This is a genomic window from Pseudomonas arabinosi, assembly GCF_047758675.1.
Classification (GTDB): domain Bacteria; phylum Pseudomonadota; class Gammaproteobacteria; order Pseudomonadales; family Pseudomonadaceae; genus Aquipseudomonas; species Aquipseudomonas arabinosi.
In genome coordinates, this window is record NZ_CP180480.1 from 1,137,357 (window position 1) to 1,193,947 (window position 56,591).

52 protein-coding genes (2 of these 52 cut by a window edge) are annotated in these 56,591 nt (G+C 60.3%); 29 read left to right on the plus strand and 23 right to left on the minus strand.

The genetic code is table 11. The features are described from left to right. The 9 genes from mrdA to ACMXYJ_RS05235 all read left to right on the plus strand — a co-directional run. Positions 1–1,799: the 3' portion of a penicillin-binding protein 2 gene (mrdA, locus tag ACMXYJ_RS05195; protein ID WP_415759001.1), read on the plus strand. 97 nt of this gene lie to the left of the window's left edge; the window shows 1,799 of its 1,896 coding nt (coding positions 98–1,896); its start codon lies off the left edge, out of view; its stop codon occupies positions 1,797–1,799. A gap of 31 nt (positions 1,800–1,830) precedes the next feature. Beyond that, entirely contained in the window at positions 1,831–2,934 is a 1,104-nt protein-coding gene (gene rodA / locus ACMXYJ_RS05200) for a rod shape-determining protein RodA (protein ID WP_046048707.1), read from the plus strand. Between the two features lie 17 nt (positions 2,935–2,951). Beyond that, positions 2,952–3,962 (plus strand): lytic murein transglycosylase B, encoded by a 1,011-nt coding sequence (mltB, locus tag ACMXYJ_RS05205; protein WP_149628091.1) that lies wholly within the window; start codon positions 2,952–2,954, stop codon positions 3,960–3,962. Then, positions 3,962–4,972 (plus strand): septal ring lytic transglycosylase RlpA family protein, encoded by a 1,011-nt coding sequence (locus ACMXYJ_RS05210; RefSeq protein WP_415759002.1) that lies wholly within the window; start codon positions 3,962–3,964, stop codon positions 4,970–4,972. The genes mltB and ACMXYJ_RS05210 overlap by 1 nt, the downstream gene beginning before the upstream one ends. 182 nt (positions 4,973–5,154) lie before the next feature. Then, a complete protein-coding gene (locus ACMXYJ_RS05215; RefSeq protein ID WP_008152825.1) occupies positions 5,155–6,312 on the plus strand; it encodes a D-alanyl-D-alanine carboxypeptidase family protein in 1,158 nt (385 codons plus the stop codon). A gap of 80 nt (positions 6,313–6,392) precedes the next feature. After that, positions 6,393–6,668, plus strand: a complete 276-nt coding sequence (locus ACMXYJ_RS05220; protein WP_415759003.1) for a DUF493 domain-containing protein — start codon at positions 6,393–6,395, stop codon at positions 6,666–6,668. Continuing rightward, positions 6,668–7,315, plus strand: coding sequence for a lipoyl(octanoyl) transferase LipB (gene lipB / locus ACMXYJ_RS05225; RefSeq protein ID WP_415759004.1), 648 nt, complete (start codon positions 6,668–6,670; stop codon positions 7,313–7,315). Before ACMXYJ_RS05220 ends, lipB begins: the two co-directional genes overlap by 1 nt. Before the next feature lies 1 nt (position 7,316). Continuing rightward, on the plus strand, positions 7,317–8,339 hold the full coding sequence (gene lipA / locus ACMXYJ_RS05230) for a lipoyl synthase (RefSeq protein ID WP_008152832.1): 1,023 nt from the start codon (positions 7,317–7,319) through the stop codon (positions 8,337–8,339). Positions 8,340–8,513: 174 nt separating this feature from the next. Next, positions 8,514–9,464 (plus strand): S66 peptidase family protein, encoded by a 951-nt coding sequence (locus ACMXYJ_RS05235; protein ID WP_415759005.1) that lies wholly within the window; start codon positions 8,514–8,516, stop codon positions 9,462–9,464. 134 nt (positions 9,465–9,598) lie between these two features. Here ACMXYJ_RS05235 and ACMXYJ_RS05240 read toward each other — a convergent pair whose 3' ends face one another. From ACMXYJ_RS05240 to leuS, 5 genes are all read right to left on the minus strand, one after another. After that, positions 9,599–10,921 (minus strand): lytic murein transglycosylase, encoded by a 1,323-nt coding sequence (locus ACMXYJ_RS05240; RefSeq protein WP_415759006.1) that lies wholly within the window; start codon positions 10,919–10,921, stop codon positions 9,599–9,601. A gap of 62 nt (positions 10,922–10,983) precedes the next feature. Beyond that, the gene (arfA, locus tag ACMXYJ_RS05245; protein WP_008152840.1) at positions 10,984–11,148 is read right to left on the minus strand and encodes an alternative ribosome rescue factor ArfA; all 165 of its coding nucleotides are present in this window, start codon (positions 11,146–11,148) and stop codon (positions 10,984–10,986) included. Between the two features lie 139 nt (positions 11,149–11,287). After that, on the minus strand, positions 11,288–12,325 hold the full coding sequence (gene holA, locus ACMXYJ_RS05250; protein ID WP_415759007.1) for a DNA polymerase III subunit delta: 1,038 nt from the start codon (positions 12,323–12,325) through the stop codon (positions 11,288–11,290). A 39-nt stretch (positions 12,326–12,364) separates the two neighbouring features. Next, positions 12,365–12,970, minus strand: a complete 606-nt coding sequence (lptE, locus tag ACMXYJ_RS05255) for an LPS assembly lipoprotein LptE (RefSeq protein ID WP_415759008.1) — start codon at positions 12,968–12,970, stop codon at positions 12,365–12,367. 88 nt (positions 12,971–13,058) lie between these two features. Then, the gene (gene leuS, locus ACMXYJ_RS05260; protein WP_415759009.1) at positions 13,059–15,665 is read right to left on the minus strand and encodes a leucine--tRNA ligase; all 2,607 of its coding nucleotides are present in this window, start codon (positions 15,663–15,665) and stop codon (positions 13,059–13,061) included. Between the two features lie 279 nt (positions 15,666–15,944). On the opposite strand from leuS, the gene ACMXYJ_RS05265 reads away from it, so the two are divergent. Both ACMXYJ_RS05265 and ACMXYJ_RS05270 read left to right on the plus strand, forming a co-directional pair. Beyond that, positions 15,945–16,265, plus strand: a complete 321-nt coding sequence (locus ACMXYJ_RS05265) for a hypothetical protein (RefSeq protein WP_415759010.1) — start codon at positions 15,945–15,947, stop codon at positions 16,263–16,265. A gap of 108 nt (positions 16,266–16,373) precedes the next feature. Then, positions 16,374–17,135, plus strand: coding sequence for a YdcF family protein (locus tag ACMXYJ_RS05270; protein ID WP_415759011.1), 762 nt, complete (start codon positions 16,374–16,376; stop codon positions 17,133–17,135). Positions 17,136–17,188: 53 nt separating this feature from the next. Here the strand turns inward: ACMXYJ_RS05270 and lnt are convergent, their stop codons facing one another. The 5 genes from lnt to miaB form a co-directional block, all read right to left on the minus strand. After that, entirely contained in the window at positions 17,189–18,712 is a 1,524-nt protein-coding gene (gene lnt, locus ACMXYJ_RS05275; RefSeq protein WP_415759012.1) for an apolipoprotein N-acyltransferase, read from the minus strand. 14 nt (positions 18,713–18,726) lie between these two features. After that, positions 18,727–19,566, minus strand: coding sequence for an HlyC/CorC family transporter (locus ACMXYJ_RS05280; RefSeq protein ID WP_008152854.1), 840 nt, complete (start codon positions 19,564–19,566; stop codon positions 18,727–18,729). A gap of 5 nt (positions 19,567–19,571) precedes the next feature. Further along, on the minus strand, positions 19,572–20,066 hold the full coding sequence (gene ybeY, locus ACMXYJ_RS05285) for an rRNA maturation RNase YbeY (protein WP_056744586.1): 495 nt from the start codon (positions 20,064–20,066) through the stop codon (positions 19,572–19,574). Continuing rightward, positions 20,059–21,075: a PhoH family protein gene (locus ACMXYJ_RS05290; protein WP_415759013.1), complete on the minus strand. Its 1,017-nt coding sequence runs from the start codon at positions 21,073–21,075 to the stop codon at positions 20,059–20,061. Before ACMXYJ_RS05290 ends, ybeY begins: the two co-directional genes overlap by 8 nt. Positions 21,076–21,281: 206 nt before the next feature. Next, positions 21,282–22,610: a tRNA (N6-isopentenyl adenosine(37)-C2)-methylthiotransferase MiaB gene (gene miaB, locus ACMXYJ_RS05295; protein ID WP_176471591.1), complete on the minus strand. Its 1,329-nt coding sequence runs from the start codon at positions 22,608–22,610 to the stop codon at positions 21,282–21,284. A 134-nt stretch (positions 22,611–22,744) separates the two neighbouring features. On the opposite strand from miaB, the gene ACMXYJ_RS05300 reads away from it, so the two are divergent. Beyond that, complete coding sequence (locus ACMXYJ_RS05300) at positions 22,745–23,074, plus strand: DUF1820 family protein (RefSeq protein ID WP_007894425.1); 330 nt, start codon at positions 22,745–22,747, stop codon at positions 23,072–23,074. 129 nt (positions 23,075–23,203) lie between these two features. Here the strand turns inward: ACMXYJ_RS05300 and ACMXYJ_RS05305 are convergent, their stop codons facing one another. The 4 genes from ACMXYJ_RS05305 to ACMXYJ_RS05320 all read right to left on the minus strand — a co-directional run bounded on the left by ACMXYJ_RS05305 (position 23,204) and on the right by ACMXYJ_RS05320 (position 26,735). Then, positions 23,204–23,758, minus strand: coding sequence for a tetratricopeptide repeat protein (locus ACMXYJ_RS05305; RefSeq protein WP_056744588.1), 555 nt, complete (start codon positions 23,756–23,758; stop codon positions 23,204–23,206). A 224-nt stretch (positions 23,759–23,982) separates the two neighbouring features. Then, positions 23,983–25,266, minus strand: a complete 1,284-nt coding sequence (gene hemL, locus ACMXYJ_RS05310; protein WP_415759014.1) for a glutamate-1-semialdehyde 2,1-aminomutase — start codon at positions 25,264–25,266, stop codon at positions 23,983–23,985. A gap of 15 nt (positions 25,267–25,281) precedes the next feature. Then, entirely contained in the window at positions 25,282–25,905 is a 624-nt protein-coding gene (gene thiE / locus ACMXYJ_RS05315) for a thiamine phosphate synthase (protein ID WP_415759015.1), read from the minus strand. Positions 25,906–25,937: 32 nt separating this feature from the next. Beyond that, entirely contained in the window at positions 25,938–26,735 is a 798-nt protein-coding gene (locus ACMXYJ_RS05320) for a hydroxymethylpyrimidine/phosphomethylpyrimidine kinase (protein ID WP_033054181.1), read from the minus strand. Positions 26,736–27,146: 411 nt separating this feature from the next. Between ACMXYJ_RS05320 and ACMXYJ_RS05325 the strand changes: the two genes are divergently transcribed. The 4 genes from ACMXYJ_RS05325 to ACMXYJ_RS05340 all read left to right on the plus strand — a co-directional run bounded on the left by ACMXYJ_RS05325 (position 27,147) and on the right by ACMXYJ_RS05340 (position 33,639). Beyond that, a complete protein-coding gene (locus tag ACMXYJ_RS05325; RefSeq protein ID WP_415759016.1) occupies positions 27,147–29,531 on the plus strand; it encodes a 7TM diverse intracellular signaling domain-containing protein in 2,385 nt (794 codons plus the stop codon). Between the two features lie 74 nt (positions 29,532–29,605). Then, on the plus strand, positions 29,606–31,252 hold the full coding sequence (locus ACMXYJ_RS05330) for an acyl-CoA dehydrogenase family protein (protein ID WP_415759017.1): 1,647 nt from the start codon (positions 29,606–29,608) through the stop codon (positions 31,250–31,252). A 173-nt stretch (positions 31,253–31,425) separates the two neighbouring features. Continuing rightward, complete coding sequence (gene amn / locus ACMXYJ_RS05335; protein WP_178082220.1) at positions 31,426–32,925, plus strand: AMP nucleosidase; 1,500 nt, start codon at positions 31,426–31,428, stop codon at positions 32,923–32,925. Positions 32,926–32,997: 72 nt separating this feature from the next. Then, on the plus strand, positions 32,998–33,639 hold the full coding sequence (locus ACMXYJ_RS05340) for a pseudouridine synthase (RefSeq protein WP_415759018.1): 642 nt from the start codon (positions 32,998–33,000) through the stop codon (positions 33,637–33,639). Here ACMXYJ_RS05340 and ACMXYJ_RS05345 read toward each other — a convergent pair. Next, entirely contained in the window at positions 33,634–33,843 is a 210-nt protein-coding gene (locus ACMXYJ_RS05345) for a DUF2788 domain-containing protein (protein WP_007937369.1), read from the minus strand. The two genes, ACMXYJ_RS05340 and ACMXYJ_RS05345, sit on opposite strands and share 6 nt — an antisense overlap. A 236-nt stretch (positions 33,844–34,079) precedes the next feature. Continuing rightward, positions 34,080–34,559, minus strand: a complete 480-nt coding sequence (locus ACMXYJ_RS05350; protein ID WP_007937367.1) for an Lrp/AsnC family transcriptional regulator — start codon at positions 34,557–34,559, stop codon at positions 34,080–34,082. Between the two features lie 435 nt (positions 34,560–34,994). On the opposite strand from ACMXYJ_RS05350, the gene ACMXYJ_RS05355 reads away from it, so the two are divergent. Beyond that, a complete protein-coding gene (locus ACMXYJ_RS05355; RefSeq protein WP_415759019.1) occupies positions 34,995–36,050 on the plus strand; it encodes a DUF6515 family protein in 1,056 nt (351 codons plus the stop codon). Here the strand turns inward: ACMXYJ_RS05355 and ACMXYJ_RS05360 are convergent. Beyond that, complete coding sequence (locus ACMXYJ_RS05360; protein WP_415759020.1) at positions 36,035–36,940, minus strand: cation diffusion facilitator family transporter; 906 nt, start codon at positions 36,938–36,940, stop codon at positions 36,035–36,037. The genes ACMXYJ_RS05355 and ACMXYJ_RS05360 overlap by 16 nt on opposite strands. A gap of 29 nt (positions 36,941–36,969) precedes the next feature. Beyond that, on the minus strand, positions 36,970–37,389 hold the full coding sequence (locus ACMXYJ_RS05365; protein WP_415759021.1) for a polyribonucleotide nucleotidyltransferase: 420 nt from the start codon (positions 37,387–37,389) through the stop codon (positions 36,970–36,972). A 363-nt stretch (positions 37,390–37,752) separates the two neighbouring features. Between ACMXYJ_RS05365 and hrpB the strand changes: the two genes are divergently transcribed. Beyond that, complete coding sequence (hrpB, locus tag ACMXYJ_RS05370) at positions 37,753–40,272, plus strand: ATP-dependent helicase HrpB (RefSeq protein WP_415759022.1); 2,520 nt, start codon at positions 37,753–37,755, stop codon at positions 40,270–40,272. A gap of 108 nt (positions 40,273–40,380) precedes the next feature. Here hrpB and ACMXYJ_RS05375 read toward each other — a convergent pair whose 3' ends face one another. Then, complete coding sequence (locus tag ACMXYJ_RS05375) at positions 40,381–41,295, minus strand: LysR substrate-binding domain-containing protein (RefSeq protein ID WP_095130716.1); 915 nt, start codon at positions 41,293–41,295, stop codon at positions 40,381–40,383. Between the two features lie 225 nt (positions 41,296–41,520). Between ACMXYJ_RS05375 and ACMXYJ_RS05380 the strand changes: the two genes are divergently transcribed. The 5 genes from ACMXYJ_RS05380 (at position 41,521) to ACMXYJ_RS05400 (ending at position 47,401) form a co-directional block, all read left to right on the plus strand. Further along, on the plus strand, positions 41,521–43,014 hold the full coding sequence (locus ACMXYJ_RS05380) for an aldehyde dehydrogenase (RefSeq protein WP_415759023.1): 1,494 nt from the start codon (positions 41,521–41,523) through the stop codon (positions 43,012–43,014). A gap of 31 nt (positions 43,015–43,045) precedes the next feature. Next, complete coding sequence (locus tag ACMXYJ_RS05385) at positions 43,046–44,416, plus strand: aspartate aminotransferase family protein (RefSeq protein ID WP_415759024.1); 1,371 nt, start codon at positions 43,046–43,048, stop codon at positions 44,414–44,416. A 361-nt stretch (positions 44,417–44,777) separates the two neighbouring features. Further along, a complete protein-coding gene (locus tag ACMXYJ_RS05390; protein WP_415759025.1) occupies positions 44,778–45,764 on the plus strand; it encodes an ABC transporter substrate-binding protein in 987 nt (328 codons plus the stop codon). Between the two features lie 9 nt (positions 45,765–45,773). Beyond that, positions 45,774–46,577, plus strand: coding sequence for an ABC transporter permease (locus ACMXYJ_RS05395; RefSeq protein ID WP_008149230.1), 804 nt, complete (start codon positions 45,774–45,776; stop codon positions 46,575–46,577). Continuing rightward, positions 46,565–47,401, plus strand: coding sequence for an ABC transporter ATP-binding protein (locus tag ACMXYJ_RS05400; protein WP_415759026.1), 837 nt, complete (start codon positions 46,565–46,567; stop codon positions 47,399–47,401). The genes ACMXYJ_RS05395 and ACMXYJ_RS05400 overlap by 13 nt, the downstream gene beginning before the upstream one ends. Positions 47,402–47,539: 138 nt before the next feature. Here ACMXYJ_RS05400 and ACMXYJ_RS05405 read toward each other — a convergent pair whose 3' ends face one another. After that, a complete protein-coding gene (locus tag ACMXYJ_RS05405) occupies positions 47,540–48,619 on the minus strand; it encodes an endonuclease/exonuclease/phosphatase family protein (protein WP_415759027.1) in 1,080 nt (359 codons plus the stop codon). A gap of 75 nt (positions 48,620–48,694) precedes the next feature. Beyond that, positions 48,695–49,369 carry a YciC family protein gene (locus ACMXYJ_RS05410; protein ID WP_415759028.1) on the minus strand — a complete coding sequence of 225 codons (675 nt, stop codon included), beginning with the start codon at positions 49,367–49,369 and terminating at the stop codon, positions 48,695–48,697. A gap of 178 nt (positions 49,370–49,547) precedes the next feature. On the opposite strand from ACMXYJ_RS05410, the gene ACMXYJ_RS05415 reads away from it, so the two are divergent. The 4 genes from ACMXYJ_RS05415 to ACMXYJ_RS05430 all read left to right on the plus strand — a co-directional run bounded on the left by ACMXYJ_RS05415 (position 49,548) and on the right by ACMXYJ_RS05430 (position 52,292). Then, positions 49,548–50,303: a DUF2076 domain-containing protein gene (locus ACMXYJ_RS05415; RefSeq protein WP_415759029.1), complete on the plus strand. Its 756-nt coding sequence runs from the start codon at positions 49,548–49,550 to the stop codon at positions 50,301–50,303. Positions 50,304–50,444: 141 nt separating this feature from the next. After that, complete coding sequence (locus ACMXYJ_RS05420; RefSeq protein ID WP_046048735.1) at positions 50,445–50,924, plus strand: NYN domain-containing protein; 480 nt, start codon at positions 50,445–50,447, stop codon at positions 50,922–50,924. Positions 50,925–50,946: 22 nt separating this feature from the next. Next, positions 50,947–51,558: a 3'-5' exonuclease gene (locus ACMXYJ_RS05425; RefSeq protein WP_201185467.1), complete on the plus strand. Its 612-nt coding sequence runs from the start codon at positions 50,947–50,949 to the stop codon at positions 51,556–51,558. Positions 51,559–51,860: 302 nt separating this feature from the next. Further along, complete coding sequence (locus ACMXYJ_RS05430; RefSeq protein ID WP_415759030.1) at positions 51,861–52,292, plus strand: BRO-N domain-containing protein; 432 nt, start codon at positions 51,861–51,863, stop codon at positions 52,290–52,292. 240 nt (positions 52,293–52,532) lie between these two features. On the opposite strand, the gene ACMXYJ_RS05435 is transcribed toward ACMXYJ_RS05430, so the two are convergent. Continuing rightward, positions 52,533–52,985 (minus strand): Lrp/AsnC family transcriptional regulator, encoded by a 453-nt coding sequence (locus ACMXYJ_RS05435; RefSeq protein WP_008149219.1) that lies wholly within the window; start codon positions 52,983–52,985, stop codon positions 52,533–52,535. A gap of 163 nt (positions 52,986–53,148) precedes the next feature. Between ACMXYJ_RS05435 and yedA the strand changes: the two genes are divergently transcribed. Both yedA and ACMXYJ_RS05445 read left to right on the plus strand, forming a co-directional pair. Then, complete coding sequence (yedA, locus tag ACMXYJ_RS05440; RefSeq protein ID WP_415759031.1) at positions 53,149–54,075, plus strand: drug/metabolite exporter YedA; 927 nt, start codon at positions 53,149–53,151, stop codon at positions 54,073–54,075. Between the two features lie 65 nt (positions 54,076–54,140). Then, positions 54,141–55,475 carry a DEAD/DEAH box helicase gene (locus ACMXYJ_RS05445; protein WP_415759032.1) on the plus strand — a complete coding sequence of 445 codons (1,335 nt, stop codon included), beginning with the start codon at positions 54,141–54,143 and terminating at the stop codon, positions 55,473–55,475. Positions 55,476–55,599: 124 nt separating this feature from the next. Here ACMXYJ_RS05445 and ACMXYJ_RS05450 read toward each other — a convergent pair whose 3' ends face one another. Continuing rightward, positions 55,600–56,591, minus strand: partial view of a TIGR03862 family flavoprotein gene (locus tag ACMXYJ_RS05450; RefSeq protein WP_415759033.1) — the 3' portion only. The gene runs 250 nt beyond the window's last position; the window shows 992 of its 1,242 coding nt (coding positions 251–1,242); the start codon falls outside the window, past its right edge — the gene reads right to left on this strand; its stop codon occupies positions 55,600–55,602.

The window sequence follows — 56,591 nt, forward strand, 5'->3', positions numbered from 1 at the left end:
CTGTGCTGATCGCGCGGCTGTATTTCCTTCAGGTGATCCAGTACGAGTACCACTCGACCCTGTCGGAAAACAACCGTGTCCATGTGCAGCCGATTCCGCCGACTCGGGGCTTGATCTTCGATCGCAATGGCGTGGTGGTGGCGGATAACCGGCCTAGCTTCAGCCTGAGCATGACCCGCGAGCGCTCCGGCGAATGGCAGCAAGTGCTCGACGTGATCGTCGAAGTGCTGGAGCTGACACCCGAGGATAGGGTGATCTTCGAGAAACGCATGCGTCAGGGGCGTCGGCCGTTCGAGCCGGTGCCGATCCTGTTCGAGCTGACCGAAGAACAGATCGCCCGCATCGCGGTGAACCAGTTCCGTCTGCCGGGTGTGGAAGTGGTCGCGCAGCTGGTTCGTCACTATCCGCAGGGCCCGCACTTTGCGCACTCGGTGGGATATATGGGGCGGATCAACGAGAAAGAGCTCAAGTCTCTGGACCCGGTGAGTTACAGCGGCACCCATCAAATTGGCAAAACTGGCATCGAGCGCTTCTACGAGCCCGAATTGCACGGTCAGGTCGGTTACGAAGAAGTCGAGACCAACGCCCGTGGCCGCGTGCTGCGGGTACTCAAACGTACCGAACCGATTTCCGGCAAGGACATCGTCCTGAGCCTGGACATCAAATTGCAGGAGGCCGCCGAAGCTGCACTCGGCGGTCGCCGTGGCGCAGTGGTGGCGCTGGACCCGAAAACCGGCGAAGTCCTGGCGATGGTCAGTGCACCGAGTTTCGATCCGAACCTGTTCGTCACCGGCATCAGTTTCAAGGCCTATTCCGAGCTGCGCGATTCCATCGACCGGCCACTGTTCAACCGCGTGCTGCGCGGCCTGTATCCGCCGGGCTCGACCATCAAACCGGCCGTGGCAATTGCCGGCCTGGATTCTGGCGTCGTGACCGCGTCGAGTCGGGTGTATGACCCCGGCTATTACCAGTTGCCCAACTACGATCACAAATACCGTAACTGGAACCGTACCGGTGACGGCTACGTCGATCTGGACACGGCGATCATGCGGTCCAACGACACCTACTTCTACGACCTGGCCCACAAGCTGGGAATCGATCGCTTGTCGGCGTACATGAGCAAGTTCGGCATCGGCCAGAAGGTTTCGCTGGACATGTTCGAAGAGTCGCCGGGGCTGATGCCAACACGTGAATGGAAGCGTGCAACCCGGCGTCAGGCCTGGTTCCCGGGTGAAACGCTGATTCTGGGGATCGGTCAGGGCTACATGCAATCAACTCCCTTGCAACTGGCCCAGGCCACGGCGCTGGTCGCGAACAAGGGTGTCTGGAACCGTCCGCACCTGGCCAAGACCGTCGAAGGCGAGCGGCCGAAGGATGACAACCCGATGCCGGACATCATCCTGCGTGACCCGTCCGACTGGACCAAGGTCAACCACGGCATGCAACAGGTGATGCACGGTGCCCGGGGTACGGCACGCAAAGCGGCGATTGGCGCGCAATACCGCATCGCGGGCAAAAGTGGTACGGCCCAGGTCGTCGCGATCAAGCAGGGCGAGAAGTACGACCGCTCCAAGGTTCAGGAACGCCATCGCGACCACGCCTTGTTCGTCGGCTTCGCACCCGCCGACAACCCGCAAATCGTGGTGTCGGTGATGGTCGAGAACGGCGAGTCCGGTTCCGGCGTCGCCGCGCCCGTGGTGCGTCAAATCATGGACGCCTGGCTTCTGGACCAGGACGGTCGGTTGAAGGCCGAGTACGCCAGCCCTATCAGTGCGGAGGCTACGGCCCGTGAAGAGTAATTTTGATCGCATCCTCTCCAGTGAGGATGTGATGCGTCGCCGCGCGACGCTGTTGCAACGCATGCACATTGACGGCCCGTTGCTGATCCTGCTGCTGACCCTCGCCGCCGGCAGCCTGTTCGTGCTGTATTCAGCCAGCGGCAAAAGCTGGGATCTGCTGGCCAAGCAAGCCACTTCGTTCGGCATCGGCCTGGTGTCGATGATCGTTATCGCCCAATTCGAGCCGCGCTTCATGGCCCGCTGGGTGCCGGTCGGTTATGTGGTCGGCGTGCTGTTGCTGGTCGTGGTGGACGTCATGGGCCACAACGCCATGGGCGCCACGCGCTGGATCAACATTCCCGGGGTGATCCGCTTCCAGCCCTCGGAATTCATGAAGATCCTGATGCCGGCGACCATCGCCTGGTATCTGTCCAAGCGCACCTTGCCGCCGCAGCTCAAGCATGTGGGCGTCAGTCTGTTTCTGATCGGCTTGCCGTTCATCCTGATCGTGCGTCAGCCCGACCTCGGCACTTCGCTGCTGATCCTTGCCGGTGGCGCGTTCGTTCTGTTCATGGGCGGCCTGCGCTGGCGCTGGATTCTCAGCGTGATTGCCGCGGCTGTGCCGGTGGCGGTCGGCATGTGGTACTTCATCATGCACGACTACCAGAAGCAGCGAATCCTGACCTTCCTCGACCCTGAAAGCGATCCGCTGGGCACTGGCTGGAACATCATTCAATCAAAAGCCGCCATCGGTTCCGGCGGTGTGTTCGGCAAGGGCTGGTTGCTCGGCACCCAGTCGCACCTGGACTTCCTGCCGGAAAGCCACACCGACTTCATTATTGCGGTCATGGGCGAAGAATTCGGTCTGGTGGGTATCTGCGCACTGCTGCTGATTTACCTGCTGTTGATCGGCCGCGGACTGGTGATTACCGCCCAGGCCCAGACATTGTTCGGAAAATTGCTCGCGGGCAGCCTGACCATGACGTTTTTTGTTTACGTTTTCGTCAACATCGGTATGGTCAGTGGCCTGTTGCCGGTTGTGGGGGTGCCGTTGCCGTTCATTAGCTACGGAGGAACTTCGCTGGTGACGCTACTGTCAGCGTTTGGGGTTTTGATGTCGATCCATACCCATCGTAAGTGGATCGCTCAGGTTTGAATAAGGTGAAGATTTCAATGCAAGTAATGCGTGGCTGGGCGACTCGATATGCGCCATGGGTCGGCCTGGTAAGCATCCTTGGCACAGCGCAGGAAGCGTTGGCCGGCGATTACGAAGGCTCACCGCAGGTGGCTGAATTCGTCGGTGAAATGACCCGCGACTACGGTTTTGCCGGTGAACAACTGATGAGCGTGTTCCGCGAAGCCGAGCGCAAGCAGTCGATTCTGGACGCGATCTCGAAACCGGCCGAGCGGGTCAAGCAGTGGAACGAATATCGCCCGATGTTCATCACCGACGCGCGCATCGCCCGCGGTGTCGACTTCTGGCGTCAGCACGAAGCGGTACTGGCCCGTGCCGAGCAGGAATACGGCGTGCCGGCGCAGGTTATTGTTTCGATCATCGGCGTTGAGACCTTTTTTGGCCGCAATACCGGCAATTTTCGGGTGATCGATGCCTTGTCGACCCTGGGTTTCGACTATCCTCCTCGTGCCGAGTTTTTCCGCAAGGAATTGCGTGAGTTCCTGTTGCTGGCGCGGGAAGAGCAGGTCGATCCACTGACCCTCAAAGGCTCCTATGCCGGCGCCATGGGGTTGCCGCAGTTCATGCCGAGCAGCTTTCGTGCTTATGCGGTGGACTTTGACGGTGACGGCCACATTAATATCTGGACCAATCCGGACGATGCCATTGGCAGCGTCGCCAGTTATTTCAAGCGTCACGGCTGGGTCGCCGGCGAACCGGTGGTCAGCCGCGCCGATGTGCGTGGCGATCAGGTGGACGAAGGTTTGACCACGGGCATCGAACCGACTAAAACCGTCGGGGAGTTGCGGGCGCTGGGGTGGTCAAGTCATGATGCGCTGCGCGATGATATGCCGGTCACGGCTTTCCGCCTGGAAGGTGACAATGGCCCCGAATACTGGATGGGCCTGACGAATTTTTACGCAATCACGCGTTATAACCGCAGCGTGATGTACGCCATGGCCGTACATCAACTGTCTGAACAGCTGGTCCAAGCACGGGGCGTCAAGTAATGCGGGCATTGCCTATGAATAAACCCCTGAAGCTGATGGCATTCGCCGCGTTGGCAGTGCTGGTCGCCAGTTGTTCGACCAGCCGTGCGCCGGCCCAGAAGTCTTCCACCGCCGTGCGCGCAGCGCCGGGGCTGGACATCAATCGGGCTCACAAGGATGGCGCGCCATGGTGGGATGTTGACGTTTCGCGCATCCCGGACGCCACGCCTACCCTGCATTCCGGCCCGTACAAGGCCAGCCCGTACTCGGTACTGGGCAAAACCTACTTTCCGTTACAAGAATCCAAGACGTATGTCGCTTCGGGCACTGCGTCCTGGTATGGCACCAAGTTCCACGGTCAGAACACCGCCAATGGCGAGGTTTACGACCTGTACGGCATGAGTGCTGCTCACAAGACCTTGCCGCTACCAAGTTACGTTCGGGTGACCAACCTGGACAACAACAAGAGCGTAGTCCTGCGAGTCAACGACCGCGGGCCGTTCTACTCGGACCGAATTATCGACTTGTCTTACGCGGCCGCCAAGAAGCTCGGCTATGCCGAAACCGGTACTGCGCGGGTCAAGGTCGAAGGCATCGACCCGCAGCAATGGTGGGCAGCCAAAGGCCGTCCGGCGCCTTTGATGCTTAACGAGCCGCAAGTCGCGCAAAATAGCGCCCCGACGATTACGGCTTCGGCCGGCACCGTCGAACAATGGACGCCACCGCCGCAGCAGCACGCCGCGGCCGTTGTGCCCTCGCCGATCGATGCAAAAAAAAACGCTTCTGTACCAGCCTCTGGCCAGTATCTGCAGGTGGGCGCGTTCGCCAACCCGGACGCTGCAGAACTCCTGAGATCGAAGCTCAGCGGGATGGTGAGCGCTCCGGTGTTCATCAGCTCGATCGTGCGCAATCAACAGACGCTGCATCGGGTGCGCCTGGGGCCGATCGGCTCGCCGGGTGAAATCCAGCAAGTGCAGAACAGTGTGCGTCTGGCCAATCTCGGTTCGCCGAGCCTGGTCACTGCCGAGTAATACGTAGTACTTGATTGACGGTTCGCTTGCGGTTTGGGGGGCGAACCGGGTTGTTGGCTCGTTAAAGAACAAAAGCCCGGCAAGGGTTACAGAGTGAGCAACTGAACACGCGATGACCCGTTAGAAGGTCATCTGATTAGTTTTGCCTTCGGGCAGTTTCCATTAGCGATTTCGAGAGACGGATGAACATCACCACCTTTGCCAAACGCCTGTGCCTGCTAGTCCCGCTGCTCCTCTCGCCTGCCGCTTTCGCGGTCGAGATGATGCCGTCGCCACCGCAACTGGCCGCCAAAGCCTATGTACTCATGGACGCCAGCAGCGGCAACGTGCTGGTGGAGAACAACGGTGACCAGCGTCTGCCTCCGGCCAGCCTGACCAAGCTGATGACCGCGTACATCGCGACCCTGGAAATCCGTCGTGGCCAGATCGGCGAAAACGATCCGGTGACCGTCAGCGAAAACGCCTGGCGTACCGGCGGTTCGCGGATGTTCATCAAGGTCGGCTCGCAAGTCACTGTCAGCGACCTGCTGCACGGCATCATCATTCAGTCGGGTAACGACGCCAGCGTTGCGCTCTCCGAGCACATCGCCGGCAGCGAAGACGCCTTCGCTGACATGATGAACAAAACCGTGGCCGATCTGGGCATGACCAACAGCCACTTCATGAACCCGACCGGTCTGCCGAACCCTGAGCACTACTCGTCGGCTCACGACATGGCGGTGCTGGCTCGCGCGATCATCCACGAAGACCCGGCTCACTACGCGATCTACTCGCAGAAAGAGTTCTTCTGGAACGGCATCAAGCAACCTAACCGTAACCTGCTGCTGTGGCGCGACAAGACGGTCGACGGCCTGAAAACCGGCCACACCGACGAAGCCGGCTATTGCATGGTGTCTTCGGCTGTACGTGACGGCATGCGCCTGATCGCCGTGGTATTCGGCACCAACAGCGAAGTGGCTCGCGCCTCTGAAACCCAGAAGCTGCTGACTTACGGCTTCCGTTTCTTCGAAACCCAGACGTTCTATCAGAAAGGCGCCGAGCTGGCTCAGGCTCCTGTCTGGAAAGGCACCACCAATCAAGTCAAGGCCGGCCTGGCTGAAGACCTGACCATGACCTTGCCAAAAGGCCAGCTGAAAAAGCTCGCCGCCAGCATGACCATGAACCCGCAACTGATTGCACCAATCGCCAAGGGCGACGTAATCGGTAAAGTCGAAGTGAAGCTGGACGACAAAGTCGTGCATAGCGCTGATCTGATCGCTCTGGACGCGGTCGACGAGGGTGGTATCTTCCGTCGCATGTGGGATAGCATCCGTCTATTCTTCTACGGCTTGTTCAACTGAATTAGTGTGGACTTGCATGGCCCTGTTCCAATCCGGAACGGGGCCATGTCCGTTGCCACGGCTTACGAGGCCGTTACGCCATGACAGACACCGAAGTAAAGGCGCCAAAAATCGAATTTCCCTGCGCGGATTACCCTATCAAGGTGATCGGCGACACCGGCGTGGGTTTCAAGGCCAAGATCATCGCAATCCTTGAAAAACACGCGACCGTTGACCACGAGACCCTGGCCGAGCGCCAGAGTACCAACGGCAAGTACACGACCATCCAGTTGCACATCATCGCCACCGGTCAAGAACAGCTGTACGACATCAACAGCGAGTTGCGGGCTACCGGTTTCGTGCACATGGTGCTGTGATGTCCGGCACGCTGGGCTTTCGCGAGCTCGGCCAGATGGCTTACGAGCCGGTCTGGCATGCCATGCAACGCTTCACCAACGAGCGCGGCAGCGATGCCGCGGACGAGATCTGGCTGGTCGAGCATCCACCGGTGTTCACCCAGGGGCAGGCCGGCAAGGCCGAGCACGTGTTGCTCCCGGGGGATATTCCGGTGGTAAAGGTTGATCGCGGTGGTCAGGTGACTTATCACGGTCCCGGCCAATTGGTGGCCTACCTGTTGCTCGATGTGCGCAAGCTGGGTTTCGGCGTGCGTGACCTGGTCAGCCGCATGGAACAATGCCTGATCGAGTTGCTGGCCAGCTACGGCATCACTGCCGTGGCCAAGCCGGATGCGCCGGGTGTCTACGTCAATGGGGCGAAAATCGCTTCTCTGGGTCTGCGGATCCGCCACGGTTGCTCCTTTCATGGCCTGGCCCTGAATGTGGACATGAACCTGGAACCGTTTCGACGGATTAATCCCTGCGGCTACGCCGGGCTGGCGATGACCCAGCTGAGCGATCACGCAGGATCGATTGAATTTGCCGAGGTAAGTGCCCGGCTGCGCGCGCAGCTCGTCAAACACCTCGACTATGCTGAGCAGACGACCCTAACGGGCGGAATCGACTGATATGACTACTGATGCAGTGCAAACCATGATCCCGACGCTGGATGTCACCGAGCGTCCGGCCCCGCGTGCCAAGGTTGAAGCCGGCGTCAAGCTGCGCGGCGCCGAGAAGGTTGCACGTATCCCGGTGAAGATCATTCCGACCACCGAACTGCCGAAGAAACCTGACTGGATTCGCGTGCGTATCCCGGTTTCCCCGGAAGTCGACCGTATCAAGGCCCTGCTGCGCAAACACAAGCTGCACAGCGTTTGCGAAGAAGCATCCTGCCCGAACCTGGGCGAGTGCTTCTCCGGCGGCACCGCGACCTTCATGATCATGGGTGACATCTGCACCCGTCGCTGCCCGTTCTGCGACGTTGGCCACGGTCGTCCGAAGCCACTGGACACCAACGAGCCGGAAAGCCTGGCCATCGCCATCGCCGACCTGAAACTCAAGTATGTAGTGATCACCTCGGTTGACCGCGACGACCTGCGTGACGGCGGTGCACAGCACTTTGCCGACTGCATCCGCGAGATCCGCAAGCTGTCGCCGAACGTGCAGCTCGAAACCCTGGTCCCGGACTACCGTGGCCGTATGGACGTCGCGCTGGAAATCACCGCTGCCGAGCCACCGGATGTGTTCAACCACAACCTGGAAACCGTGCCGCGCCTGTACAAGGCTGCGCGTCCGGGTTCGGATTACCAGTGGTCGCTGACCCTGCTGCAACGCTTCAAGCAGATGATGCCGCACATTCCGACCAAGTCCGGCCTGATGCTGGGTTTGGGCGAGACCGACGAAGAAGTGATCGAAGTCATGAAGCGCATGCGCGAACACGACATCGACATGCTGACCCTGGGCCAGTACCTGCAACCGTCCCGCAGCCACTTGCCGGTCCAGCGCTTTGTGCATCCGGACGTGTTCGCCTGGTTCGCCGAGGAAGGTTACAAGATGGGCTTCAAGAACGTCGCTTCCGGCCCGCTGGTACGTTCCTCGTACCACGCCGACGAGCAGGCGAAACTGGTTAAAGCCGAGCTGATGTCGTCCTGATCGGCTGCAAGACATGAAAACGCCCGCAAGGCATTGCGCCTTGCGGGCGTTTTTTTGCCTTGCCCACGGCAATCAGCGCTTTTTCCTGCAACCTGCGGGGCGACTGACCCTCTTCTGTTTGTCCCCGTTCCTGACTACTGTGTGCTTGACGCTTTCACGCAGGGAGATTCATGGATGACCGTTCGACCGACTCACACCCTTTGTCCTCACGCACCCGTTCCAGCCTTGCCGTCGCAAGGGCTGATTGGCGTCATCGCGCCCGCCGGTCCCGCAGTGCTGGACACCGATAAAGCCATCGCCTGGATGCGCGCTCGCGGATATTCACTGCGGGTTTTCCCTGGCGTGTACGAGAAAGATGATTATCTAGCCGGCAGTGATGATGTACGGCTCAATGACCTGCACGCGGCGTTTGCCGACAGTGAAGTCGACGCCATCATCTGCATGCGTGGGGGGTACGGTACGCCGCGGTTGCTCGATCGCATCGACTTTGAATTGCTGCGCAACAATGCCAAGCCGTTCATCGGCTACAGCGACATCACCGCGCTGCATTTGGCGATCAGCCGTTATGCGGGCTTCGTGACCTTTCATGGCCCGATGCTCAACGCCGACCTGCTGGGTGACAAGCAAAAACCTACCGAGCCTTCGTTCTTCAACATGCTCAGAGGACAGCTGAAGGCCGGTAGCGTGTTGACGCACCCGGTGGCCTACCCGTTGACCACAATTGAGCCTGGTATCGCTCACGGGCGTTTGCTGGGGGGCAATCTGTCGCTGATCGCCGCGACCACGGGTACGCCGTATGAGTTGGATGCCGAGGGCGTCATCCTGTTCATCGAGGACATCAACGAACCGTTGTATCGAATCGACCGGCTGCTGACCCATCTGCGCCTTGCTGGCACGCTGCACAAGCTGCGCGGGGTTCTGGTGGGGGATGTGGCGGGGGTTGAAACGGTTGCGTTGGAGCGCTTGCTCAAGCAGACCTTTGCACCGTTGCGGATACCGGTATTGGCAGGGTGGCGCAGCGGGCATTGCGACCCGAACCTGACATTGCCGATGGGCGCGCTGGTCAGATTGGATGCGGGGAACAAGGAATTGGTGTTGGAGCAGGATGTGGTTGTCAGGCGCTAGAGTGTGGTCGCCTGTTAGTCAGTCATCGTCGGAACGCCGCCCGGAGCAAGCTCGCTCCCACATTTGATCTTCAGTGAACTCACTATTTGTGTTCGACAGGGATCAGTGTGGGAGCGAGCCTGCTCGCGATGCTTTTAGCGGTTACGCAGGCCTTCCAGCAACTTGTGCGTCGGATACCCATCCGCCGGCCAGCCAAACGACTGTTGGGCACTGCGGATCGCCTTGCGGGTGTTGGCACCGATAATGCCATCAGCGTTGCCCGCGTCGTAATTCTGCGCGCTCAACAGACTTTGCAGTTCGATCCGCTCGGTACGGCTCAGCGGCAAATCATCTTTGGGCCATGTGCCGTTGATCAGGCCGCCGCCGTTGAAACGCTCGGACAACAAGCTAACGGCCAAGGCGTAGGACGACGAGTTGTTGTACTTGAGGATCGCGCGGAAGTTGTCGAGGACCAGGAACGCCGGGCCACGGTAACCGGCCGGCAGCAGCAGGGCGGCTGACAGGTGTTCGGAGCCTGGCGGGACCTGGCCGCCATTGGGCAGGGTGACGCCCAGTTGCAGCCATTCGGCGACGCTCTTGCGAATCGTGCCATCGGCCAGGACGTAGTTGAAACTGCCCGGTAGCTGCACTTCAAAGCCCCACGGCTGACCTTTCTGCCAGCCTGAGCTTTGCAGGTAGTGCGCCGTCGAGGCCAGCGCGTCGGCCGGGCTGCCCCAGATATCGCGGCGACCATCGCCATCAAAGTCCACGGCGTGGGTATTGTAGGTGGTCGGGATGAACTGGGTCTGGCCCATGGCACCCGCCCAGGAACCGAGCATTTTCTCAGGCTCGATATCACCCTGTTGCAGGATCTGCAGGGCGGCGATCAGTTGCGCGTGGGCAAAACCGGGGCGCCGGCCCTCATAGGCCAGGGTCGCCAGGGAGTTGATCACTGACTTGTTGCCCTGGAACTGCCCGAAGTTACTTTCCATCCCCCACACCGAGACCAGTGCCTGACGATCGACGCCATAGCGCTGCTCGATGCTTTGCAGGATGTCGGCATATTGGCTGACCAGCGCCTCGCCTTTGCGTACCCGCAGCGGCGAAAGGGCGCCGTCGAGGTATTCCCACACAGGGCGGGAAAATTCCGGCTGGCTGCGATCGGCACGGATCACGCTGGTATCGAGACTGACATTGGCGAAGGCGCGGTCGAACAGATCGGCGCGGATACCGGCGGCCAGAGCGTCCTTGCGGAAACCTGCCTGCCATTCGGCGAAGGTCTGGGTGGGCTGGATATCGAGATTTTCACCGGTCGGAACCACGGGCGGAATGACCGCAGGGGCTGTCGCGACGGGGAGGGTCTGAAGCGGCTTGGCGTCGGCGGCGGTCGGTTTTTCCGCGCAGGCGACTAGCAAAACGAGGCTGGAGGCAGCTATCAGTTGGCGCAGGGGCCAACGACGGGAAATACAAAGGGGCATGCACGGGTCCAGGGAGTACGAATCAGGTGCAGACCTTAACATGTTGAGCGAGCGCTTGCCTTTCAGGCCGCCAGAAAGTAAGAAGCCTCCCAGCTATTAGACTGGAAGGCTTCGCGGCGGTAGCTGCCTTTGCCCTTGCCGGCGGGTTCCTGACGGCTGCGGAACAGAGGCTGGGCGATGATGGATTTGGCCTTGTTGGGGCCATTTTTGGATGGCTTTTTGCTCATGATAATTTCTCGCAAGTGAGTGGGTTTTGCGGGGCAAATCATCGGCCGAAGTCAGGGATCTGTCTATAGGACAAATGCAGGTTGTTTTTGTAGGAAGCAGGATCAAAAGATCGTCCGAACGCGGCCCGATCTTTTGATCTTATTCAGCGGGCAACGACAATCTCTGACCGGCCATCAACAGCGTCAACCGACTAAGGCTCATCCACGGTGAACCGGCCGCCTGGCCTTTGATCTGCGCGTCGATGCGCTGCGCTTCCAACAACAACTGCGCCCAGCGTTGCGCCGAGTAGCGTTGCAGGGCTTTGCTCATCAGCGGTTTGCGTTTGTCCCAGACCGGCGGTCGGGCAGAGCTGAAGGCTTTGTCCAGCGGCACACCCTGGCTGTACTGCAGCGACAGGTTGGCCAGCAGACGCAGCTCCCGGGCCAGCGCCCAGAGAATCACTGGCGGTTCGACACCTTCACCGCGCAGCCCTTCGAGCATGCGCAGGGCATGAGCCGCTTCGCCGTTGAGAATCGCATCGGTCAGGCCGAAAACATCGAAGCGCGCACTGTCAGCGACAGCCGCCTGTACGGTTTCAACGGTGATCTGACCACCTTCGGCCATCAGCTTGAGCTTTTCGATTTCCTGGGCGGCAGCCAGCAGGTTGCCTTCGACCCGTGCGGCGATCAGTTCGACGGCGTCCTGGCTGGCGGAAAGCCCGGCCTGGGACAACCGTTGACGGATCCAGCTTGGCAATTGGTTGGCATCCACCGGCCAAATTTGCACGAACTGAGTGTGCTGGCCTTCGACCAGCGCCTTGCCCCACTTGGTTTTCTGCGCACTGCCATCCAGCTTGGGCAGGCTGATCAGCAGTATCGTGTCTTCGGCCGGTCGCGAGCAGTACTCGATAAACGCGGCAGCGCCTTTGTCACCGGGTTTGCCGGACGGCAAACGCAGTTCCAGCAGGCGCTTTTCGGCGAACAGCGACATGCTCGCGCCGGCTTGCAGCAACGTTCCCCAGTCGAAACTGGCGTCGGCGGCGAAGACCTGGCGTTCGTCGAATCCCTGTTGGCGGGCGGCGGCACGAATGGCGTCGGCGGCTTCCTGACACAGCAATGGGTCATCGCCACTGATGATGTAGACCGGCGCGAGGGCACCTTGCAGGTGTTTGGCGAGTTGGGCGGGGGCGAGTTTCATAGGAGAGGGCGAACGGGGCGCCTGAGCGCCCCGTAAGTCTTACTGCTGCGGCAGTTCGATTGGCGACTGGCGCGGGGTTTGCGCTTCAGCCTTCTGCGCCGCTTCCAGTGCATCGGCTTCAGCCTTGGCTCTGGCTTCGGCGGTCTGTTGCAGCTGATCCAGCTGAGTCGGCGTGATCTGTTGCAGGCGCAGCATCATCCGTTGAACCAGTTCACGACGGGTTTCCTTGCGGGCGTCGTTGCCTTCCTGGTCGGAACCCACCAGGTTGTTGCCGTCGTGGATAAAGATTTTTTGCACTTCGAGTTTGTCGCTCAGCAGCGTCAGGTTTTTCTCGCCACGGATGTCGTAGTTCAGCACCGTGTTCACCTGATACTCGCCAGTACGACCGGCACCTGCGTAGCTGAGGATGCGCTGGCTTTCCTGTTCATCGGTCAGCACCAGCTTGTAAGGTGCGCCGCTGTAGACCTTGACGCCGCTGCTCTCCAGCACCTGACGCAGTTGCGTCACGACTTCGCCGTAGGCGTTACGGGCACTCAGGTCGAGTTCCTTGATCGCCAGTTCAGTAGTGCCGGTGCCGCGCAGCTGGAAACCGCAGGCGCTCAACAGGACCGCAAGGCCCATCACCAGCAAATTGCGTTTGATCATCTTGTTGCTCCCCTTGAAACCATGTGGGCCGATCTTGCGGCCCGAAAGGTTTTACTCGGCGCCAGGCATGACCTGGCGCCTGATCCAATTAGCTGGCGACGATATTGACCAGTTTCCCGGGCACTACGATCACTTTACGAATGGTCAGACCGTCGACAAATCGCAGCACGTTCTCGTTGGCCCGTGCGGCGGCTTCGACTTCTTCGCGGCTGGCGCTGGCGGGCATTTCGATGTGGCCGCGCAGCTTGCCGTTGACCTGGATGACCAGTTGCAGGCTGTCTTGCACCAGAGCGTTCTCGTCCAGCACCGGCCAAGCGGCGTCGATCACCGGATCGGCGTGACCCAGGCGATGCCACAGCTCGTGGCTGATATGCGGAGTGATTGGTGCCAGCAACAGGACCACGGTTTCCAGGCCTTCGTGAACCAGCGCGCGATCCTGTTCGGTGCCTTGCGGGGCTTTTTCCAGCACGTTCATCAGCGTCATCACCTGGGCGATGGCGGTGTTGAATTTGTGGTTCTGGCCGACGTCGTGGCTGGCCTGCTTGATGGCCTGGTGGATCGAACGGCGAATGACTTTCTGTTCGTCATTCAGGCCGGCGACGTCCAGTTTGCCCGGCAGGCCCTGAGTGACGTGGGCTTGAGCCAGGCGCCAGACGCGCTTGAGGAAGCGGTGCGAACCTTCCACACCGGAGTCGGACCATTCCGCGCTCATGTCGGGTGGCGAGGCGAACATCATGAACAGGCGGCAGGTGTCTGCGCCGAACTGGTCAATCATCGACTGTGGGTCAACGCCGTTGTTCTTCGACTTGGCCATCTTCTCGGTGCCACCGATTTCCACCGGCAGGCCGTCTGCGATCAGCTTGGCGCTAACGACTTTGGCTTTGCTGTCGCGTTCGAGTTCGACGTCCGCCGGGTTGAACCAGGTGTAGGCACCGTTGGCTTCGCGACGATAGTAAGTCTCGGCGATCACCATGCCTTGGGTCAGCAGGTTCTTGAACGGCTCGTTGGAGCTCACCAGGCCTTCATCGCGCATCAGCTTGTGGAAGAAGCGCGCGTAGAGCAGGTGAAGAATGGCGTGTTCGATACCGCCGATGTACTGATCAACCGGCAACCAATGGTCGGCCGCCGATTTTTCCACCAGGCCGCCTTCATAGTGCGGCGAGGCGTAACGGGCGTAGTACCACGAGGACTCGACAAAGGTGTCCATGGTGTCGGTTTCACGCTTGGCCGGTGCGCCGCATTTCGGGCAGCTGCACTCGTAGAACTCGGGCATGCGCGCCAGTGGCGAGCCCGCGCCATCCGGTACGACGTCTTCCGGCAATATGACTGGCAACTGATCTTCCGGGACCGGCACATCACCGCAGGTGTTGCAGTGGATGATCGGGATCGGGCAGCCCCAGTAGCGCTGGCGGCTGATGCCCCAGTCGCGCAGGCGGAACTGGGTGCGAGAGGCGCCAAGGTTCTTCTTGATCAGCGCGACTTCGATGGCGTCGAAAGCGCCCGCGAAGTCGAGGCCGTCGAACTCGCCGGAATTGATCAGCGTGCCGTATTCGTTGTAAGCGTCCTGCCACGGAGTCGGCGTTTCGTCGCCGGCGCTGGTGCGCACGACAGGTTTGACTGGCAGGCTGTATTTGGTGGCGAACTCGAAATCACGTTCGTCATGCGCCGGAACAGCCATTACCGCGCCGTCGCCGTAGTGCATCAGCACGTAGTTGGCGACCCACACCGGGAGTTTCTCACCGGTCAGCGGGTGTTCGACGAACAGCGAAGTGCGCAGGCCTTTTTTCTCTTGGGTGGCGACATCGGCTTCGGCGACGCTGCCGCCCTTGCATTCAGCGATGAACGCTTGCAGCTCAGGGTTGTTCTGCGCGGCCAGCGTCGCCAGAGGGTGTTCGGCGGCTACGGCAACGTAGGTCGCGCCCATCAGGGTGTCCGGACGGGTGGTGAACACTTTCAGGGCACCGGCTTCGCCGATGGAAGCGACGTCATACGGAAACTGCACTTCCATGCCGCGGGATTTGCCGATCCAGTTGCGCTGCATGGTTTTGACCTGTTCAGGCCAGCCAGTCAGTTCGTCGAGGCTCTCCAACAGCTCATCCGCGTAGGCGGTGATCTTGAAGTAGTACATCGGGATTTCGCGCTTTTCGATCAGCGCGCCGGAACGCCAGCCGCGACCGTCGATCACCTGCTCGTTGGCCAGGACGGTCTGGTCGACCGGGTCCCAGTTCACGGTGCCGCTTTTTTTGTAGATCACGCCTTTTTCGAACAGGCGAGTGAACAGCCATTGTTCCCAGCGGTAGTAATCAGGCTTGCAGGTGGTGACTTCGCGGGACCAGTCCACCGCGAGGCCCAGGCTGCGCAGCTGGGTTTTCATGTAGGCGATGTTTTCGTAGGTCCACTTGGCGGGCGCTACGTTGTTCTTCATCGCGGCGTTTTCCGCCGGCATGCCGAAGGCGTCCCAACCCATGGGTTGCAGGACGTTCTTGCCTTGCATGCGCTGGTAGCGGGAGATCACGTCGCCGATGGTGTAGTTGCGCACGTGCCCCATGTGTAGCTTGCCGCTGGGGTAAGGGAACATCGACAGGCAGTAGAAAGTCTCCTTGCCTGGCTGTTCACTGACTTCAAAGGACTTTTGCTCGTCCCAGAACGACTGGGCGGCGGCTTCGATTTCACGGGGCTGATATTGTTCGTGCATGGCTACTTTTGAACTGAATAGGGGTGGCCTAATCCTCTTCAATGCAACGCTGGACGGTGATCACGCCAAATCGGCGTTTCGGTGCCCAGACGAGCTGGAAGTGGAGTTACAGGAAGCGCCGTAGCATACATGACCGCACTCTACCGAGGGAAACCCTGATTACTGCTGCGGGTCGCCCAAAAATCGCTGCGAGGGCCGTTGGTCGCAGCATTCAGCCGGTTTGTTCATGGAAGCTAAGCTCTAAATGGGGAGTGAGTCTTATCTTCAATGAGGTGATGGATGGTTGAGTCACGGCAAAAAGTTACAAAACCGGAGCTGTACGAAAGATTGATCGATCGTCTGGGAATAGCCCTGGACGCGGCTAAAACCGCTGGCCGGTTACGCGATGAGCGTCCGCTGGAACTGGAATTGCGTGGCTTGAGCCCCGCAGAGTTTGCACTGGTCAAGGCGTATCTCGATCGCAGTGAACGTGAGACACACGGATGCTTGTCAGAAGCAGTGAAGCAACTCGACGCACCACGTTCGGCCAAGATCATCTGGCTCAAGGACAAGGTTACCGGCAGGGACGCAGTAAAGGTCCGGTCTTTGCAATTCAAGTAAGGACACTGGAAGCAATGTCTGATGTATTTGTGAAGCATAGTCCTTTCGTATTTGTTGTCGCATTGCGTCAACCCACTTAGGCTTCGGGCATCTTTTTGGAGATGCTCGATGCCTTTTCGATATTTCGTTAAACAACTCCTGTTGCCACCCGGCATTCTTTTGCTGTTGTTGGTGCTTGCCTGGTGGTTGCGTCGCTCAAGACCGCGCCTTGCCGGGTTGTGCTTTGCATTGGGCGTGGGCGGCTTCTGGCTGATGAGCTTGCCGGTGGTGGTGCAGTGGGGCGCCAAGGCGCTGGAGCGTGAAGCGCCGCTGGCTCGCGATGAGTGGGCAACGCTGAGTCAGCGCGCCGATGCGATCGTGGTGCTCGGTTCGGGGCGTGAGCGGGGCGACCTGGCATGGGGCGCTGACCAGCCAACGGGCGTGGGCCTGGAACGCGAACGCTATGCGGCGCGGCTGGCCAAGGCCTCCGGTTTGCCGATTCTGACCAGCGGAGGCCTGCATTACGGCACCCCGCCGACCGAAGCGAAGTTGATGACGGACTCGTTGCGCGATGATTTCGGCGTGACGGTGCGTTGGCAGGAAGGGCGCAGCCGCACGACCAGGGAGAACGCGCAGTTCAGCGCCGAGGTGTTGTTGCCGGAAGGGGTCAAACGCGTGGTCGTCGTGACTCAGGCCTGGCACATGCCACGAGCGGTCTGGAGTTTCAAAAAAGCAGGTTTTGAAGTGGTGCCAGCGCCGGTGGGGTTTTTAGGCGTGGACAACGCCCGGCCACTGGGTGGCTGGATGCCGGAGTTCAAGTCGATCTGGCAGAGCGGGCAGTTGTTGAATGAGGCGGTGGGGCAGGTGGGGTATTCACTGTTTTACCGCTGATTTACTGTTGATCGTTCCCACGCAGAGCGTGGGAACGATCAACAAAAGCTGACTTAAACGGTCTTGGCCATCCGGCTCGCCACCAACGCCCAACCAAACAACAACACGCAAACAATGATCAGCGGCCACGAACGCCATTGCAGATAGGGCGTCAGGTTGTGCATCGGCACCACTTCACCGTACAAAATACCGCGCTCGAACTGCGGGATCTGCACGGTGATCTGGCCGAACGGGTTAATCAAACCGGTCACGCCGTTGTTGGTGGCGCGGATCATCCAGCGACCGGCCTCCAGTGCGCGCATCTGTGCCATTTGCAAGTGTTGCAGCGGGCCGATGGACGTACCAAACCAGGTGTCATTGCTGATGGTCAGCAGCAGATCGCTACGCGCCGCAAGGCTGGCGGCGAATTCGGGGTAAACCACTTCGTAGCAGATGAATGGCGCAATCTGATAACCCTTGGCCTGCAGCATCGGCTGATCGGCCGGGCCGCGGGCAAAGTCCGACATCGGAAGGTCAAAGAAGGCGATCAGCCCGCGCAGCACGTCCTGTAACGGAACATATTCGCCAAACGGCACCAGCTTCTGTTTGAGGTAAGTGCCATCGCCTTCGCCCACGACGGTGATGCCGTTGTAGAAACGCTTCTGGTGATGGACTTCCTCGCGAATCGGCACGCCGGTAATCAGCGCGGATTTACGCTCTGCAGCGAAGCTTCCCATCATGTTCAGGTAGCCCTCGGCGGACTCCTTGAGCACCGGAACGGCCGTTTCCGGCCAGATCAGCAAGTCGACCGGTTTCGAACTGAAGCTCATGTCGCGGTACAGCGCCAACTGCGAGTTGAGCTGTGCCGGGTCCCACTTCATGCTCTGTTCGATGTTGCCCTGAATCGCCGCGACACTCAGCGGAGCTCCCGCCGGGGTTGTCCAGGCGTGTTCCTTGAGTGCCATGCCGGCCACCCAAGGGCCGACCAGCAGCAACACACCCGCGGCGATGAAACCTTTGCGGCCGGTGCGCACCAGACGCAAAGCGTTATAGATCAGCGCAGCCGTCAGGGCCAGGGTGAAGGAGATCAGCCACATCCCGCCGAGTGGCGCGAGCCCGGACAACGGGCCGTCGAGCTGGCTGTAGCCGGAGTAAAGCCAGGGAAATCCGGTCAGGAACCAGCCGCGAAAGGCTTCCTGACCGACCCACAATGCCGCGAACGCCAGGGCGTCGGCCAACGGTGCTTCGTTACGGCGCAGCCAGCGCGCCCAGATCCAGGCGGGCAGGGCGAAGAACCAGGCAATCGCCGCCGTGAAGATCAGCATCAGGAAACCGGCCAATAGCACCGACGCGCCGCCGAAGTGGTGAATGCTGTAGTAGATCCAACTGGTGCCAGCACCAAACAGGCCGAAACCGAAACACCACCCACGGCCCAAGGCCTGGCGGGGGCTCAGTTCACGCAAGCCGGCATAGAAGAAACCGACCGCCAGCAACGCCAACGGCCAGATATCGAACGGCGCCAGGGCCAGGGTGGTGAGTGCACCGGCCACCACGGCCAGCAGGTTACCGGGCCAGCCGGGGCGGGTCAGACGATGCATTTCAATCCTTAGAGTTACCGGGCAATGGGTGTCAGGCGCAGCAGGTGAATCCGACGGCTGTCGGCGTTCAGGATGCGGAAGCGATAAGGGCCGATTTCAGTGATTTCGTTGCGTTTTGGCAGGTGCCCGAACGCGCTCATCACCAGACCGCCGACAGTGTCGAATTCGTCATCGGAGAATTGGCTGTCGAAGAACTCGTTGAAGTTCTCGATCGGCGTCAGGGCCTTGATCAGGAAATCACCGCTGGGCAGCGGCTTGATGTAGCTGTCTTCTTCGACGTCGTGCTCGTCTTCGATGTCGCCGACGATCTGTTCCAGCACGTCTTCGATGGTCACCAGGCCCGCCACACCGCCGTATTCGTCAATGACGATGGCCATGTGGTTATGGTTGGCGCGGAACTCGCGCAGCAGCACATTCAGACGCTTGGACTCAGGCACGAAAGTGGCCGGGCGCAGCAGGTCCTTGATGTTGAAGCTGTCGCCGTTCTCCTTGAGGATCAACGGCAGCAAGTCCTTGGCCAGCAACACGCCCATCACGTCATCGTGGCTTTCGCCGATCACCGGGTAGCGGGAGTGGGCCGAGTCGACCACGGCAGGCAGGAACTCGCGGGGTGTCTGGGTCGCCTTGATGCTGATCATCTGCGAGCGCGGGACCATGATGTCCCGTACTTGCAGGTCGGCAACCTGGATAGCGCCTTCGACGATGGCCAGCGCTTCGCTGTCCAGCAACTTGTTTTGGTGTGCATCGCGCAGCAGCTCCAGCAGCTCCTGGCGGTTCTTCGGCTCGTGGGCAAACGCCTGGGTGAGTTTACCCAGCCATGACTTTTGCCCGTTGCTCGATCGATCTTCGCTCATAGCGATTACTCTGAATCCTTTGTTGTAACGATAGGGGATGTGTCTGTTTCGTCGTCCGCATACGGGTCGGGATAGCCCAACTCTGCAAGCAACGTTCGTTCCAGTGCTTCCATTTCTTCGGCTTCGTCGTCATCTATATGGTCGTAACCAAGCAGATGCAAGCAGCCGTGAATGACCAGATGAGCCCAATGGGCCTTGAGTGCCTTGCCTTGTTCAGCGGCTTCGCGCTCGACCACCGCCACACAGATCACCAGATCGCCCAGTAGCGGGATATCCAGAAATTCGTCGGGAACGTCTGCTGGGAACGACAGAACGTTAGTGGCGTAATCCTTTTGCCGCCAGGTGTGATTGAGTTCACGACCTTCGGCTTCGTCGACCAGGCGAATGGTCATCTCGGAGTCAGCGGTGCGCTGGCGCAGCGCCAGTTCGCACCATTGGCGGAACTCGGCTTCGCTTGGGGCAGGCGCGTCGGTAGCCAGTTGCAGATCAAGCTCAAGCATCGTGGCGGTTGTCCTTGGACGAGAACTTCGCCGGTTCGTCGGCCACGCGATTCTCGAAGCGCTCGTAGGCTTCGACGATGCGCTGCACCAGTGGATGGCGCACGACGTCTTTGGGCATGAAATGGGTGAAGCTGATTCCCGGTACGTCCTTGAGCACTTCGATCACATGGTGCAGCCCGGACTTGGTGCCTTTCGGCAGGTCGACCTGGGTGATGTCACCGGTGATAACCGCCGTGGAGCCAAAGCCGATCCGGGTCAGGAACATTTTCATCTGCTCGACGGTGGTGTTCTGGCTTTCGTCGAGGATGATGAAGCTGTTGTTCAAGGTGCGACCGCGCATGTAGGCCAGCGGTGCAACTTCGATCACCTGGCGCTCGATCAGTTTGGCGACATATTCGAAGCCGAGCATTTCGTAGAGTGCGTCGTAGAGCGGGCGCAGGTACGGGTCGATCTTCTGCGACAGGTCGCCGGGCAGGAAGCCGAGCTTTTCGCCCGCTTCAACCGCCGGTCGCACCAGCAGGATGCGGCGAATCTGTTCGCGTTCCAGCGCGTCGACCGCGCAGGCAACGGCCAGATAGGTCTTGCCGGTACCGGCCGGGCCGATGCCGAAGTTGATGTCGTTACCGAGGATTTCCTTCACGTAGCGCAACTGATTCAAGCCGCGAGGGCGAATCATGCCTTTTTTGGTGCGCAGGGCGACGGAAGGTTCGGAGGGGGAGACGTTGTCCAGCTCTTCGACGGCCGATTCCTGCAGGAACAGGTGAACCATGTCCGGCGACAGCTCGGTACCCTTGGTTTCCCGGTACAGGCGGCGCAGGAGGTTTTCCGCGGAGGTGGTGTGCTTGGGGTCGCCGATCAGTTCGAACTGGTCTCCGCGGTTGCGGATCTCGATATTCAGGCGCTGTTCGATCAAGCGCAGATGCTCGTCGAATTGCCCGCACAGATTGGCGAAGCGGCGAGCTTCAAAAGGCTCGAGGATAAAACGATGTGGTTCTATGGGTGCGTTCAAGGTCGTATTTAGCCGCCCTGGGGCAATTAAGATGAAATCAAGGATAACGCCAGTGGCCTGGGTGCGAAAGGTCTTATACAGACCAATGTTGAACACCTTCCCCTGTGGGAGCGAGCTTGCTCGCGATGAGAGTCTGACATTCAACATTTAAGTTGTCTGATCTGGCGCCATCGCGAGCAAGCTCGCTCCCACAGGGTAATGAGGTGTTATTGGATCAGCGAGCCCCGCAGCGAGTGCGGCTGAGCGGCATCAATGTGCACATCGGCGAACTGCCCAATCAACGTCGGGTTGTCGCAGCGGAAATTGACGATGCGGTTATTCTCGGTCCGGCCTTGCAGTTCACCGGGGTCCTTTTTCGAATAATCGGTTACCAGGATCCGCTGGATCGAACCGACCATTTGTCGGCTGATCTCGAATCCTTGCTGGTTCAGGCGATGTTGCAGGGCGTTCAGGCGTTCTTTTTTCAGCGCTTCCGGTGTTTCGTCGGCCAGATCGGCAGCCGGAGTCCCCGGGCGCTGGCTATAGACGAACGAGTAGGAGAAGTCGAAACCGACGTCTTCGATCAGCTTCATGGTCTGTTCGAAATCTTTCTCGGTCTCGCCCGGGAAGCCGACGATGAAGTCCGAGCTGATGCAAATCCCCGGCACGGCGGCCCGCAGTTTGCGCAGTTTGGATTTGTATTCCAGCGCGGTGTGGTTGCGCTTCATCGCCGAGAGGATTCGGTCCGAACCCGATTGCACCGGCAAGTGCAGGTGTTTGACCAGTTCCGGTACGTCGGCGTGGGCCTGGATCAGGCTGTCGGAGAACTCCAGCGGGTGTGAGGTGGTGTAGCGGATGCGGTCGATGCCATCGACAGCAGCGACGACGCGGATCAGTTCGGCCAGGTCAGCCAAACGACCATCATGAGTGGTCCCGCGGTAACCGTTGACGTTCTGCCCCAGCAGGGTCACTTCGCGCACGCCGTTTTCAGCCAGGTGGATGATCTCGGCGATCACGTCATCGAAAGGTCGGCTGACTTCTTCACCGCGGGTGTAAGGCACCACGCAGAACGTGCAGTACTTGCTGCAGCCTTCCATGACCGACACGTAGGCGCTTGGGCCATCGACGCGCGGCTCGGGCAAGTGGTCGAACTTTTCGATTTCCGGGAACGAGACGTCGACTTGCGGCAGTTTGGTTGCGCGGGCGGCATCGATCATTTCCGGCAGGCGGTGCAGGGTCTGCGGGCCGAAGACCACGTCCACGTACGGGGCGCGGTCGCGAATGGCCGCGCCTTCCTGGCTGGCCACGCAACCGCCGACGGCAATGACCATGTCCGGGTTGGCCAGTTTCAGTTCGCGCCAGCGGCCGAGCTGGGAATACACCCGGTCCTGGGCGCGTTCGCGGATCGAGCAGGTATTGAGCAGGATCACGTCGGCATCTTCAGCGCGAGCGGTGACTTCCAGGGCCTGATGTTCGCCCAGCAGATCGACCATGCGCGAGCTGTCGTACTCGTTCATCTGGCAACCGTGGGTTTCGATGTAAAGCTTCTTGGCCATGGAAAGAGTCATCACGTGATTCAAAGAACCGCGCATTATAGGGAACATGTCTCAAGGTTCCTACCGCTGTGCGTCCGGTGGCTATGCTATAGTTCGCGCCCTCATTTTTATCCCCGATGTGTTGCTCGCCCACCATGACCAAACGTGAAGCTCCAATCTACAAGGTGATTTTCCTCAACCAAGGCCAGGTGTACGAAATGTATGCCAAGCAGATCTATCAAAGTGATCTGTGGGGCTTCCTGGAAGTGGAAGAGTTCGTCTTTGGCGAGCGCACGCAAGTGGTCGTCGATCCGAGTGAAGAGAAGCTCAAGGCTCAGTTCGAAGGCGTTGTGCGCAGCTTTGTGCCGATGCATTCGATCGTGCGGATCGACGAGGTCGAGCGCCTCGGCACGCCGAAAATCAGCGAAGCCCGCGGCGCGGTCGGCAATGTCATGCCGTTTCCGATGCCGATGCCTGAGAAGTAAGCCTCAAGACCGAGTCGCCCCCTTCGCGAGCAAGTCCGCTCCCACAGTAGACCGTGTCCTTAAGTTAGAACGCGGTTAAATGTGGGAGCGAGCTTGCTCGCGATGGGGCCAATCAGAACGACGCGGAATTCAAGGCAGTGGTGAGAACGGCGTACGCCCATCGGCGCTCTGCAATTCCATCAGATACTTGCGGAAGATTTGTCCCAGCACCTGGGTAGCCACTTCAAGTTCTTCGCGGGGCATTTTCTCGGCGACTTCGTCGGCGGTGTCCAGCGCTTCTTCAGCGCCATTGACCGCAGCCATTTTCAGCACGATATACGCCTGAACGTTATTGGCCGGTACGCCTTCGCCGTGGAAGAACATGGTGCCGAGTTTGAATTGCGCCTGAGCATGGCCTTGCAGCGAGGCCTTTTCGAAGTAGCCCAGGGCTTTTTTGAGGTCGCGCGGCGTATTTTTGCCGTCGTAGTAGAACTCACCCAACTCGTATTGCGCTTGCGCATCCCCTTCATCCGACGCTTTCTGGCAGGCGGCGAGAGCCTGCGCCAAGTCTTGCGGCTGAGTATTGAGGGTGCAACGACCCATCGCTGGGATTAACAACGAGTTGCCGCCTGCTTGTGCGAGCGCGAGCAGGGGCTGAAGGAGCAACAGGCAGCCCAGTGCAAGGGCGCGGCCGGTGCGGTTCATGGGAATCGACTTACCTCTGAAGGGCGCGCGGACCCATCGAGGGATCCAATAAGCGCGCATTATGAAATAAGCAGGGCCAACCTTACAAAGTCTTTACTCGTTTTTCTGCTGCGCGGGGAATATATCGCCCACTTTGCTAGGAATTTTGAGCAGAAGCTTAGGAATAAGGGCGGGAATGCAGGTGAAAGCTGACGCTGGCAATCGCCAGCGTCAGCAGCACAGCGTTATTTCAATGCAGCAAATGCGCGCTCTGCGGCATCCAGCGTCAGTTTCAGCTCGGCTTCGCCGTGGGCGATCGAGGTGAAGCCGGCTTCGAAGGCGCTTGGCGCGAGGTACACGCCGCCTTCGAGCATCAAGTGGAAGAAGCGCCCGAACAGGGCGGCGTCGCTGGCCATCACGTCATCGAAGGTCACGATGTCGTCGGCGCCGCTGAAGTACAGACCAAACATGCCGCCGGCCTGTGTGGTCACGAACGGAATACCCGCCGCATCGGCGCGCTGTTGCAGGCCATCGAGCAGGCGGCTGGTGTAGTCAGTCAACTCGGCGTGGAAACCAGGGCGGCTGATCAGGCGCAGGGTCGTCAGGCCCGCAGCCATGGCCAACGGGTTACCCGACAAGGTGCCCGCCTGATAGACCGGGCCCAATGGTGCGATGTGCGACATGATTCCACGCTTGCCGCCGAAGCAGCCAACCGGCATGCCGCCACCGATGATTTTGCCGAAGGTGGTCAGGTCTGGCTTCACACCGTAGTGGGCTTGTGCACCGCCGAGGGCGACACGGAAACCGGTCATCACTTCGTCGAAAATCAGCACCACGCCATGCTTGTCGCACAGGGTGCGCAGGCCTTCGAGGAAACCTGGCGCCGGCGGTACGCAGTTCATGTTGCCGGCCACGGGCTCGACGATGATGCACGCCACGTCCTGGCCGACGTCGGCGAGCATGGTTTCGACGGCGTCGATGTCGTTGAACGGCAGGGTCAGGGTGTGCTTGGCGAAGGCCGCCGGCACACCGGCCGAGCTCGGCACGCCCTGGGTCAGGGCGCCGGAGCCGGCCTTGACCAGCAGACTGTCGGAGTGACCGTGGTAGCAGCCTTCGAACTTGATGATGCTGTCGCGGCCGGTGAAGCCACGGGCCAGACGGATCGCACTCATGGTGGCTTCGGTGCCGGAGCTGACCATGCGCACCATTTCAATCGACGGCACGATCGAGCAGACCAGATCCGCCATCTGGGTTTCCATCTCGGTCGGCGCGCCGTAGGACAAGCCGTGCTCAAGCTGTTTGCGCACGGCGTCCAGCACGTCCGGGTGGCTGTGGCCGAGAATCATCGGCCCCCAGGAACCGACGTAATCCACATAACGCTTGTTGTCTTCGTCGGTGACGTAGGCGCCTTCCGCGTGCTTGAAGAACAACGGCGTGCCGCCAACGCTTTTGAATGCGCGAACAGGCGAGTTCACGCCACCGGGAATGTGTTTCTGGGCATTGGCAAATAGCGTTTCGGAACGAGACATGATCGGGCTCTCAAATCAGATTTTTAGTAATTCGTTAAAAGCGCGGGCGCGGCGTGTCACTTCAGCCGTGCTCTCGGCGCCAAACAGGCCATGGACTACCGCCAGCAAATCGACCCCGTGGGCCACCAGTGGCGCGGCGTTTTCCAGGGTGATGCCGCCAATCGCGCAGATCGGCAGGTGCAGTTTGCTGCGGGCCTGGTCGAGCAGTTCGAGGCTGCAAGTCGGTGCGCCGGGTTTGGTGTTGGAGTTGAAGAAGCGACCGAAGGCGACGTAACTGGCGCCTTCCTTCGCTGCCTGCTCGGCGAGTTCGAGTTGCGCGTGGCAGGTCGAACCGATGATCGCCTGGCGACCGAGCAGTGCCCGAACCGGCATCAGCGGGCCGTCGGTCTGGCCCAGGTGCACACCGACGTTCAGGCGTGCAGCGAGTTCGGCATCGTCGTTGATGATCAACTGGGTCTTGTAGCGCTCGCACAGATCGCGCAAGGCTTCGGCCTCGCGCAGGCGGCGGGCCTCGTCGCTGCTCTTGTCGCGGTATTGCAGCAGGGTGACGCCGCCATCCAGCGCCGCCTCCACGCACGAAAGAAATTTACCTGCCAACAGTTGGCTATCGGTAATGGCGTACAGGCCACGTAGCTTCATCAGGCAATCCTTTTTGCATTACGCATGGACAGTTACGAACAGAAATCCAGCGGCAGGCGGCGCGGCACGAACTGGCCTTTGCCCAACTGCTCCGCATCACGCAGGGTGCGCCACGTGTAGTTAAGCGCGGTCTGCACGGCACTGGCGAGATTTTCACCGAGGGCCAGACGACCGGCCAGCGCACTGGCCAGCGTGCAGCCGGAGCCGTGATAACTGCCGGGCAAGCGTTGGCAGGTGAAGGTTTCGCGGTGACCGTCGCGGCTGTACAGGCGATTGTGGATTTCGTGTTCATCGCCATGGCCGCCGGTGATCAGCAGGTGTTTGACGAATGGCAGGAGTTTTTCGGCGCACTCGTCCGCGGTGCCTTCGGGCAGTTCGGCGAGGATGCGGGCTTCGGGAAGGTTAGGGGTGGCGATGATCGACAGTGGCAGCAGGCGCTCGCGCATGGCGTAGCCGACTTCGTCCTTGCCCAGGCGTCCGCCGCCACCGGCGCGTAGCACCGGGTCGCAGACCACCGGCAAATGCGGGTGCGCCGACAACAGTTCGACCACGGTGTCGACCATTTCCAGGGAACCGAGCATGCCCAGTTTCACCGCCGCGACTTCGGAGTCGTTGAGCACGGCATTGGCCTGGGCCAACACCCACTCACGGTCGAGCACGCGAAAGTCAGTGACGTTGACCGTGTCTTGCACGGTCAGGGCGGTGACGGCCGGGGCCGCATGACAACCCTGAGCGAGCAGGGCTTCGATATCTGCCTGCAAGCCGGCGCCACCACTTGGGTCGTGGCCGGAGAGACAGAGGACAACGGGGCGAGAGCTGTAGATATTCATGGTGCGCGAGCTTACCACCAGTCGACCAACGAGTCATGACACGGACTTTGTAGCAGCTTGCGAAGCCTGCGTTCGGCTGCGCAGCAGTCGTAAAACCTGAACACGCGGTCTGCCTGATACACCGCAGCGACTGACTTCACGACTGCTGCGCAGCCGAACGCAGGCTTCGCCAGCTGCTACAGGGAATCGGGCGTTGTCACAAGCTGACTGACGAAACAGCTCTAGCCCCGTGCGCCGAGCTGGAACGCCCGTGCTAGAGCCTTTGTAGGAAAAATTTCAATGGTGTTTAATGGCCACCAACGGCTATGCTAGAGTGGATCCAAACCAATAACAGGTAATACCGGTTTTACGTCTACTCAAAAGGAATGAGGGGCTTCCTGAGATAACCGGACAGGCCACGCTGGGGCTTAAATGCGCTATTTGCTGATGTTGCTGTTGTGCTTGCCCCTCATGGCGAGTGCAGTCGAATTCGACGAATTCACTCAAAGCCTTCCCCTGGGCCGAACCCTGCAAGTGTTCGAAGACGCGGGCGGTCAGGCGACCATCGCCGATGTCCGTGCACAAGCCGCGGCCGGAAACTTCAAACTCCACGACAAAGCCACCCTCAACGCCGGTTACTCGCGTTCAGTGTTCTGGCTGAAAATCGACCTGCATTACCGCCCGAACAACCCCGCGGTGCAGCGCACCTGGTTGCTCGAACTGGCCTATCCGCCCCTTGATCACATTGACCTCTATTTGCCCGATGCGGCCGGTGGCTATCAACTGGCACGTCAGACCGGCGATGCCTTGCCGTTCGACAGTCGCGAGATCCGCCAGAACAACTACCTGTTCGATCTGAACTTCACCCCTGATCAAGCGCAAACCCTGTACCTGCGCCTGCAAAGTGAAGGGTCGATCCAGGCGCCGGTCACCCTGTGGTCGAGCACTGCCTACCTGGAAGAGCAACCGATCCGACTGTATGTGCTGGGGCTGATCTACGGCGTATTGCTGGGGATGCTGGTGTACAACCTGTTCATCTATCTCAGCGTGCGCGATACCAGCTACCTCTATTACATCTTCTATATCGCCTCGTTCGGCTTGTATCAGCTGTCAGTGAACGGCGCGGCCGTGGAGTATTTCTGGCCGAACAATCCCTGGTGGGCCAACGCCGCGACGCCGTTTTTCATCGGTTGTGCAGGCCTGTTCGGCAGCCAGTTCGCGCGCAGCTTCTTGCAGACGGCGACCTACAGTCGTTGGCTCGACCGCTTGCTGTTGGCGTTGATTGCGTTTAGCGCGGTGGTGGTCGGGTTGTCGTTGATGACCAGTTACGCCTTGGCCCTGCGCCTGGCGACGGCGCTGGCACTGACCTTCACCGTCGTGATTTTTGCCGCCGGGATTTTCGCCTGGCTGCGTGGTCTGCGAGTGGCGCGTTATTTCATCATTGCCTGGTCGGCGTTTTTACTCGGCGGCATCGTCAACACCCTAATGGTGCTGGGTTACCTGCCAAACGTGTTCCTGACCATGTATTCCAGCCAGATCGGCTCGGCGATTGAAGTGGCGCTGCTGTCCCTGGCGCTGGCCGATCGCATCAACGCCATGCGCGAGCAACAGGCACAGACCCTGTTCGATGCCGGTCAAACGCTTGAAGTGCTCAACCAGCAACTGGCTCACAGTAACAAGCTGAAGGATGAATTCCTCGCCACCTTGACCCACGAACTGCGCACGCCCATGAACGGTGTGATCGGTTCGCTGGAGCTGATGCAGACCGTCGAGATGGACCCGGAGCTGGAGCAATATCAGCAAACGGCCGCCGGTTCGGCGCGAGACATGATGCGCATGGTCAATGGCATCCTCACCCTGACCGAGTTGCAGGCCGGCAAGCTCAAGACCTATCCGGCCGTTTTCAGTTTGCGCGGCGTGGTCGAGGCTTTGCGCCTGCAGTTCGAGGGCAACGCGTCGAGCAAGTCGCTGGACTTCAAAGTCGAGGTCACGCCGGGGCTGCCGGATCGCTTGCACGGCGACAGCGCCAAGTTGGCGCAATGCCTGGAATGCCTGCTGGATAACGCGATCAAGTTCACTCGGGTCGGCGGACTGGCGCTGCGGGTGACGGGTAAACCCGTGGCGCCCGACCGACTGGCACTGTCCTTTGCGGTGATCGACACCGGCATTGGCTTCACCGATCTGGGGGAGGCGACGCTGTATCAACGGTTCTTCCAGCTCGACGGCTCGATGACCCGTGAATACGGCGGTCTGGGCGTCGGCCTGGCGATCTGTCGGCAACTGGTCGAATTGCTCGGTGGAAAACTGACTCACCGCTCCGAGCCTGGTCGTGGCAGCCGCTTCCAGCTCGACGTCGAGTTCGAACTGCCCGTGGTGGAGCGGTCGCCAGTGCCCCTGATGAGCCGGGAATCTCCTAGCCTGCGACTGCCTCAGGACTGCACCGTCCTGCTGGTTGATGACAACAGCATCAATCAGCTGGTGATGCGTGGCATGTTGCTCAAGCTGGGCTTCCGGGTGCGCACCGCCGATAACGGGGTTAGCGCGATCGATCACTTGCAGCGCGAAACCTTCGATGCGGTATTGCTCGATTGCCAGCTTCCATCGCTGGGTGGCGCGTCCCTCTGTTGCCAGATCCGCGCGTTGCCGGGCTGCGCCGAACTGCCGGTATTCGTGATTGCCTTGAGCATTGATCGGGAACGCTGCCCGACCGGTGCCTTGATCGACTACCTGAGCAAACCGGTGAAATTCGAGGACCTGCAGGCAGCGCTCTATCGCCGGGTGCTGTGCCCAAGGCAAGGCGAAAGCGCCGGCAGTTAGGCAGATATGACACTTTGTTCGGCCAGGGGGCGGTGCTTAACTGAAGTCTCTTGGCTGATCAAAGGAGCCCCGTCATGAACCTGCATCAGTTCGCCGAAACCCACGAAGTCACCAACCAGCCACCGTCGCTGGACGGCGCCAACCTGTATCGCATCGACCTGCCGTTGCAGGAGTGGTCGCGGCGTTTCGGGGCCGGGTGGGCCGAGTCGCGGATCGACGCTTACGGCGCACTGGCCGGCGGGCCGCTGATGGAAGCGGGGTTCCTGGCCAATCAGAACAAGCCGGTTTTCAGCAGCCATGACCGTTATGGCCATCGCATCGACCTGGTGGAATTTCACCCGGCCTATCACGAACTGATGCGCACGGCGGTCGAGCACGGTTTGACGTCGTTGCCCTGGGCGCATCCGCAGTCCGGCGCCCACGTCGCCCGCGCCTCCATGACCTATCTGCACAGCCAGGCCGAAGCCGGCAGTGGTTGCCCGCTGACCATGACCTTCGCCAGCGTTCCAGCGATGCGCCTGCAACCGGACCTGGCCGAGCAGTGGCTGCCGAAAATCCTCTCTACCGAATATGACCCGCGCAACGTCGGTATGGCCCACAAGGCCGGGGTCACCATCGGCATGGCCATGACCGAGAAACAGGGCGGCACCGACGTGCGGGCCAACACCACCAAGGCTTATCCGGTCGGCGCCAGTGGTCCGGGCCAGGCGTATGAGCTGGTGGGCCACAAATGGTTCTGTTCGGCGCCGATGTGCGATGCCTTCCTGACCCTGGCACAGACTGACAAAGGTTTGACCTGTTTCCTGCTGCCGCGCCATCGCCCGGACGACACGCGCAATCAGTTCTACATACAGCGCCTGAAGAACAAACTCGGCAATTGCTCCAACGCTTCCAGCGAAGTGGAGTTCCGTGGTGCGCTGGCGTGGATGGTCGGCGAGGAGGGGCGCGGCGTTCCGACCATCATCGAAATGGTCGCCATGACCCGCTTCGATTGCATGGTCGGTTCCAGTTCGCTGATGCGCCAGGCCCTGACCCAGGCCAGCCATCACTGCGCTCACCGCAAGGTCGGCGGCAAATTGCTCAGCGATCAACCCTTGATGCAGAACGTATTGGCAGACCTGGCCCTGGAAAGCGAAGCCGCCCTGGCCTTGAGCCTGCGCATGGGCCAGGCGCTGGATCATCTGGATGACAACCATGAAGCCAAATTCGCTCGGCTGGTCACGGCGGTGGGCAAGTACTGGATCTGCAAACGCGCGCCCGGAATGATCAACGAAGCCGCCGAATGCATGGGCGGCGCCGGTTATGTCGAAGACAGCATCCTGCCGCGGTTGTACCGTGAGGCACCGGTCAATTCGACGTGGGAAGGTTCCGGCAACGTCCAATGCCTCGACGTATTGCGAGCGTTGTCGAAGGAGCCGGGTGTACTCGACGTACTGTTCAGCGAATTGGGTGATGGTCATGGCGACAAGCGCCTGGCCGCACACATCACTCAATTGCAGGCAGCGTTCAAGGACACCAGCGACATTCAATACCGCGCCCGTCAGCTCACCGAAGACATTGCCTTGGGCCTTCAGGCCAAGCTGTTGCTGGAGGCGGGCAACAGCGCCGTCAGCGATGCCTTCATCGCCAGTCGCCTTGGTTCCGCCGGTCGGGTGTATGGCGCGTTGCCACGTGGGCTGGATGTGGACGCGATTGTCACCCGCTCGACACCGCTTTTATGATCGACACCGATCCACTGTGGGAGCGAGCCTGCTCGCGATGACTGTTCAACATTCAACAGTTATGTCGATTGTCATACCGCTATCGCGAGCAGGCTCGCTCCCACATTGGATCTAGGATGGACTTGGCATTTGTGTAGCAACCGCTGTTCCCGTGAAGCGACGATGCAGGCAAGATGAAGGCCTGCAAGTCAGAACACAGGATGCTGATCGTGACCGAAGCTTTTATTGTCGTTCAAACCGCCGAGCAAGCCGTGGACCGGCTTGCGCTCTTGCACAATCGTGCAACCACCGCGCTGAACCAGGCGCTCAAGCGTTACCTCAAGGATCGAGTCGAACCGGACGCCGAACAGCGTGCGATGTTTCGTTATCCCGAACTGCGTCTGACCTACCTTTGCCAGGGCGAAGTCCCACAGACCACTCGGGCCTACGCCAAGGTTCAACTGCCGGGGACTTACAGCGTCACCGTCACGCATCCCGCCGCCTTCCGTAAATACCTGCTGGAACAGCTGGTGCCGTTGATGCACGACTTCACCGTGACGGTGGAAGTCGGCATCAGCCAGCAAAACATTCCTTATCCGTACGTGGTCGAGCAGGGCGATGAACTGGCCGGCTCCGGCGTCACTGCTGCCGTGCTGGCGCGGGTGTTCCCGAGTACGGATTTGTCTGCCGCGACCGATGGCATCGCCGACGGTTTGTACGATTGGGAAAATACCGACCCGCTGCCGTTGGCCCTGTTCGACGCCGCGCGGGTGGATTTCTCCCTGCGCCGTCTGGTGCATTACACCGGCAGCGACTGGCGTCATGTGCAGCCATGGATTCTGCTGACCAACTATCACCGTTATGTCGACCAGTTCATCGTTCATGGCCTGGAACAGTTGCGCAGCGATCCGCGTTTCGTGCGCATGGTCTTGCCGGGCAACGTGATCATCGAAAAGAGCATGGACCACGGCGAAGCCTCGGCGATTGCCGCCGGTGTGGTTTGGCACCGCTACCAAATGCCGGCCTATCACCTGATCGCCAGCGACGGCCATGGCGTGACCCTGGTGAACATCGGCGTCGGCCCGTCCAACGCCAAGAACATCACCGACCACCTGGCGGTGCTGCGACCGCATTGCTGGCTGATGATCGGTCACTGTGGCGGCTTGCGTCAGTCGCAGACGATTGGCGATTACGTGCTGGCGCACGCTTACATGCGCCGCGACGGGATTCTCGATCGGGTCGTGCCGCCGAATATTCCGATTCCGGCCCTGGCCGAAGTGCAAATGGCGTTGCAGCAAGCGGCGGCCAATATCACCGGTGAGAAGGGCGATGAACTGAAAAAACGCCTGCGCACCGGCACCGTACTGACCTACGACGACCGTAACTGGGAGTTGCGCTGGGCTCAGGAGCGTCCGCTGATCAACCTGTCTCGCGCCGTGGCGGTGGACATGGAAAGCGGCACCATCGCAGCGCAAGGTTATCGCTTGCGGGTTCCGTATGGCACGTTGCTCTGTGTTTCGGACAAACCGTTGCACAGCGAAATCAAACTGCCGGGTTCGGCCAACGCCTTCTATGAGCGCGCGGTCAGCCAGCATTTGAAGATCGGCATCGAGGCGGTGGATCTGTTGCGCACCGAACTCAACTCGCTGCACTCGCGCAAACTGCGCAGCTTCGACGAGCCGCCGTTCCGCTAACGGTTTGTCGTGGTCATTTGGCGGTCAGGGCACTAGCATTAGCAGCCCTGACCGTTAGATGTTCCTTTTCCCATGTCTCGTCCTCAACGTCCCGTTTCCCGCCGCCCAGGCGTGAAGCCTGCGCCATCGTCCTCAGCCCCGCGCCGTGTCGCCAAAGCGCCGCCGGCCGAGCCGAAGCTGATTCTGTTCAACAAGCCTTTTGATGTGCTGACGCAATTCAGCGACGGAGAAGGGCGGGCGACGCTCAAGGACTACATCGAGATTCCCGGGATTTACCCGGCAGGACGGCTGGACCGCGACAGCGAAGGTTTGCTGCTGCTGACTAACGACGGCCAGCTTCAGGCGCGGATCGCCGACCCGAAACACAAACTGGCGAAGACCTATTGGGTGCAGGTGGAAGGCGAGCCGAGTGGCGAGCAATTGCAGCGTTTACGCGATGGCGTCGAGCTGAACGATGGCATGACGCTACCGGCTGAGGCGCGGCAGCTTGAAGAACCTGAACTGTGGCCACGCAACCCGCCCGTACGCTTTCGCAAAAGCGTTCCGACGAGCTGGCTGGAATTGGTGATTCGCGAAGGGCGCAACCGTCAGGTACGGCGCATGACTGCGGCGGTCGGCTTGCCAACGTTGCGTCTGGTGCGGGTCAGAATCGGCGACTGGTCGATCGAAGGGCTCGATCAGGGCCAGTGGAAGGAAGTGCCGGCGCGTTTATAACGTACCGGATTCGATCAGGCCGATGACCACACTTTTGATCACGAATGCGGCCACGCCCAAGCCGAGTACGAAGAACAGGATGAACGAGCCAAAGCGGCCGGCCTTGGATTTCTTCGCCAGATCCCAGACGATGAAGCCCATGAAAATGATCAGGATGCTGACCAGTCCGGTCATCATCCACTCTTCGAATACTGCAGGATCCATCGAACATCTCCAGCGCGGGCGGGGCTAAAAGGCGCTGGAGTATACGTCATGGGCGATTGGCGAAGTATTGACCTGCGGCAGCGTGTCGCAGCTATTCGTCGCCCTGACCGACGCCGGGCCCGCTCTTGTAGGAGCTGTCGAGTGAAACGAGGCTGCGATCTTTTGATTTTGCTTTTAAGAACAAGATCAAAAGATCGCAGCCTCGTTTCACTCGACAGCTCCTACAGAAGCAGTCCTCAGCTGCGCAGATGAGTCAGCGGCAACTCGGTACTGTTGAGCACCTGATTCAACACAAAACTCGACCGCACACTGGTCACCCCTTCAATCCGGGTGAGGTGTCCCAGCAGCAATTTTTGATAATGGTCCATGTCCGGCACAACGACCTTGAGCTGATAGTCGGCATCCATCCCGGTCACCAGGCTGCATTCCAGCACCTGCGGCAACGTACGAATCGCCGCTTCGAAGTTCTCGAACCGTTCTGGTGTATGGCGGTCCATACCGATCAACACGTAAGCCGTCAGGCTCAAACCGAGCATCTTGCGGTCCAGCAGGGCCACCTGGCGGGAGATATAGCCGTCGTCTTCCAGTTGCTTGACCCGGCGCGAGCAAGGCGAAGGCGACAGGCCGATGCGTTCGGCCAGCTCCTGGTTGGAGATGCGCGCGTCACGCTGCAATTCCGCCAAAATGCTCAGGTCGTATCGGTCGAGTTTGCTCATCAATCAGGCCTTTGTCATAACTATTGCGGTGGATTATCTATCCAGGGTTAAAAATTGCGCAAGTGATGTTTATTTGAGCAATCTTCGCAATCCTCTGCCGGCGCCGCGAGCCTATTCTTATCACCAGAATCACTGCTCGGACAAACAGTCCAGTGCGGCTCGCCCAATCAGGCCTGCTGCGGTCGCCACCCCCACCGGGGATGAGCCGGCCCCCGAGCTACACACTGTCCAGAAGACGGCGTGAGGTGAGCCGACGTCAAAAGCGTCGAGCACGGACGAAGTTCTCAAAGGGAGGCCGACGGGTCTCCCTTTTCTTTTGCCCGGAATTTGACGACGGCGCTCAATAAATAAGTTTCGCGACTGATAACCTGTTGCAGAACCGGCCGGTGCTTTCCCAGTCTTACGTACAGGCCCTAACCCGCAGTGAGGAAAAGCATGAAGTCGCGCATCTGGCGTTTGGCCGGTGTTGGTTTGCTGTGTATCAGTGTCACTGCGCAATCGCTGGCCGATGAGCCGCAAAACCGTGGCCCCGATGGCGGGCAACACGGGTCGGATGGCCACCAGGGAAACAATCAGGGGCACGGCGGCAATAACCAGCCGCGCCCGCAGAACAATCCGCAGCAGAACCCGCCGCGTGCGCAGAATAACGACATCATTCGTGGCGACAACAGTCGCCAGTTCGAGCACAACGGCCAGAATCAGAACAACGGCCAGTGGCAGAACCAGCCCCGGCCACAGCACGATTACAACAATCCGGTTCGCTCGCCGCCGCCTCCTCCGCAGTTACCAGCCAACGACCTGCCGATCCAGGGCCGGCCCGACACCGTGCGCCAGACCCAGCAGCCGCAGCGTGGTCACTACCAGGACGTGCCGCGGCGCAACGATAACAACCCGCATTGGCAGAACAACGGTCCGCGTCCCGATGACCATCGCTGGGCCGGTCGCCCGGATGGGCATGGCAATGGCTGGGGCCCCGGCCCGCAGTACCGTCCCGGTCATGTGATCGATCGCTTCCCGGACCGTGATTACCGTGTGCCGTACCGTGGTCAGGATTACTTCTACTCCGGCGGCTACTGGTATCGCCCACAAGGCCCGCGTTATGTGGTGGTGCAGCCGCCACGAGGAATTCGCGTCAGCTACTTGCCCGATTACGCGCGTGAAGTGTGGATCGGCGGTGCGCTGTTGTTCCTGGCGGCCGGTTCTTATTACGCCTATCAGGAAAGCACTCAGGATTACGTCGTGGTCGAGCCGCCCGTGCAATCGCAGCCGCAACCGGTCAGCAATGGTTATGACGTGGTGGCGTATCCGGCCAACGGCCAGTCGCCAGAGCAGGTCAACCAGGACGGTTACGAGTGCTATCAATACGCGGTGCAGCAGAGTGGCTTCGATCCGCGAACGGCCACCTACCAGCCGGACCCGTCGGTGGTACAAGCCTACCGCCAGGCCCAGGGCAACTGCCTGAGCAGTCGCGGTTATCAGGTTTCTTTCTGAGCCCTGTCTGCCAGCACTACTTCCTGCGGGTCGGCGTGCACCAGCACTTCGGCTCGCGGATAAGCCGCGTGAATCGCATCGGCGGCTTGGTCGCTGATGCCGTGAGCGACTGACAGGGTCAAATCCCCCGGCAATTCCAGGTGCAACTGCACGAACCACTGGTTGCCGGAAATCCGCGTGCGCAGGTCGTGCGCCCCCAATACTCCCGGTACGCTGCAGGCCAGTTCGAGCATGTGCTGGCTGACGTCCGTTGGCAGCTCTTCATCCATCAGTACCGTAAAACTTTCCCGGGCGATATGAATCGCGCTCCAGAGAATGTAGGCGGCGATCCCCAAGCCGAACCAAGGGTCGACCTGATGCCAGCCAAACCCGGCGAGCACCAGCGCCACCAGAATGCTGCCGTTGAGCAGCAGGTCCGAACGGTAATGCAAGGAATCGGCGCGCACCGCGTTGGAGCCGGTCGCCTTGACGACCCGATGTTGCAACATCAGCAGGGCCAGGGTCAGCACCAGGGAAAACACAATCACCCCGATACTGATCCATGGCGCCCCCACCGGTTCCGGGTGTTTCAGTCGATCAATCGCCTGCAAGGCAATCAGCACCGCACTGCCGCCAATGAACAACGCCTGAGCCATGCCCGCCAGCGATTCGGCCTTGCCGTGTCCGTAACGGTGATCATCATCGGCCGGGCGCAAGGCGTAATGCACCGCGAGCAGGTTGAGCAGCGAGGTGACGCCGTCGAGGGTCGAGTCAGTCAGCCCGGCGAGCATGCTTACCGAACCGCTCAACCACCAGGCGATGGCTTTGGCGACGATCAGCGTGCATGCCACCGCCACCGAGGCACGGGTCGCGAGACGCAGCAGGCGGGCGTGTTCGGAGCTGGAAATCATAAGTGCGGCTATTCCTTTAAATGCACGGTTTACGCGGCAGGTTGCAGGCCGAACATGGCCAGTTGCTGGGCGCTGCCCTTGTGCTGGATCAGGCGCGGGTCATCCAGCGGGAAGCTGCGGCCCAGTTCGGTTTCGAGAATAGTCTGCAATTTGTGGTTATCGACCTTGCCGTCGGCGCCGATGGCTTCCTTGAGTTTTTCCGGGGCCACCTGTGCGGTCTCGCCGGGCGCGTAGTAAATCGTGCCAGTGGCGAAGTCCACGGCAAACGCGATCAGGCCGGGAATGATGTAGAACAGCAAGCCCACGGCATCGAGTGCGGCGATGGCCGGGTCGATCTTGCCGTCAATCTGACCGCGACGGTCCGGGTAGAAAATCGATCCGCAAGCGGTCATCTGGGTCAGCAACGTCGCGACCAATACACCGCCAATCAAGCGAAAGGGAACACGCATATGAAATCTCCTGAGTCATCTGGAAAACGAAGGGGCGTCTATATGAATTAGGACCGTGATTAACGCCGAGCAGTTCGCCGTTATACTCGCGCTCGGCAGGGCGTGCCCACAGTAAATTGCGGCCGCGTCTCACCCCTACTGGAATAGTTGAGGATTGATGTTGTTTTTTCCAGATCGACAACGCGTGGCGGCTGATGGATTTTGTCGGGGTTCGGCCCTCCGGGCTGAAGCTGTGGACGCGCCATGCTGCGTTGCGGGACTTGGTAAGGAAACGACCCTTACCGGCGTCCTGCGCCTTGCCTGGCACGCCCACAGCTTCAACGCGACTCGCAATTTACTGTGGGCACGCCCTGGGGAGCCAGCATGATTTCTTTGCCGATTGATGAAGTTTTACCCGCCCTGCGTGAAGCCTTGGCTACACGCCACGAAGCCGTGCTCGAAGCACCGCCCGGCGCCGGTAAAACCACCCGCGTGCCGTTGGCCTTGCTCAACGAGCCCTGGTTGGCCGGGCAGACCATTCTGATGCTCGAACCGCGCCGTTTGGCCGCGCGGGCAGCAGCGGAGCGTCTGGCCAGTGAGTTGGGCGAGAAGGTCGGCGAAACCGTCGGCTATCGCATTCGTCTCGACAGCAAAGTCGGCCCCAAAACCCGTATCGAAGTGGTCACCGAAGGGATTCTGACCCGACGCTTGCAGGACGACCCGGCACTCGAAGGCGTGGGTTTACTGATCTTCGACGAATTCCACGAGCGCAGCCTCGACGCCGATCTGGCGCTGGCCCTGAGCCTGAATGGCCGTGAGCTGTTTCGTGACGATCAACCGCTGAAAATTCTGTTGATGTCGGCAACCCTGGAAGGCGAACGGCTGGCCGGGTTGCTCGATGACGCGCCGATCCTGCGCAGCGAAGGCCGCATGTACCCGGTGGCGATGCGCTGGGGCCGACCGTTCCAGCCCGGTGAATTCATCGAGCCGCGCTTGGTGCAAACCATTCTCGAAGCGCTGAATGACGAAACCGGCAGTGTGCTGGTGTTCCTGCCGGGGCAGGCGGAAATCCGTCGGGTGCATCAACAACTCGCCGATGCACTGGGCGAGAGCACACCGGTTCTGCTCTGCCCGTTGCACGGTGAACTGGACCTCGCCGCCCAACGCGCGGCGATAGATCCGGCCCCCGCCGGCAAACGCAAAGTGGTGCTGGCGACCAACATCGCCGAGACCAGTCTGACCATCAACGGCGTGCGCGTGGTGATCGATGCCGGGCTGGCGCGGGTGCCGCGGTTCGATCCGGGCAGCGGCATGGCCCGCCTCGATACTCAGCGTATTTCCAAAGCCAGCGCCACTCAGCGCGCGGGCCGGGCGGGGCGGCTGGAACCGGGCGTGTGTTATCGGTTGTGGTCGCAGGATCAGCACGAGCAACTGGCGGCCTATGCCAGTGCGGAAATCCTCTCGGCGGATCTTGCCGGGTTAGCCTTGCAGCTCGGTCGCTGGGGCGTGACGCCGGGGCAATTGGTGTGGCTCGACGTGCCGCCCGCGGCCGCTTTTGCACAGGCTCAGGACTTGCTTGATCGCCTGGGCGCATTGGACGGCGAAGCGCTGACTCGTCACGGTCAGGCGATGGCCGAACTGCCAGCGCATCCGCGCATCGCGCATTTGCTGTTGCGCGGTCAGGCGCTCGGCTTGGCCAACATGGCTTGCGATGTCGCGGCCTTGCTCGGCGAGCGAGATATCTTGCGCGGTGCCGGTGCCGATCTACACAGCCGACTGGTGCTGTTGTCCGGCGAAGAGCGCGCCGCTCGCGGTGCTCAGGGTGGCGTGCAACGAGCCCGGCAACTGGCGCGGCAGTATCGCGGTTATCTGCGGGGCAAGGCGTCGGAACCGGTCAGCGATCCGGATCATCCGCGCTGGCTTGGCGCGTTGTTGGCGTTGGCCTATCCCGACCGCGTTGCCCAGCAGCGCCGGGCCGGTGGCGCGGAGTATCGCCTAGCCAACGGTCGCGCAGCGCTGTTTGCCGAAGCCGACAGTTTGATGAAGCAGCCGTGGCTGGTGATCGCCGATCTCGGCAGTCGTCAGGGCCAGCGTGAGGAACGGATTTATCTGGCGGCGGATTTCGATCCGGCGCTGTTCGATTCAGTGCTGGCCGAACAGGTGCGCTGCGTCGATCAACTGGATTGGGATGAGCGTGAAGGCGTATTGCGCGCCGAGCGGCAGCGCAAGGTCGGTGAGTTGATCCTCAGCCGTGAACCCCTGACCGGGCTCGATGAAACTGCTCGCAGTCAGGCGCTGGTCAATCTGGTGCGGCGCAAAGGTCTGGAGCTATTGCCGTGGACTCCGGAGCTGCGTCAGTGGCAAGCGCGAGTGGCGTTGCTGCGACAGCTGGACCTCAGCAGTAAAGAGCAAAGTGAATGGCCGGATGTCAGCGACGCCGCCCTGCTCAAAAGCCTCGAACATTGGCTGATGCCGTATCTGGGCAAAGTCTCGCGACTCAGTCACTTCGCCAATCTGGACCTGTCGAGCATCGTGCATAACCTGTTGCCGTGGCCGCTGCCGCAACGGCTGGATGAGCTGGCGCCGCATCATCTGAGCGTGCCATCGGGGTCGTCGATTCGCCTGGATTACAGCGAGCAGCCGCCGATTCTGGCGGTACGGTTGCAGGAGTTGTTCGGCCTGGCCGAAACCCCGCGGATTGCCGGTGGCCGGCAGGTGGTCAAACTGCATTTGCTGTCCCCGGCGCGGCGGCCGGTGCAGGTGACCCAGGACCTGGCGAACTTCTGGCGCAGCACATATGCCGAGGTGAAGAAGGATTTAAAGGGTCGGTATCCTAAGCACTACTGGCCGGATGATCCGTTGGTGGCCGAAGCGACGGCGCGTATCAAGCCGCGTAAAAGCTGAAGATCAAAAGATCGCAGCCTCGTTTCACTCGACAGCTCCTACAAGGGATGCGCGGTGCATGTAGGAGCTGTCGAGTGAAACGAGGCTGCGATCTTTTGACGTTGATGTTCAAGAGGCGGCCTTCGCGGTCAATTGTTCCCGGCAGTAATCCGCAAACAACTGCGCCGGTTTGGTCAGTTGCCCGCGCTTGAGCCACGCCGCCACCAGCCCTGAGCCGGTGACGTCTTCGACGATGTCCACGCACACCACTTTCTGGCCGTCATAGGTGCACTCCGAATGCGGCCGGGTGACCAGGATCGAGAAGCCGAACCCTTGCCCGACCATGCCCCGGACCATCTCGATCGACGGTGAACTGAAGGCAATGTTCGGCGTCAGCCCCAACTCTTCGAACAGGCTGACGAAGTAGGTCCGGCTCGGTTGCACGTCCAGCAGAATCATCGGCTCCAGGCACAGATCGCGCAGTGACACTTGTTTCAGCTGAGCAAAGCGATGATCCGCCGGCAGCAACGCATAAGGTCGCTGCGCCGGCATCAAAGGTTCGGTCTGAATGGTGGCGTCGAGGTCGTGTTCATACAGGATCGCCAAATCGAAGGTGCCCGAGGTCAGGCCTTGCACCAGCTCTTGTTGTTCGCCGTCGCGGATGCGGATTTTCACCCCCGGATACAGCGCCGAAAACCCGGCAATCAATTGCGGCAGGTACAGCGGCGCGACCGTTTCGAAGCAACCGATATCGATTTGCCCGGCCACCACGTCGTTGTCGGCCAGGGCGTTCTGTTCGAACTCCTTGGCCATGCGCAGCAGTTCCTGGGCCTTGCGGTAGAAGCGTGCGCCGCTGGGGGTCAAGGACACGCCCTGGGCGTGATGACGGATCAGCAGTTGCACGCCGAAGCTGTCTTCCAGGCCTTTGATCGCCGTGGAAATCGCCGGTTGGGCGATGTACAGCTTGCGCGACGCCTCGGCGACGCTGCCGCATTCGACGGTGGTGATGAAGTACTTCAATTGACGCAGGTTGTAGGCAGCCACGGCAAACCTCGGGGTGGATGATTTCGACATCCAGGCAATTTTCGCGCCGACTGCATCCGTTCTGACGACGGTGTTGTTGTGCCTGAACAATAACCACATACCGCGCCAGCGGGGATATTGGCTGCCCAGTTTTTTCATGGTCTGCGAAGACATTTTTACTATTTTTCCTGGACACAGGCCTGGGCCACCATCCAATCCACAAGAAAGCCCATGGAGCATCTGAACGTGTTCGAGCTTACATTCTGGCAAAACAAAGCCGCTGCGCTGCGGTTTCCCGATCAAGCCGTGATCGACGGCAAACCCCGTGCGGCGCAGTCGGGGCAGACCTTCGCCGCGATCAACCCCGCCACCGGCCAGTGCCTGGCCAACGTGGCCGCGTGCGGCAATGAAGACGTGGACGCCGCGGTGCGCAATGCGCGGCAAGTGTTCGAGGCCGGCACCTGGTCGGCGCGTTCGCCGAGTGAGCGCAAGCAAGTGCTGTTGCGCCTGGCCGACCTGATCATGACCCATCGCGAAGAACTGGCGCTGCTCGATTCGCTGAACATGGGTAAACCGGTGATGGACGCCTACAACATCGACGTGCCGGGCGCCGCCGGGGTGTTTCGCTGGTACGCCGAAAGCCTCGACAAACTCTACGACCAGATCGCCCCCAGCGCGCAGAACGTATTGGCGACCATCACCCGCGAAGCGTTGGGCGTGGTTGCTGCCGTGGTGCCCTGGAATTTCCCGCTGGACATGGCCGCCTGGAAACTCGCACCCGCGTTGGCGGCGGGCAATTCGGTGATCCTCAAACCCGCCGAGCAGTCACCGTTTTCCGCCCTGCGTCTGGCCGAGCTGGCGCTGGAAGCCGGCCTGCCAGCCGGCGTGTTGAACGTGTTGCCGGGGCTCGGCGAGCAAACCGGCAAAGCCCTCGGTCTGCACCCGGACGTCGATTGCCTGGTGTTCACCGGTTCCACCGAAGTCGGCAAATATTTCATGCAGTACTCGGCGCAATCGAACCTGAAACAGGTGTGGCTGGAGTGCGGCGGCAAGAGCGCCAATCTGGTGTTCGCCGATTGTCAGGACCTCGACCTCGCCGCCGAGAAAGCCGCGTTCGGGATCTTCTTCAATCAGGGTGAAGTCTGTTCGGCCAACTCGCGGTTGCTGGTGCAACGTTCGATTCATGACGAGTTCGTCGAGCGCCTCAAAGCACACGCCGAACGTTGGCAGCCGGGCGATCCGCTGGACCCGTCGAGCCGCGCCGGGGCGATTGTCGACAGCCGCCAGACCGCACGCATCATGAAGTTCATCCAGCAGGCCGAACGCCAAGGCGCAACAAAACTGTGCGGCGGTCGGCAGTCGATCTTTAACGGCTCCGACAACTTCATTCAGCCGACCATTTTCACCGGCGTGACGCCGGACATGCCGCTGTTTCGCGATGAAGTATTCGGTCCGGTGCTGGCAGTCACGGCGTTCGATGACGAGGCATACGCCTTGCAACTGGCCAACGACAGCGTCTACGGTTTGGCCGCGTCACTGTGGACCGACGACCTCAATCGCGCCCACCGCGTGGCGCGACAATTGCGAGCCGGCACGGTGTCGGTCAACAGTGTCGATGCGCTGGACGTGACCGTGCCTTTCGGTGGCGGTAAACAATCCGGTTTCGGCCGCGACCTGTCGCTGCATTCATTCGATAAATACACCCAGTTGAAGACCACCTGGTTTCAGCTGCGCTCATAACAGCCGCTAATAACAAAACGGAGAACTGGCGATGACCACATCACGTGAAACCCGCGACTACCAGGCCGCCGACGCTGCGCACCACATCCACGCATTCGTCGATCAAAAAGCGCTCAACGATGAAGGGCCTCGGGTGATGGTCCGTGGCGAGCGCCTGCACCTGTGGGACAACGATGGTCGGCGTTACCTCGACGGCATGTCCGGGCTGTGGTGCACCAACCTCGGTTACGGCCGCAAGGATCTGGCCGCCGCCGCGACTCGGCAGTTGGAGCAGTTGCCGTACTACAACATGTTTTTCCACACCACCCACCCGCAAGTGATCGAGCTGTCGGAGCTGCTGTTCAGCCTGTTGCCGGGGCACTACAGCCACGCGATCTACACCAATTCCGGCTCCGAGGCCAACGAAGTGCTGATCCGCACCGTACGCCGTTACTGGACGATCCTCGGCAAGCCCGAGAAGAAAATCATGATCGGTCGCTGGAACGGTTACCACGGCTCGACCCTGGCGGCGACGGCGCTCGGTGGCATGAAGTTCATGCACGAAATGGGCGGCATGATTCCCGACATCGAACACATCGATGAGCCGTACTTTTTTGCCCACGAGGGCAACCTGACCCCGGCTGAATTTGGCCTGCGGGCGGCGCAGCAACTCGAAGCGAAGATTCTCGAACTCGGAGCGGACAAGGTCGCCGGGTTCATCGCCGAACCGTTCCAGGGTGCGGGCGGGATGATCTTTCCACCAGAAAGTTACTGGCCGGAAATTCAGCGGATCTGCCGCAAGTACGATGTGCTGTTGTGCGCTGACGAAGTGATTGGCGGCTTCGGTCGCACGGGCGAATGGTTCGCCCACGAGCACTTCGGTTTCGAGCCGGACACGCTGTCGATCGCCAAGGGTTTGACCTCGGGTTACATCCCCATGGGCGGTCTGATTCTGTCGAAGAAAATGGCTCAGGTACTGGTGGAGCAGGGCGGGGTGTTTGCCCACGGCTTGACCTATTCCGGGCACCCGGTGGCAGCGGCGGTGGCCATCGCCAACCTCACGGCATTGCGCGATGAAGGGGTGGTGGCGCGGGTCAAGGATGACATCGGGCCGTACCTGCAACAGTGCTTGCGCGAGGTGTTCGGCAAGCACCCGTTGGTGGGCGATATTCAGGGTGTCGGCATGGTGGCGGCGCTGCAATTGGCTGAAGATAAAACCAGTCGCAAGCGTTTTGCCAACGAGAACGACATTGCCTGGCGTTGCCGCACGATTGGCTTTGAAGAGGGGGTGATTATTCGTTCGACACTGGGGCGGATGATCATGGCCCCGGCGTTGATTGCCAGTCGTGAAGAGGTTGATGAACTGGTCGGCAAAACCCTGAAAGCGGTGGATCGTACGGCGCAGGAATACGGCCGTCTCTGATCTGAAAATAGTGTGATCCCAAAAAGATCGCAGCCTTCGGCAGCTCCTACAGGGGATCGCATTCCTATGTAGGAGCTGCCGAAGGCTGCGATCTTTTGCTTTTGATAGCGCTTTGCACTCTCCCCGTGCACCCTCGCCTTTGGCGCCCTTTCGCAGTGCGCGCTACCCAGTTTTTTCATCACTCCCATCGACATATTTCCTAATTTTCCTAATCCCCGCCTTGGGCCAACATCGACCTCGCCAGTCAGCCAAACGCTGCTCGCCGAAAGGTCCATCAGAGACCTCAGGTGTCAGCACTTTTCCAAGGCCGCTGGCCGTACTGCCCATGACAAAACTAAATCAACAGCTTTGGGAGTGCTCCATGATCAAGTCCTTGCTGAACTGCATCACTCATCCACTGGCGGTCACCGCCATCGCCGCGACGGTCGCTACCAGCGCCCAGGCCGGCACCCTCTCTATCGGCCACACCACGTGGGTCGGTTACGGCACGCTCTACCTGGCTCAGGACCTGGGCTACTTCAAGGAAAACGGTTTGACCGTCGAGTTGCCTGTCGTCGAAGAGGCTTCGATGTACATGGCCGCGCAAGCCTCAGGCGAGTTGTCGGGCTCGGCGTCGACCATCGACGAAGTGCTCAAATACCGTCCGCAATTCTGCTTCAAAGCAGTGGCTGCACTGGATGACAGCCATGGTGGCGACGGTGTTTTGGTCGGCAAGGACGTCAAGAGTCTGCAGGAGCTGAAAGGCAAAGCCGTGGCGGTGAACGAAGGGTCGACTTCGCAGTTCTGGCTGTCTTACCTGCTGAAAAAACACGGCATGAAAATGAGCGACATCACCGTGCAAAACATGACGGCTGACGATGCCGCTACCGCGTTCATCGCCGGTCGAGTGCCAGCCGCGGTGACGTGGGAACCGCACCTGTCGATGGTTCGCAGCAAGCAACAAGGCAAGGTGCTGATCGACAGCAGCAGCACGCCGGGAGTGATTGTCGACGTGGTCGCGCTCAACTGCACGGTCATCGAGAAGCAGCCGGAAGACGTCAAGGCGTTGGTGGCCGGACTGTACAAGGCGGTCCAGTACACCAAGGACCATCCGCAAGAAGCCTACAAAATCATGGCCAAAGGCGTCGGCGGCTACCTGGCCGATCCGAAGGAATTGGCCGCAGCTGCGCAAGGCGTGCGCTTCTACGATCAGGCCATGAGCGAAAAACTCCTCGGCTCGCCGGGCAAACCGGGTGACAGCGAACCTCTGATCAAACTGGCCAACGAGACCGCCAGTGAATTGCAAGGCAAACCCTACAACGTCAGCAATGACGACCTGATCGACAACCGCTTCGTCAGCCCGCTCTAGGAGGTTTGCATGTTCAAGCGCAATTCATGGCTGAGCCGCTGCATCACGCCCAAGACCGGCCTGCCGGTTTCAGTGATCTGGAGCGCGAGCGGTCTGGCCTGGGTGTTGTTGGTCGGCCTGTGGGCCGGGTTGTCTTACGGTGGCGTGGTGCCGGGCATGTTCCTGCCGACACCGGGCGCGGTGGTCGAAGCCGCCGTGCGCCTGAGCCGCGACGGTACGCTCGGTCTGCATGTGTGGGCCAGCCTCGAAGTGGTGATGGTCGGTTTCATCGTGTCGTCGCTGGTGGCGGTGCCGTTGGGGCTGCTGATGGGCAGCTTCCGTATCGTTCAGGCGTTCCTTGAACCGATGGTGAACTTCATCCGTTACCTCCCGGTAACTTCGTTCGTGCCGCTGTTCATTCTGTGGATCGGCATCGGTCTGGAGCAGCGGGTTTCGGTAATCATCTTCGGCGTGTTTTTCCAGCAACTGGTGATGATCGCGGACGTGTCCAAAGGCATCTCCAAGGACCTGATCAACGCGTCTTACACCTTGGGTTCGAACCGCCGCGATGCGGTGTTGCATGTGATCGCCCCGGCGTCGTTGCCGGGTGTACTCGACACGTTGCGGGTGACCATGGGCTGGGCCTGGACTTACCTGGTGGTCGCCGAGCTGGTCGCGGCCTCCAGCGGTCTGGGTTACTTGAGCCTCAAAGCCATGCGCGGCTTTCAGGTGGATGTGATTTTCCTGGCCATCGCGATCATCGGCCTGCTGGGCCTGGTCACCGATCAACTGTTCCGTTTTCTCCGTCTGAGGATCGCCGCATGGGCTCAGTAAGCGCCGTCAACCCTCGTTTCATCACGCCACAGGCCGCCCCGGTGCACGCCGCGCCACGGCTGCAAGTGGACAAGGTCAGCCTTCGCTATCAAAAGCCCGACGGTGGCGTGTTTACCGCGCTGGATCAGGTGTCGTTCGAAGTGCCGGATCAGCAATTCGCCGTACTGGTGGGGCCTTCGGGCTGTGGCAAGTCGAGTTTGCTGTACCTCACCGCCGGATTGAATGAGCCCACGGAAGGCGAAATCTATGTCGGTGGCCAGCAAGTTCAAGGACCGGGCGCGGATCGCGGCATGGTGTTCCAGAGCTACACGCTGTTCCCGTGGCTGACCGTGCGGCAGAACGTCGAGTTCGGTCTCAAGCGTCGCGGTATGGCAGCCGCCAAGCGCAAGGAGATCGTCGATTACTACGTCAATGAAGTCGGCTTGACCGGGTTCGCCGACAACTACGCCAAGCAGCTGTCCGGCGGCATGATGCAGCGTGTGGCGATTGCTCGGGCGTTGGCCAACGATCCGCAAATCTTGCTGATGGACGAGCCATTTGGTGCACTCGACAGTCAGACGCGTCTGCAAATGCAGCAACTGTTGTTGCGGGTCTGGGGCAATAGCAAGAAGACCGTGTTGTTCGTGACCCACGATATCGACGAGGCGATTCTGCTGGGCGACCGGGTCTACGTGATGGGCGCTCGGCCGGGTCGGATCAAGCAGATTCTGGACGTGCCGATCGAACGCCCACGGACCCTGGACATGGTCATGGAGCGCTCGTTCATCGACATGAAGCGCAAGATTTTCGGGCTGCTACATGATGATTTGGAGGAGGTGCATTGAGCCGATTTCCCGTCATGCCCAAATCCCCTGTGGGAGCGAGCCTGCTCGCGATTGCGATTGATCATTCAACAATGATGTCGACTGACACTACGCCATCGCGAGCAGGCTCGCTCCCACAGGTTTTGCATTAAGCGGAGGCTAAGGTGCTGCCGGCAGGAGGAACCGTGCAATCACCGGCAAATGATCGGAGATCCGCAAGGTGTCGTCCTGCCTCACCGTCGCTTCGACCCGTTTGATCCGCGGACTGTAGAACAGGTAGTCGACAGTCCGGTCCGGGCCGTTCAAGCCCGGATCATTCGGGTAATGAGTCAGCCACCGCGCCCGGTCGATGCCGCTGGCTTCGTTGTTGGTCGGGATCATCGGGTATTTGTCCCACAGCGCATGCAGCGCGCTGTCGGCAGAGTAGGGCGTGCGTTGCGCGTCGGGCAGGCGTCGAAATTGCCCCAGCGGCAACAGGTTGAAGTCCCCACCGATCAACCACGGTGTGCTGTGGCTTTCGAACTTGTCGAGGATTTTGACCATGGCCGTCACCTGAGACTGCAGCGTTTCGTCTGGCGCAATAACGCGGTCCAGATGGGTGTTGAGCACCGCTATCTGACCGCCGTCGCTCAACGGCAGATACGTGACCAGCAAGGCGTTTTTCGGTTTGAACTGGCGGGTGATGAAGTTGGCTGGTGCGACCGGTAATTGCAGGCGTTCGGCATGTTTGATCTGGTAGCGACTGAGGGTGGCCAGCTGCCGGCCGACGCTGCCGAAGATGTGTGGCTCAGGCACGAAGTCGGCTTTCCAGTCGAAGGCGTGAGCGCTGCACGGATACAGGTCCGCGACTCGCTCCTGAAGCAGCTTGAACTGGTTTTGGTAATCGCTGGCCTTGGCGCCTTCATCGAGCTCCTGCAACAACACGACGTCCGGTTGCTCGTCGCGGATCACTCGCGCCACTTCATCGAGGCTGAAGGCCATGTCTTCGGGCGTAGGTTTTTCGTCATTGCCGGCCGCCAGGTCATTCCAGAACACGTAGCGTTTTCCCGCCAGGTACTGGACGTTCCAGGTCATCACCTTCAGCGCCTGACCGGGCACCAGCGTCGGTGCCTGGGCGTTGCAACTGACCGGTAAGGCTTCCTTGGCTTCGGGGCGCCAGGTCAGGTTGTAGATCAGCAAGGCAATCAGGCCGGTCACGGTCAGCAGGCCCAGCAGGGTGTAGCGCAGTAGACGGGTCATGGCTCGGCTTATAGCGTTACAAAAGTTGACCCCGAGCATAACCGACAGACGGGCTTAAGCCCACGGGGATAGCAGTCAGAGCTGGCCGTCAATTTTCTCGGGCACATCGTCGATCAGCATGAACAAGCGGAACAGCACCACGCTGACGAACAATTGCAGGAAGCTCTGAGCGCTGTCGATCAGCAGCGAAATCACCGGGTTCTGCGGTTCCGGGTAAACCGCCAGGGTTGCGCCCTTGAGCACCCACAACGGGCCCATCACACAGAGAATGCACACCAGAATGCGCAGGAAGTTGCCGCGGGTCAGGCGCAGGCTTTCCTTCATCGCCGCCAGCGGTGCGAAGCCGCGCAGCACCAGCAGGTACTCGCCAAACGCCAGGGTCACCATCAGCCAGATACCCGGCAGGAAATACAGCGACAGGCCGATCAGGATCAGCAAGGTATTGAGCGCGGTGAGCAGGGCGAAGCGCGGCCACAGGTAGGCCGCCCTCGACAGCAGGTCGCGATTGCGCGGTGATTCGCCACGGCTGCGGGCATCGAGAAACAGGATCAGCGCGGCGGTGTACAGCGGATAAACCAGCAAGCCGACCATCACGCTGATACCGGGAAAGCTGTCCGGCTCGGTGGAGTGGTCGACCACTTGTTGCAGCAGCGCCTCGAAGATCACCAGCGGCAGGCACAGCCGCACGATCTGACCCAGATTGCGCTTGAAGAAATACAGTGAGTCACGCAGCACATCGAACGAATTCATCAGTCGGTATCGCAGGTTGAAAGCAGTGGCCCACTTTAACCGATGAAGCGCTTTGGGGCGCAAACGTAAACGTTCGGTAAAGACCATTGAAACATCCTGCATCAACCTCCATTACGGATGAGCACCTTATCCACAGTGGATAAGGGCGACGATATTCCCGGCAATCTACGAGGTCGCCATGAACAGCGAAGAACAAACCCTGATCGATGGACTGTTTTCCCGGCTGCAACAGGCCGAAACGGACTCAGCCCCGCGCGACGCCCAGGCCGAGGCGCGGATCAAGGAACACCTGACTCGCCAGCCCGCGGCGGGCTATTTCATGACCCAGGCGATTCTGGTGCAAGAGGCCGCCATCAAAAGCCTCGATGAACAGAACAAACAACTCGCCCTGCAAGTCCAGCAATTGCAGGCCGAACTGCAATCGGCCAAGGCTCAACCGGCTGCTGCGGCACCGAGCAGCGGTGGCTTCTTGTCGAGCATCTTTGGTGGCGGTTCCCGTGATCCGCAGCCAGCGCCGACCCAAAGTGCACCCCCATCGAGCGGTGGCGGCTGGCGTGAACCGGCGCGGCCGTCGTTCAACTCGCAGCCACCTCAGCAAAATTTCGGTGCCGCACCGCCTCAGCAGAATTACGCGCCGCAACAACCTGCCGGCAGCAGCTTCCTCGGGGGGGCGCTGAAAACCGCCGCCGGTGTGGCCGGTGGTGTGATGCTGGCGCAAGGCATCAGCAGCCTGTTCCATCACAATCAGCAGCCGGAAGTGGTTGAAGTCATCAAGGAAGAACCGGCCCAGGTCAACGATCAGAGCGGTGACAACGTCTCGGGCGACGATCAGCGCGTGGCTGATAACTCCTATGATCAGGGCGGTTTTACCGACGCCGACTACAGCGATGACAGCTCATCGTTCTTCGGCGGCGACGACGATTCCTTCGTCTGATTCATCTGTGGCGAGGGAGCAAGCTTCCTCGCCACACGGCCGATTATTCGCGGAACAATCCTTCAGGCTGGCATACTGGGCAACTTTTCGGGCCTGGTGCCTGATCCTGCCTGCGCTGCGGCGCGCCAACGAGGATGACCGGTGAAAAAAATCGCAGTGTTCGCCGATGTCCAGAACCTCTATTACACCGTGCGTCAGGCCTATGGTTGCCATTTCAACTATGCCGCGCTGTGGGCTGATATCAGCAAGCAGGGCGATATCGTCGAGGCCTATGCCTACGCCATCGATCGCGGCGACAGCAAACAGCAGCAATTCCAGCAGATCCTGCGCAACCTCGGCTTCGTCGTGAAGCTCAAGCCCTACATCCAGCGCAGCGATGGCTCGGCCAAGGGTGACTGGGACGTGGGCATCACCCTCGACATCATGGACGCCGCCGATCATGTCGACGAAGTGGTGCTGGCCTCCGGTGACGGTGATTTCGACATGCTGCTGGAGCGCATCATCACCAAGCACGGGGTGCAAGCCGTGGCCTACGGCGTGCCGGGCCTGACGGCCAACTCGCTGATCCGCGCCGCCAGCCGCTACGTGCCGATCGAAGGCGCGCTGCTGCTCAAGAATTGATTTTTACGGAGTTGAAACAAGTTTGGAACGCATAGCAGTCATCGACTTTGAAACCACCGGGATCTCCCCGAGCAGCAGCTGCCGGGCCACGGAAATTGCCGTGGTGATCCTTGAACAGGGGCGCATCGTCGAGCGTTACCAAAGCCTGATGAATGCCGGCGTGCGCGTCCCGGCCTTCATCGAACAACTCACCGGCATCAGCAACGCCATGCTGCGCACCGCGCCATCGGCCGAGCAGGTGATGAACGAAGTCAACGAATTCGTCGGCATCACACCGCTGCTGGCCCACAACGCCGCGTTCGACCAGAAGTTCTGGGACTTTGAGCTGGGGCGGATCAAGCGCACACGCTTGCAGAACTTTGCCTGCTCGCTGCTCCTCGCCCGCCGTTTGATGCCCGCCGCGCCGAACCACAAACTCGGCACGCTTACCACGTTCGCCAACCTGCCCCACACCGGTAAAGCTCACCGGGCGATGGCGGATGCGGAAATGGCGGCCAACCTGACGGCGCATTTGGCGCAGGAACTGCGGCAGAAGCATGGGTTGCGGGAGTTGTCGCATGATCTGTTGGTCAGCTTGCAGAAAGTGCCGGCGGCGAAAGTAGGCGAGCACCTCAAACGCTATCGCGGGTTCTAGAAGCAACGCCATTCCCCTGTGGGAGCGAGCCTGCTCGCGATAGCGGTTCATCTTCAACAGTGATGTCGACTGACACTCCGCCATCGCGAGCAGGCTCGCTCCCACAGGGTCGGTGTTCGATCTCAATCCTTGTGTTTAACCACGCCTCAAATTCGATGATTGCTCCTACCAAATATTAGGAATTTGTCCGTCTTGCCCCGTACCTGCGGCATCGATAACCTCTGGGTCGTCGCTGCCAATGCAGTAACCGGGACTGCAAGCCCGAAAATCGTTAGGGGCACACTTGGTTCGGAGATTCGCCCATGGTCAAAGTTACCCCCAATATCCCTGATAACAATGCTGACTCAGATCAGTCCGAAATAGCGCAACCAGCTTCAAGAGAAGCTCACTTCATCCCCAAAACATTCATCCGTCATCACATCCCACTGAGAGCACTGCTACTGCATGCCGAGGCGTGGTTCTGCGCACGCGATATCGGCCGATTGATGGGTGTGGATATCAACGGGCGACACGCGCTCAAGCTCGACGCCGACCAGCGTCGGATGGTGTGTTTGTCCGGAAGCGACGAGCCCCAGGAAACGCTGATGCTGAGCGAGTCCGGCGTGTACGCGATGCTGGTCTATCACTACTGCCCGGAGAACCGGAATCTGCGGCGTTGGCTGACCCATCACGTGGTGCCGATGCTGCGGGACGGTGGAGGGTTGCCTCGAATCAGGCGCCGAGTTTGCGCTTGATGGAATGGGCAGGAGGCACGTTGAGCCTGCTGCATTGGCGGACGGAACCCTGGGTTCGTTTAAAAGATATGCCGTGTTTGTTGGGCGCCGGATATAGCGGCGTTCGCGGAATCTGACGATACCGCTGAACTTCTGTAGGAGCTGTCGAGTGAAACGAGGCTGCGATCTTTGGATCTTGTTTTTAAAGAGCAAAATCAAAAGATCGTAGCCTCGTTTCACTCGACAGCTCCTACGGGATCGCTATTTACCATTTCCCTCAAGTTGCCCCAGCGGCACGCGCTTCTCTATCGCGCTCGACAACACAATCGACGTCTTGCTGAACCCGAACTTGGCGATCCGGTTGATCAGCTCTTCCAGCTCCGGCATAGACCCCACCGCAGCCTGCATGATCACGCACGGATCTCCCGTCACCCGGTGGCATTCGGTCAGTTGTGGGATTTTGATCAGGTCGTCGTAGGCCTTCTGGTTTCCGTGCTGGTTCAAGCGCAGTTCGATGACGCACTGGATCGGCAAGCCAAGCTTGGCCATGTCGACTTTCGCCTGATAACCCGTGATGACCCCGCAGGCTTCCAGTTTGGCGACGCGCTCGGCCACGGCCGGGGCGGACAGGTTCACTTTGCGCGCCAGGTCGGCGTAGGACGCACGACCGTTTTCCAACAGGGCGCTGAGGAGCATGCGGTCGTATTTGTCCATCGTCGGACTCCTGAAAAATGACTGACTTTCGAAAACACGGTTTATAGCGGTGATCTCCGTGTTTTGAAAAGTGTACCGGCGCTATAAACAGGTTTTGTAACTTATTTTACGCCGCTGGCCTTTCTAGAATAGCTGTTCACTTGTCTTGCCTACGAGCTGCCCCATGCCTGGCTTACGTCGTTTTCCCTTACCGTTGATCGCTGCCTTTTTCGCGTTGTACGTGATTTGGGGCTCGACTTACCTGGTGATTCGCATCGGCGTTGAGTACTGGCCGCCGTTGCTGCTCGCCGGTATCCGCTTCGTGATCGCCGGGACGTTGATGTACGCGTTCCTGCGTTGGCGCGGGGCGCCGGCACCGACCTGGGCGCAGTGGAAGGCCGCCGGGATCATCGGGATTTTGCTGCTGGCGTGCGGTAACGGTGGGGTGAGCGTGGCCGAACACATGGGCGTGGCCTCGGGTGTGGCGGCGTTGGCGGTGGCGACGGTGCCGCTGTTTACTTTGCTCTGCGGATATTTCTGGGGCGCGCGTAATACCCGTCTCGAATGGGCCGGGATTGCGCTCGGGCTGATCGGCATTGCCATGCTCAATCTCGGTTCCAACCTGCAATCGAGCCCGTTGGGTGCCGCGTTGCTGATATTCGCGGCAGCTTCCTGGGCATTCGGTTCGGTGTGGAGCAAACACTTGCCGCTGCCCCAAGGCGCGATGGCCAGTGCCGTGGAAATGTTGGTGGGCGGTGTAGCGCTGCTGATCGGCAGTGCGCTGAGCGGTGAGCATCTGGAGGCCATGCCGCCGATCGAAGGTTGGGCGGCCCTGGCCTATCTGACTTTCTTCGGTTCGATCATCGCGTTCAACGCTTATATGTATCTGTTGAAAAACGTGCGTCCGGCGGCGGCCACCAGTTATGCCTACGTCAACCCGGCCGTGGCGGTGTTGCTGGGGATCGTGTTTGTCGGCGAGACCATTGGAATCGAAGAAGCGCTGGCCATGTTGGTGATCATTAGCGCCGTGGTATTGATCGGGTTGCCGCAGTGGCGTCGAACTCCCGTTCAACCTGCCGTAGCGGTGCCGACAGAATCCCGTGTGAATTAGGGTAAACTGCGCGCCATTGCACATTCGTTTTGCACAACCGCGCTGAATTTTCCTACGGTAATCCCATGACTTTCGCCTCCCTTGGCCTGATCGAACCCTTGCTGCGCTCTCTCGAGACGCTCGGCTACCAGACCCCGACGCCGGTTCAGGCGCAAGCCATTCCGGCGGTGCTGGCCGGTCGCGACCTGATGGCCGCCGCCCAGACCGGGACGGGCAAGACCGCCGGCTTCGCGCTGCCGCTCCTGCAATTGCTGGCCATGGAAGGGCCGAAAGTGGCGTCTAACTCGGTGCGCGCACTGATCCTGGTGCCGACCCGCGAATTGGCCGAACAGGTTCACGAAGCCGTGCGTCAGTACGCCGAGAACCTGCCGTTGAGCACTTACGCGGTGTACGGCGGCGTCAGCATCAACCCGCAAATGATGAAGCTGCGCAAGGGTGTTGACGTGCTGGTGGCGACGCCGGGTCGTTTGCTCGACCTGTATCGCCAGAAGGCCCTCAAGTTCAATCAGCTGCAAACCCTGATCCTGGACGAAGCCGATCGTATGCTTGATCTGGGTTTCTCCGAGGAACTGGGGAATATCTACCGCGTACTGCCCAAGCAACGTCAGACGCTGCTGTTCTCCGCGACGTTCTCCGACGCGATCCGCTTGCTGGCCGGGCAAATGCTCAACGATCCGTTGAGCATCGAAGTCAGCCCGCGCAACGTGGCTGCCAGCACCGTCAAGCAATGGGTCGTGGTGGTGGACAAGAAGCGCAAGCCCGAGCTGTTCGTTCACTTGATGCGCAAGGGCAAGTGGAAGCAAGTGCTGGTGTTCGCCAAGACCCGTAACGGCGTGGACGCGCTGGTGGAAAAACTCCAGGGCCTGGGCATCAACGCTGACGGCATTCACGGCGACAAACCGCAGGCAACTCGTCAGCGTGCGCTCGATCGCTTCAAACTCAGTGAAGTGCAGATCCTTGTCGCCACCGACGTTGCGGCCCGTGGTCTGGATATCGAAGATTTGCCATTGGTGGTCAACTTCGACCTGCCGATCGTGGCGGAGGACTACATTCACCGGATCGGTCGTACCGGTCGCGCGGGTGCAACCGGGCAGGCGATTTCGCTGGTCTGCGCCGATGAAGTGAATCTGCTGTCGGCCATTGAGACGTTGACCCGTCAGACATTGCCTCGCCAGATGGAGCATGACTTCGAACCTGAGCACCGGGTGCCGGATACTGATGCCAGCGGTCAGGTGGTCAAGAAGCCGAAAAAACCGAAGAAGCCGAAGACTTCCGGTGGCGGTAAACGCAACTTGGGTAAATGGGTTGAGAGTGGGGATGCTTCGGCGCCGGAGCCTTCGATCAAGCCTGTGCGCAAGGTGCCGGTGTTTAATACCGGACCGCGTAAGAAGAAGCCTTAAATAGCTGCGGCGTCTGACAGGACGCCTTCGCGAGCAAGCCCGCTCCCACATTAACCGTATTCTTTCTGAAAGAACTCGGTCGAATGTGGGAGTGGGCTTGCTCGCGAAGGGCGCGGCTCGGTCTTCAGCCCTTGTGTTTCAACCACTCCACCACCCCCAACCCCGCCGCTCGCCCACTGGCGAAACACGCGGTCAGCAAATAGCCGCCCGTCGGCGCTTCCCAATCGAGCATTTCCCCCGCGCAGAACACGCCAGGCAGTTGCTTGAGCATCAAACGCTCATCCATCGACTCGAACATCACGCCACCGGCGCTGCTGATGGCCTCGTCCAGTGGGCGGGTTTTCACCAGTGTCAGCGGCAGCGCCTTGATCGCTTTGGCCAGCAGCGCCGGATCGACGAAGCTTTCGGCCGGAGAGAGTTCGCGCAGCAACGCCGCTTTCACACCATCGATTCCAAGTTGGCTGTGCAGGTGTTTCGACATTGAGCGTGAACCGCGCGGTTTGCTCAGCGCAGCCTGAACCTTATCCACAGGCTTGCCCGGCAATAGGTCCAAGTGAATGGTCGCCGAGGCGTGCTGATTGATGGCTTCGCGGATCGGCGCCGACAAGGCGTAGATCAGGCTGCCTTCAATCCCGGTTGCCGTGATCACACATTCCCCGAGCCGCGGCACGTCGTCATTGAGGCCAATGGCGATGTTTTTCAGCGGTGCACCGGCGAATTTGCTGACCATCAACTCGCTCCAGGCCTGCACCTCGAAGCCGCAATTACTCGGTTGCAGCGGCGCGAGTCCTACGCCGCGTTGTTCCAGTGGCAGCATCCAGGCGCCGTCCGAGCCGAGTCGCGACCAGCTGCCGCCGCCGAGGGCCAGCAAGGTTGCGTCAGGTTTGACGGTTTTTTCGCCTTCGGGGCTGTCGATACGTAATCCACCGTGGTCATCCCAGCCGAGCCAGCGGTGACGGGTGTGGATAACTACGCCGGCATCTCGCAGGCGTTTGAGCCAGGCGCGCAACAGAGGGGCGGCTTTCATGTCTGTAGGAAAGACTCGCCCGGAGCTGCCGACAAAGGTTTCGATGCCCAGGTCATGAATCCATTGGCACAGCGCATCAGCGCCAAATG

Excerpts from the sequence above, each read along its gene's own strand:
- rodA (WP_046048707.1), top strand. The coding sequence starts at position 1,831 with ATGCGTCGCCGCGCGACGCTGTTGCAACGCATGCACATTGACGGCCCG.
- mltB (WP_149628091.1), top strand. The coding sequence starts at position 2,952 with ATGCAAGTAATGCGTGGCTGGGCGACTCGATATGCGCCATGGGTCGGC.
- ACMXYJ_RS05210 (WP_415759002.1), top strand. The coding sequence starts at position 3,962 with ATGCGGGCATTGCCTATGAATAAACCCCTGAAGCTGATGGCATTCGCC.
- ACMXYJ_RS05215 (WP_008152825.1), top strand. The coding sequence starts at position 5,155 with ATGAACATCACCACCTTTGCCAAACGCCTGTGCCTGCTAGTCCCGCTG.
- ACMXYJ_RS05220 (WP_415759003.1), top strand. The coding sequence starts at position 6,393 with ATGACAGACACCGAAGTAAAGGCGCCAAAAATCGAATTTCCCTGCGCG.
- lipB (WP_415759004.1), top strand. The coding sequence starts at position 6,668 with ATGTCCGGCACGCTGGGCTTTCGCGAGCTCGGCCAGATGGCTTACGAG.
- lipA (WP_008152832.1), top strand. The coding sequence starts at position 7,317 with ATGACTACTGATGCAGTGCAAACCATGATCCCGACGCTGGATGTCACC.
- ACMXYJ_RS05235 (WP_415759005.1), top strand. The coding sequence starts at position 8,514 with ATGACCGTTCGACCGACTCACACCCTTTGTCCTCACGCACCCGTTCCA.
- ACMXYJ_RS05240 (WP_415759006.1), bottom strand. The coding sequence starts at position 10,921 with ATGCCCCTTTGTATTTCCCGTCGTTGGCCCCTGCGCCAACTGATAGCT.
- arfA (WP_008152840.1), bottom strand. The coding sequence starts at position 11,148 with ATGAGCAAAAAGCCATCCAAAAATGGCCCCAACAAGGCCAAATCCATC.
- holA (WP_415759007.1), bottom strand. The coding sequence starts at position 12,325 with ATGAAACTCGCCCCCGCCCAACTCGCCAAACACCTGCAAGGTGCCCTC.
- lptE (WP_415759008.1), bottom strand. The coding sequence starts at position 12,970 with ATGATCAAACGCAATTTGCTGGTGATGGGCCTTGCGGTCCTGTTGAGC.
- leuS (WP_415759009.1), bottom strand. The coding sequence starts at position 15,665 with ATGCACGAACAATATCAGCCCCGTGAAATCGAAGCCGCCGCCCAGTCG.
- ACMXYJ_RS05265 (WP_415759010.1), top strand. The coding sequence starts at position 15,945 with ATGGTTGAGTCACGGCAAAAAGTTACAAAACCGGAGCTGTACGAAAGA.
- ACMXYJ_RS05270 (WP_415759011.1), top strand. The coding sequence starts at position 16,374 with ATGCCTTTTCGATATTTCGTTAAACAACTCCTGTTGCCACCCGGCATT.
- lnt (WP_415759012.1), bottom strand. The coding sequence starts at position 18,712 with ATGCATCGTCTGACCCGCCCCGGCTGGCCCGGTAACCTGCTGGCCGTG.
- ACMXYJ_RS05280 (WP_008152854.1), bottom strand. The coding sequence starts at position 19,566 with ATGAGCGAAGATCGATCGAGCAACGGGCAAAAGTCATGGCTGGGTAAA.
- ybeY (WP_056744586.1), bottom strand. The coding sequence starts at position 20,066 with ATGCTTGAGCTTGATCTGCAACTGGCTACCGACGCGCCTGCCCCAAGC.
- miaB (WP_176471591.1), bottom strand. The coding sequence starts at position 22,610 with ATGGCCAAGAAGCTTTACATCGAAACCCACGGTTGCCAGATGAACGAG.
- ACMXYJ_RS05300 (WP_007894425.1), top strand. The coding sequence starts at position 22,745 with ATGACCAAACGTGAAGCTCCAATCTACAAGGTGATTTTCCTCAACCAA.
- ACMXYJ_RS05305 (WP_056744588.1), bottom strand. The coding sequence starts at position 23,758 with ATGAACCGCACCGGCCGCGCCCTTGCACTGGGCTGCCTGTTGCTCCTT.
- hemL (WP_415759014.1), bottom strand. The coding sequence starts at position 25,266 with ATGTCTCGTTCCGAAACGCTATTTGCCAATGCCCAGAAACACATTCCC.
- thiE (WP_415759015.1), bottom strand. The coding sequence starts at position 25,905 with ATGAAGCTACGTGGCCTGTACGCCATTACCGATAGCCAACTGTTGGCA.
- ACMXYJ_RS05320 (WP_033054181.1), bottom strand. The coding sequence starts at position 26,735 with ATGAATATCTACAGCTCTCGCCCCGTTGTCCTCTGTCTCTCCGGCCAC.
- ACMXYJ_RS05325 (WP_415759016.1), top strand. The coding sequence starts at position 27,147 with ATGCGCTATTTGCTGATGTTGCTGTTGTGCTTGCCCCTCATGGCGAGT.
- ACMXYJ_RS05330 (WP_415759017.1), top strand. The coding sequence starts at position 29,606 with ATGAACCTGCATCAGTTCGCCGAAACCCACGAAGTCACCAACCAGCCA.
- amn (WP_178082220.1), top strand. The coding sequence starts at position 31,426 with ATGAAGGCCTGCAAGTCAGAACACAGGATGCTGATCGTGACCGAAGCT.
- ACMXYJ_RS05340 (WP_415759018.1), top strand. The coding sequence starts at position 32,998 with ATGTCTCGTCCTCAACGTCCCGTTTCCCGCCGCCCAGGCGTGAAGCCT.
- ACMXYJ_RS05345 (WP_007937369.1), bottom strand. The coding sequence starts at position 33,843 with ATGGATCCTGCAGTATTCGAAGAGTGGATGATGACCGGACTGGTCAGC.
- ACMXYJ_RS05350 (WP_007937367.1), bottom strand. The coding sequence starts at position 34,559 with ATGAGCAAACTCGACCGATACGACCTGAGCATTTTGGCGGAATTGCAG.
- ACMXYJ_RS05355 (WP_415759019.1), top strand. The coding sequence starts at position 34,995 with ATGAAGTCGCGCATCTGGCGTTTGGCCGGTGTTGGTTTGCTGTGTATC.
- ACMXYJ_RS05360 (WP_415759020.1), bottom strand. The coding sequence starts at position 36,940 with ATGATTTCCAGCTCCGAACACGCCCGCCTGCTGCGTCTCGCGACCCGT.
- ACMXYJ_RS05365 (WP_415759021.1), bottom strand. The coding sequence starts at position 37,389 with ATGCGTGTTCCCTTTCGCTTGATTGGCGGTGTATTGGTCGCGACGTTG.
- hrpB (WP_415759022.1), top strand. The coding sequence starts at position 37,753 with ATGATTTCTTTGCCGATTGATGAAGTTTTACCCGCCCTGCGTGAAGCC.
- ACMXYJ_RS05385 (WP_415759024.1), top strand. The coding sequence starts at position 43,046 with ATGACCACATCACGTGAAACCCGCGACTACCAGGCCGCCGACGCTGCG.
- ACMXYJ_RS05390 (WP_415759025.1), top strand. The coding sequence starts at position 44,778 with ATGATCAAGTCCTTGCTGAACTGCATCACTCATCCACTGGCGGTCACC.
- ACMXYJ_RS05395 (WP_008149230.1), top strand. The coding sequence starts at position 45,774 with ATGTTCAAGCGCAATTCATGGCTGAGCCGCTGCATCACGCCCAAGACC.
- ACMXYJ_RS05400 (WP_415759026.1), top strand. The coding sequence starts at position 46,565 with ATGGGCTCAGTAAGCGCCGTCAACCCTCGTTTCATCACGCCACAGGCC.
- ACMXYJ_RS05405 (WP_415759027.1), bottom strand. The coding sequence starts at position 48,619 with ATGACCCGTCTACTGCGCTACACCCTGCTGGGCCTGCTGACCGTGACC.
- ACMXYJ_RS05410 (WP_415759028.1), bottom strand. The coding sequence starts at position 49,369 with ATGAATTCGTTCGATGTGCTGCGTGACTCACTGTATTTCTTCAAGCGC.
- ACMXYJ_RS05415 (WP_415759029.1), top strand. The coding sequence starts at position 49,548 with ATGAACAGCGAAGAACAAACCCTGATCGATGGACTGTTTTCCCGGCTG.
- ACMXYJ_RS05430 (WP_415759030.1), top strand. The coding sequence starts at position 51,861 with ATGGTCAAAGTTACCCCCAATATCCCTGATAACAATGCTGACTCAGAT.
- ACMXYJ_RS05435 (WP_008149219.1), bottom strand. The coding sequence starts at position 52,985 with ATGGACAAATACGACCGCATGCTCCTCAGCGCCCTGTTGGAAAACGGT.
- yedA (WP_415759031.1), top strand. The coding sequence starts at position 53,149 with ATGCCTGGCTTACGTCGTTTTCCCTTACCGTTGATCGCTGCCTTTTTC.
- ACMXYJ_RS05445 (WP_415759032.1), top strand. The coding sequence starts at position 54,141 with ATGACTTTCGCCTCCCTTGGCCTGATCGAACCCTTGCTGCGCTCTCTC.